This window comes from Pseudomonas sp. NPDC087814 (genome assembly GCF_044742865.1).
GTDB lineage: Bacteria > Pseudomonadota > Gammaproteobacteria > Pseudomonadales > Pseudomonadaceae > Aquipseudomonas.
This window is the reverse complement of the sequence record NZ_JBIUVK010000001.1, coordinates 225,988-280,900: the sequence shown is the minus strand read 5'-3', so window position 1 is coordinate 280,900 and position 54,913 is coordinate 225,988. Positions and strand designations below refer to the sequence as shown.

Here is a 54,913-nt window from a genome sequence, read left to right as displayed (position 1 = left end):
GCGTCCGCCAACACCGCTCCGGCCATGCCCCAGAACGCCGCCCGCAAACCGTGGCGCGAACCGTTTTGCAGGGCCAGCAAAACCGTCGGGCCAGGTATCGCGATAATCGCGGCGCTCATCATGACGAACAGAAATAAGGTTGCCAGGGACATGACAGGTTCCTACGGGCTGATCAGCTGCGAATCATCCCACCATATCCTCTGTGTGGCGAGGGAGCTTGCTCCCGTTGGGTTGCGTAGCGGCCCCAAAATCCTGGGAGCGCTTCGCACTCCAGCGGGAGCAAGCTCCCTCGCCACCGGTCATGTATTGCTCAATTGGGTGCCAATAAAAAGCCCCGGATTGACCGAGGCTGTTGATGGCTCATGCATCATTGGCGACCGGCCTCGACCGTGCCTTGTACCCCGGTAGCGCCGCGGCATACGCCAGCGCCTGCTCACGGGAACCGAAGGATGCCAGGCGATCAGCCTTGGTACAGACGCGCCACGGGCCGCTGTTGACCTGCACGATGTCATAACCGTTGAGATGCAGCTTGTTCAGCATGGGAGTGCTCATAGTCACCTCTCTCTCCAGAGATAATCCAGGTGTTTGCCCGGTCTACCATACACCCGCTGACGACGAGGCAGCCTACCGGACGTCGAGTCAGCCGTAGGCTGGCAACCCCCATCGCGCGAGGTCAAACGCCTCCAGGCTCAGCAGTCTTCCATCCGCATGCAGGAACTTCTCCTGCGGCATCGCCGGGTCCGGGATGGCCACGGCGTACATCCCGGCCGCCTTGGCCGCAGTGATGCCAAATGGCGAATCCTCGAACACCAGGCATTCAGCGGGCGTCACTCCCAGTCGCTGGGCGGCCACCAGGAAGATATCCGGCGCCGGCTTGGCAGCGCCTACCTGAGGGTCATCGGCGGTGACGATGGCATCGAACAAGCAGAACCAGTCGCGGTGCAAGGTGGTTTTCAGTTCGAAATAGTGCCGCGACGAACTGGTACCCACCGCAATCGGCACACCGTGGGCCGACAAATGCCGCACCAGCGCCTGGGCCCCGGCCATGGCCGCCGCCTGGGGGAACCGCGCATTCATCAATGGTGTGCGTTCCTGCAAGAACGTCTCGGGGCTCATCGGCAAGCCCACGGCCTGCACGATATAGCTGGCCAGTTCATAAGCCCCCAGGCCGATGGTGTTCTGCTTCATGCTCCAGTCAAAGGTGCGGCCGTAGCGGTCGGCAATCAGTTGGGTGACTTCGGTGTAGATGCCTTCGGTGTCGAGCAGCAGGCCGTCCATGTCGAAGATCACGGCCTTGATCGGCGCGGGTAGCGGTGCATTCATCACGGTGTCCTCAGGTGCGCCCGGCGTAATGGTCGATCAAGCGGTTGAGCAAAATCGCCAGCACGATGATCACCCCGGTGATCGCCATCTGGTAGAACGAGCCCAGCCCCAGCAGGTTGAAGATATTGCGCAACACCTGCAGCAGCATCACCGCCACCGCCGTCCCTACCACGCTGCCGCGCCCGCCGAACAGGCTGGTGCCACCCAGCACCACGGCGGCAATTGCATCCAGTTCCAGCCCCTGGGCTGCGGTCGGTTGGCCGACGTGCAGGCGTGAGGTCATCAACAAGCCGGCGAATGCTGCCAGGCCGCCGCAGATGGCGAACACCGCAATCGTCACCGCCCGCACCGGCACGCCGGACAGCCGCGCAGCCTCCAGGTTGCCGCCGGTGGCCAGCACATACTCGCCAAACACCGTGTAGCGCAGCACCAGCCAGGCGATGACGGTGATCAGGATAAAGATCAGCCCCAGCACCGGAAACGCAATGCCAGCGCTGGGCCAGATGTCGATCATGGCCGAGCCGAACGAGGTGAAGCTGGCCGGCAATCCGCCAATCGGCGCACCGTCGGATGCCAGGAAGGTGGCCCCGCGCAGCGACACCAGCCCGGCCAGGGTGATGATAAAACTCGGCACCTTGCCAAACACCGTGAGGCTGCCCATCAAGGTGCCGATGGCCAGTCCCACCAGCAACGTGGCCGGCACCGCCAGCCAGCCGCTGACCTGCTGCTGCAGGAGCACCGCCACCAGGATCCCGCCGAAGGCACACAGGCTGCCCACCGACAGGTCGATATTGGCCGTAAGGATAACGAAGGTCATGCCGATGGCGATAATCCCGACAATCGCCCCCTGCTGGAACAGGTTGGCGATGTTGCCGAAGGTCAGGAAGTCGTCCGACAGGAACGTCGCCACCACCACCGCAAACAGGAAAATGAACACAAAGTTGTAGCGCATCACCCACTCCAGCACCGCACTGCGACGGCGGCTGGTGAGGGTGACGGGCTTATCGAAAACCGGGCTTGGGTTGCTTGCAATAGTCATGGTTCTACACTCGTTCTACCGATAAGGATGGCCTGGTCGATCTGGTCGCGACTGGCAGTCAAGGGGTCGAAACACAGCGCGTTGCGCCCCTCATGCATCACCCAGATGCGGTCGCAATTGACGTACAACTCGTCCAGCTCGCTGCTGGCGACCAGCACCGCCGCCCCTTCCTGCGCCAGGCTGCGGGCCAGGGCATAGAGGTCGGCCTTGGCGCCGACATCCAGGCCACGACTGGGCTCGTCCAGCAGCAACAGGCGCGCGCCGTCGATCACCCACTTGGCCATGACCACCTTCTGTTGATTGCCGCCGGAGAGCTGGCGTACCGGTTGCTCAAGGTTGTCGAGCTTGGTCTGCAAGCGCTGCAGCACCGGGCCGGCGCGGTCCTTGGCCTGGCGATGGGAAAACCAGTTCAAGTGCCGGGTGTGCACCAGGCAGGCATTGCGGTAGATGGGCGCATCCAGCAGCAGGCCTTCGGTCTTGCGGTTTTCCGGCACCAACCCGACGCCCTGGCGGATCGCCTGGCGCGAGGTTTGCGGCTGATAAGGCTGGCCAAACAGTTCAACATCGCTGTCGTTGCGCCCCACGCCAAACAAGGCTTTGAGCAACGTGCTGCGCCCTGCCCCGTTAAGCCCGGCAAGCCCGACAATTTCGCCCTGACGCACTTCCAGCCCCTGCACGTCCAGGCCCTGCTCGCCTTGCAGCCGGCGAATATTCAGCGCCAGGTTGTCCCGCGGCGCCTGACGCGGGCTGCGTTCCAGCAGGTCGCGGTGCTCGCCGACCACGGCGGCGATCAGCGCCTGGTCGTCGATCTGCGCCAGCTCGTGGGTTTGCAGGGTTCGCCCGGCACGCAGCACCGTGACCCGGTCGCCGATCTCGCGAATTTCATTCAAGCGGTGGCTGACATACAGCACCGCCACACCCGCCGCAGTGATCTCGCGAATCACCTGGAACACCCGCTTGAGTTCGGTCTCGTTCAGCGCCGCCGAAGGCTCATCCATCACCACCAGCCGGGCCTCACAGGTCAGTGCCCGGGCGATGGCCGCCAATTGCTGGTTGGCAATCGACAGGCTGCCCACCCGGTCGGAACTCGAGAAGTTGGCCCCGACCCGCAACAGTGCGGCCTTGGCCAACGCACTGCGCTTGCCCCGGGAAATAATCCCGAAGCGCTGGGGCGCATAGCCGAGCATCAGGTTCTCTTCGACGGTCATCTGCGGGATCAGGTCGAGCTCCTGATAGATCATCGCGATCCCGGCCTGGCGCGCCTGTTGCGGATTCTTCAGTTCCACCCGCCGGCCCGCCACCGACATCTCGCCGCCATCCGGGCGATGGGCGCCGGCGACGATTTTCAACAGGGTACTTTTGCCCGCGCCATTGGCACCCAGCAGGCAATGCACCTCACCGGGCCGAACGTCGAGGGAGGCATCGGTCAGCGCCACCACATTGGGCGGAAAACGCTTGCTGACATGACGGATATCCAGGGCCAACTCACTCATGATCCTGCTCCAGCAAATAGCGGGCGGTGGCCGCGTCGGTGGCCAGCACATTGACGTAGCCGGCCTTGACGCTGGCGTGGACGATGCGGTGCTTCTGCGCGCCGACGCACACGGCAATGGACCAGGCCTTGTCGCGCAAGGCGGCCAACGGCAGGCCCAGGGTGCGGGCGTCGAGTTCGGGCATCACCGGTTCACCGTCCATGCCGATAAAGCGGCCCATGATGTCGCCGACCGCGCCCAGGCGTTCCAGCTCTTCGAGCAATGGCCGGTCGATGTAACCCGACTCCATCAACACCGAATGATCAGACAACTCCCCCAGGCTGAAACACGCCACCGGCGCCTGTTGCCCGAGGCGCAATACCTGGGCGATCACCGGGTCCTGCTCCAGCGCCTCGCGGGTATGCGCATGCCCGAGAATCGCCGGCACCGGCAGCAACGTGGCCTGGCCACGGGCAGCCTGGGCGAAGCGCTCGGCGACGTTATGGCTGGACTCGCCCATCGAACGGGTATTGATCGCGCCGTTCAGCAGCACCACGTTGACCCCCTCGTTCCAGCGCGGCACCAGCCACTGGGCCATTTTGGTCAGGGTGCGGCCCCACGACACGCCGATCAGCGCCGGCATCGGCTGCAAGTTGCACAGGTAACGGGCGGCGGCCTGGGTCACCACGTTCAGCGCGGTGTCGGCATCTTCCACATCCAGCACCAATGCTTCACGCAGGCCGAAACGCCGTTGCAAGGCTACTTCCAGCTGCGGCAAGCGCGCCGAGCGGGCGACGATATCGATGCGCACCACCCCGCAATCCCGCGCCTCGCGCAGCAAGCGGCTGACTTGCCAGCGGGTCAGGCCGGTCTCCCGGGAGATATCGCTTTGGGTCTTTTCCAGGTCGTAATACAGCTTGGCCACCTGGACCATCAAGTCATCACGCTGGGAATCGGCCGACAACCGCGTGGCAAACGTTTCTTCAGGATGGGCGCTCATGCTGCCGGCCTTACGCCGAGCGTGCGGTTCGCCGGTGGCTTGCAACTGATGGGCGCGACGCTGTCGGTGGCGGCGCGATAGCGGCCCAACAGCTCGATGTATTGCTCGTGGGCGTAAGGGTCGGGCTCGATCAGCCGGCCGATGGTGGTGAAGTCGGTGGCCGCTTCCTGCAAGGTGCCGAACTCACCAAGGGCGCAGGCGGCAGCGGCGGCGGTGCCGATCAGGGTGAGGTTGTCGTGGGGCACCATTTCGAACGGCACACCGGTGGCATCCACCGTGGCCTGCAACCACAACGGGTTCTTCTGGAAACCACCGGCGGCGACCACCCGGGTGATCTCGATGCCCTCGGAGCGCCAGGTGTGAAAGATGTTCGCCGAGCCCAGGGCAATCGCTTCCACCGAGGCGCGGTACAGGTCATGCCGGTCATGGTTCAGCGACAGGCCCATGATCGCGCCGCGCATGTCCGGTGAGCGGTACGGTGTACGGTTGCCCATCCAGTAATCGAGCACCAGCAAGCCGGTGGAGCCGGGCTGCAGTTCTGCGGCCTGGCGGATCAGGCGCTGGTGCCCGGCATCGTCGAGGCCGAACATCTTTTGCGCCAGCCAGTTGAGGATCGAACCGGCGGAGACTTGCCCGCCTTCCATCAACCATTGGCCGTCGAGCAAGGCGCCGGGGTACGGGCCCCAGATGCCCGGTACGTCGATGCGTTGCGGGGTGTGCATCAGTTGCACCACCGAGGTACCACCGATAAACAACAGCTCGCCGGCGCCAGTGGTGCCGGCACTGAGCATTGCCATGTGGGCGTCGATTCCGCCCTGGGCCACCAGCGTGTCGCGGCTCAGGCCCAGATGATTGGCAGCATCGGCGCTCAATGGGCCGATCCGGCCACCAACCTTGATCACTTCCTGAGGGAGTTTTTGCGCCAGTTCAGGCACGCCCAGTTCGGCGTACAATTCCACCGGAAAACGCTGCTGCAAGGTGTCGTAATTCCACTTGCAACTGGCATTCAATTGGGAGGCGACCCAGCGCCCGGTCAACTGAAAGTTGATCCAGTCCACGGCCTCGCAAATACGCTCGGCGCGCTGGTAAACCTGAGGCTCGTGCTCGGCCAGCCACATGGCCTTGGGCACCAGCCATTCCACTGCGTCACCGCCCTGGTTCATCATCGGGTGGCTGATGTGGGCCGTGCGCGCCGACTCGGCAGCGGCGCGGCAATCCATCCATAACAACGCCGGGGCCAGGGGTTGGCCGTCCGCCTGGGCAACCACCACGGTGGAGGCTGTGGTGGCGACGCACACCGCCGCCACCTGCGGGTGCCCGGCCTGGGCCATCAACTGCCGGCAGGCCTTGCCCAGCGCCGACCACCAGTCCGCCGGCGCCTGCTCGGCCCAACCCAACTGCGGGTATTGCGTGGCATACGGCGCCTCGGCGACGTGTACCAGTTTGTGGCTGTGCAGGTCATACAAACCAGCCCGCACCCCACCTGTTCCGAAATCCAGTCCCAACAACAAGGTCATCGGTAGTTCTCCTGCGTCTTGTAACAACGCTTTTTGTTTTAAGCCCGGCAACGCACAGCGTCGTCGGGCTTGGCGACACACAGTTGACGCGGCTCAGGGACGGAAAATTACCTTGGCCGCGACTTCGCTGCGATCGGCATAGCGCTTGAACATCGCCGGCAATTCATCCAGCGGCAAGTCGTGGGTAATCATGAACTGCCACTGCAATTCACCGGAAGCCAGCTTGTCGATGGAGGCCGTCCACTCATCGCCCGGGAACGGTGCCGAGAACGAGTTCCAGGCGCCGTGCAGGGAGATTTCCTGGCGCAGGAAGTGCGAGAACGTCGCAGTGCTGAGGGCCACGTCACTGGTGGGAATGCCGATAAACACCACATGCCCGCCAGCCTTGGTCAGTTGCACGGCCTGGTTGATCGAGCTGGGATGGCCTGCCGCTTCAATCACCAGTTGGCAACGGGGCAACTCGGCATCCGCCGCGCCGCTGAGCAGGGTGTGGGTGGCGCCGGCTTCGCGGGCCATGGCGAGTTTCTCTTCGGCGATGTCGATGGCGACGATGTCCTTGGCCCCCATGATCCGCAGCCACTGGATCGCAAACAGGCCGATTGGCCCGCAACCTACGACTGCCCCGCTCTGCCCGGCCTTGAAGTCGGCTTTCCAGATCGCATGCAGGGCAATCGCCGCCGGGTCCACCAGGGACGCGGCAATCGGGTCCATGCCTTGGGGCACCTTGATCAGGTTGCTCAGGGGCACATTGACGTACTCGGCATACGCGCCGTCGCGGCGGCTGCCAAAGTAATCGTAGCGCTCCGAGCGGGACGGAAAGCCTCGGGCATATTGGTCGCTGCTGACGTCCGGGATCATCGGCGGCACTGTCACCAGTTCGCCGATGGCATAGCCTTCGACACCGCTGCCGATCTCTTCGATAAAGCCTGCGAATTCATGGCCGCAAATCAGCGGCATCACATGGGCGCCCTTGCTCAGCATGCGCGGGATATCCGAGCCGCACACGCCGCAGGCGGCGACCCGAACCAGCGCGTGGCCGGCCTTGACCGCAGGTTTTGGAACATCTTCGACCCGGATATCGCCCGGTTGGTACATGACGGCAGCTTTCACAGTGAATTCCTCTGTTGAGTGACGAGTGCGTTCGAACAGGCACCTCCCGCAAGAGGTGCCCGCAAAAATCCATAGCGTGGCGACGCAGATCCGTCAGAGCGCGCCGGGGCGGTATTCGCCGAAGGTAGAGTCATGCTTGACCTCGGCCACGTTGGCCTTGGTCACCACCTGGGTGCCGGCGTCGACAAAGTTCGGCACCGACTTGCCGGCCGCCAGGGCCCGCGCCGCCTCGATGGCGACCTCGCCCAGGTAGCGTGGGTCGTTGAGGGCGGTGGCCACGTATTGATCGCCGCTCTGGATGGCATTCAAGGCCTCGGACAAGCCGTCGATCCCGGCCACGAGGACGTCTTTCTTGCCGCTTTCGGTGAGCACTTGCAGCGCGCCCATGGCCATGTCGTCGTTATGCGCGATCACCGCCTTGAGGTCCGGGTGCGCTTGCAGCAAATCCTGCATTGCCGTGACTGCGTTGGCGCGCATGTACTCGCTGTAGGGGCCGTCGATGATCTTGAAGTCGGTGCCGGCCAAAGCGGTGTGGAAGCCCTTGCGGCGTTCTTTCATCACCGTACCGCCGGCGTCGCCCTGGATCTCGATGATCTTGCCCTTGGTCACGCCGCGCTGCTTGAGCGCGGCGAGCAGCGCCTTGCCGGACAGCTCGCCCATCTCGGCATTGTTACGGCCAATGGTGGTGGCGACCGGGGCATTGATTGCGCGGTCGACGGCAATCACCGGCACCTTGGCGCGTTTGGCGGCGTCGAGGGCCGCGCCCACGGCGTCGGGGTTCACGGCATTGATGATGAGGATGTCGACCTTACGGGTCAGCAGGTCCTGGATATCGTTGTTCTGCTTGCTGATATCGCCGTTGGCGTCGAGGAAGATCAGCTCGTCGCCGCCCTTGGCCGCTGCAGCCTTGGCGCCGTCGCGCAGTTGCACGTAGAAGGGAGATTGCAGGGTGACCTGGCTGAAACCGATCTTCAGATCCTTGGCCTGGGCGTTCAGCGCCAGCGCCGAGGCCGCGACAGCCAGTGCAAGGGCCAGCACATGAACAGGTTTACGGGCTATCTGGAGCATGGTGATTCCTATTTTTATTGTTGTCAGGATTCGGGCACGGCCTTCAGGGAGGCCGTGCTCACAAATGTGAACCGCGATCACATTTGAAAAACTATGCCTTGCTCCCGAGAGTGTCAAGGCCAATTTGTTAAATTCCGAACAAATGAAATAAAAATCACAATACTGTTTGAGTCAGATCAGCAGGATCGCCCCGCTGTCCCTGATCACCTGCTGCTGTGCCGCCTCGAGCCCGGGGTCGCTGATCACCCGCTGGAAGTCCGACAGCTCGGCAAAGTGTGCCGCACGTACTTCGTCGAACTTGCTGTGGTCGGCCACCAGCACGCAGGTCTGCGCCCGCGCCATGACCCGGCGCTTGACCTCCACTTCGTTGAGGTTGTAGCAGGTCACACCGTGGGCGGCGCTGACGCCGGCCGCGGAAATGAACGCCCACGCCACACGGATGCCATCCAGGATGCCCGCCTCGGCATGGCTCTCGAAGACCATGTTGCGCCGATGAAAGGTGCCACCGCAGAGGATGATGGTGCAGTGGGGCTTTTGCTGGAGCTTGAGCAATACGTTGAGGGAATTGCACAGCGCGGTGAACTCCAGGTCATCCGGCAACGCCTCGATTATGAACGGCGTGGTGGTGCCGCAATCGATAAACACCGTGTCGCCGGGGCGCACCAGGCTGGCGGCCAGCACGCCGATCTGACGCTTCTCGGCGACGTGGCGCTGGTCCTGTTCGGCGACCTGGTAATCGGGCTCCGGCGGCCCGCTGCGGGTTACGTGCCCGCCCAACAGGCGCAGGCCCTGTGGGCTGTCTGCCAGGTCGCGGCGCAGGGTCATTTCCGATACACCCAGCAATGCGGCCATGTCACGCAAGTGAATCGCCGACTCGCCCTGCAAGGCCTTGTGCATGGCCCGAAATCTTTCGCTTTTCTTTGAATCCACTGCGTTCCAACCCTCGTTGAATGCGAGCCCTTGATCAGGGCAGTCACAAATTCCATTTACAATGTTATTTATTTCACATTTAATGCATCCAACTTAACACAAACCGCCTTTTCCCAGCACCTCATCCTTGCAGGACACTTGCCATGCCGACTGATCCGTTGCCGCTCGCGGCCTATATCGACCACACCCTGCTGGCCGCCGATGCTTCCCAGGCGAGCATTCGCCAACTGTGCGCCGAGGCCCGCGAGCATGGCTTCAAGTCCGTGTGCGTCAACAGCGCCAACGTGCCGCTGGCCGCCGAATGCCTGCGCGACTCCGCCCCGTTGGTCTGTGCCGTCGTCGGCTTCCCCCTGGGTGCGGGCTTGAGTGCGGCCAAGGCTTATGAGGCAAAGCTTGCGATCGAGGCCGGTGCAGGCGAGATCGACATGGTGCTGAACATCGGCTGGCTGAAGGATGGCCTGCTGGACCAGGTACGCGACGATATTGCCCAGGTGCTGGCGGCCTGCGGCGCGGTACCGCTGAAAGTCATCCTCGAGACCGGCCTGCTCGATGACCAGCAGAAAACCCATGCCTGCAGCCTGTGCCGCGAGCTGAACGTGGCGTTCGTCAAGACCTCCACCGGTTTCGGCCATGGCGGCGCGACATTGGCGGATGTGCGCCTGATGCGTGGCGTGGTGGGGGCGCAGATAGGCGTGAAGGCGTCGGGCGGCGTGCGCGACCTGGCGACGGCCCAAGCGATGATCGAAGCCGGTGCTACGCGCCTGGGCAGCAGCTCCGGGATCGCCATCGTCAGCGGCGCAAAGGCGGCCGCGGGCGCCTACTGAGTTGAGTGCAGCGCTGGCGCCCTTTCACAACCCTTTCACAGTCGGGCGCCTATGGTCATCTCAGCTCCTGGTGAAAACCTTTAAGCCCGCGCTCCCCATCGCGGGCTTTTCTTTGCCCGGAATTTATCCGCAGGTCAGCTACAGCCGGCGTGGCGGTGAGCCGGCGCAGGCCACGCCCTCCAGGCAGAATACAAACGGGGCTACCACTTGAATTTCGCCTTTGAGCAGCATTGAGGGTGGAGGCGCAGGCACTGGCGACGCCGCCGGAACGAATCGCTCCACGGCGCTGACGAACAGATCCGAACCTGTATGGCTGATGACTTTGTGCCGTATCAGGTTGCCTTTGGCGTCGACCACGAATTCAACCCTGACCAGGCCGGTCAATCCTTGCAGGCGAGCTTCTTCGGGGTACGACTTGAAGTGATTGAGGTGAGTGAGCAACTGGTATTCCCATAAGCGTTGTTCTGCCAGTTGTTCCCGGGTGGGGCCGCTCGTGCAGGCACAAAGCAGTAAGACAAGTGCGATCCAGCTGTATTTCATAAACGCAGTTCCGTTGACGTTTGGTGTGCAAGGTGAGGCTAATCAAGGCTCGGTGCGTCAGCGTGTTATCCAGGTCGAACAGAATGGCCCGTGGGTACACGAATGCTTCTTGTGGAAAACCAAATCTGCCTCTCAGGCGGTGGTACTGACGATGGAACCGGTACCGCTTCCACCGTCGGAAGTCAGTGCCTGCAACAACGCCGAAGACGCAGACTGCAATGCAGCTGCCGTTGCGGCAATCTGCGCCTGGGCGGCAGCCACGGCGGCCGCTTTGGCGTCTGCGCTTTGATTGCTGGCCTGGGCCTTTTGCATGTTTTGCTGCTGCTCTTGAAGCTGCTTTTGCAACTCCGCAATCTGCTTTTTCAGCGCCTTGACGGTGTCGGACTCCTGCGACGTGGATGCCGCCTGGCCGCCACCTGCAGCGGGCGCACTTTTGGCACCCGTGTCCGGGTTGAGACTCAAGGTTCCAGAGTCTTCGGTCTTGGAGCTATCGCTGACGCTGGCCGGACTTGGGTTGGCGGGTACTGAAGCGAGACTGCTGACGTTCGTGATCATGTCAAATATCCAATTCCGGTATCGATGTTAATTGATCGGCGCTTAAGCTGATTACTTTAACCCGTTATCGACCCTACCGAACCTGGCGACAACAGCGGACCAATTCAGCGGCAAGGTCTCGAAAAGACGTTGACCAGGCTTCCATCCGGATCACGCAGCAATACCGAAGTGTTGCCCCATGGCATGACCGTCACCGGCATCACCACATCAGCCCGACCGATACGCAGCAGGACGGCCTCCACATCGTCCACTTGAAACTCCAGGATCGCCGAACGGTTGCTTGCGGCGACTGCCAGTCCATCGTTGTGAAGGCGGACCAGGCGCTCATCGGCTATGGCCAGGACGACGCCGTCGAGGTGAATTTCAGCGAACCCGTCAGCCAGGTGCCTTGGCTCGACAGTCGAGAGGTTGTGATAGAACTGAACGAGCCGTTCAAAGTGGTTGGTAACGAGACGAACAGACGAGAATTTCATCATTTGACCTGACAGGAGTGAGAGAACTCACCTTAATTCAAGCCCGCGTCAGTTCCTGACAGTAGCGTTGTTATCGGCGTTCCAAACGACAGCCTGTGCCACCACCACGTACTCGCCATTGAAGGTTGCCGCTGGCGAGCCGTAAAGCTGGTAACCCAGCGCAAGCGCTTCAGAGACCCGGTGACAGAAGGAGGCATCGTCCTTGCCTGTCAGGATCCGATAGGTAGGTAGGCCTTCAGGAGGGGAATTCTGCATGGGAGCACCTGCTGGAACAGTTAAGGAAAGCCACTTGGCGATCGGGTGACGCCGGCTTGTTCCCGATGATATCAGTCGATGATCACATCGCGCCCCTCGGCCTTCAAGCGCGCGAGGTTGTCCTTCATCTGCTGCAACCGTTCAGGCGGATGCCCGTGCCATTTCGTGACCTCCGCCACGACGCGCAAAGGGTCAGTGGAGCGATAGGAAAGCGTGGGATTGCCGGGAAACTTCTTATCCGTCACGTTGGGGTCATCCATGATTGCCCCCGTTGGCTCCACAACATAAATCCGTTCCCGCCCACTGCCGAGCGCCAGCTCAGCCCCCCAGATGGCGGCATCCAGCGTGCCCGCAAAGTAAACCCAGGACAGTGCTTTACCTTCTGTAAAGTTGGACGGGTAGCCGACGCGGATCAGATCGCCCGGCTCCAGGTCGGCCCGGGTACCGTGAAAGAACTGACGGATGAACATGCCAGCGGTATTTGACATGGGCTCGTTGCTCCGTGGATGAATGTTATGTTTGGATGCGAATGCCCCCATCGGCTGGGTTCCTCTATACCACCGCACCTCAGGAAACCGTTGTGACGAATCTGACCATACGACGCGCCAGTATCGACGACTTGCCTTTCATTGTTTTGCTGCTGGCAAATGACTCCCTGGGGGCTGTTCGAGAAGATAGCAGTCTTCCGCTTCAGAGTTCCTACACACGAGCGTTTGAGGCCATCGACGCAGACCCGAACCAGTTTCTTGCCGTCGCTGTGGCTGATGAAGAGGTGGTCGGTACTCTCCAACTTTCTTTCATTCCGAATATTTCTCATCGGGGCGCATGGCGAGCTCAAATCGAAGCCGTCCGCGTGCACGAGCGAATGCGTGGGAGCGGATTGGGCCGGCAATTCTTCGAATGGTCGTTTGAGCAAGCACGTCAGCGCCACTGCCAACTGATCCAGCTTACCTGTGATCGTACGCGGCCAGATGCTCATAGGTTTTATGAGTCCCTGGGGTTCTTGCCAACCCACACAGGCTTCAAGATGAAGCTGTGACCATTTGAGGCGAGCTGGCCCGGCGTTTGATTGCCGGGCCAGAGGGCGGAGTCAAAGCAATACAGTAGCAAGCATGCCCAAGGCGCCGAGGACAAACCCGATCAGTGCGCCACGCCCTGGTGCTTCATGGAACAGCGCCCAGACCACCACGGGCTCAAGCAGCAACAGGGAGGTGACTGAGACCACGGTGACGACCCAGATATCACCGACCGCCACGTACCCCAGCCAATACGCACCCAACAGGCAAAGCCCGGCAAAACACATCAGCACAACGGGAAGGACGAACGCCTCCCATGAACCATGCCCTGTCTGGGCAAGCCTGGCGGTTACCACCTCGCTGTAGATTGCACAAAACTCCCCCACCACCATCAACCCTAGAGCAGAAACTCCGAGTAGTTCTTTGGACATATCAAAAACTCCTTCGTATTCAACGCAATATTTTTCAGCTCCCAGCGAGCAATGCCGCTGCCCAGGAGCGTGATGCAGTGATACGAAGCAGCCTTGAACAGGCCTGAATTACCGAAGTGCTTTTCCATGCTCATGTCCTTCAAAGGGTGAGTCTCAGCGCCCGGAAAAGGGCGCTCGCTGCGATCATACGTTCCGACAGCCCGCCTGAACAACCTGCCCCCTCTCGGTCTGCCGCGAAGTGCTTCTGCAGGATCAGTGAGCGTTGAACCAGTCGGGGGCACAACCGGAAAATGACACCAATGGTCGTTTCAAAAACAGGTTCCGGTCGTAATGTCAGTGAGCAAAAGCAGGCTTGCTGTAGTCGAAAAGAGGCTTTGCGACTAAACCGGTATAGGGGACATCGCCAAATGAGCAAGGGTAGGCCCCCTACCCCCACGGTGGCCGAACACCCGGCGCACCCGGCACATTGAAGGACCGACGCCATGCAGAACCTCAAGATCGCGACATTCAATGTCAACGGCATAAAGACGCGACTGCCCAACCTTCTGCAGTGGCTGGAAAAGGAGCGCCCGGACATCGTCTGCCTGCAGGAACTGAAGGCGCAAGACAACGCGTTCCCCGCTGGAGAACTTGAGGCGGCGGGCTATGGCTCATTGCACCATGGCCAGGCTTCCTGGAACGGAGTGGCAATTCTCGCGCGGGATTCCGAACCCCTTTTGATCCATAAGGGCTTGCCGGGAGCCAAGGACGACTCGCAGTCTCGATACCTGGAAGCGGCTGTCCATGGCGTGATTGTCGGATGCCTGTACCTGCCCAACGGCAACCCTCAACCCGGGCCAAAATTTGATTACAAGCTCGCGTGGTTCGAGCACCTGATCTCCCACGCTGCAACACTGCAGGCCAGCGAACATCCGGTGGTCCTCGCGGGTGACTACAACGTGGTGCCCACCGACCTGGACATCTACAACACCCGCTCATGGCTCAAGGATGCCCTCCTCCAGCCAGAAAGCCGTGAGTGCTTTCAAAGGTTGCTTTCCCAGGGCTGGATCGACTCGCTGAGGCACCTGTACCCGGAAGAGCGGGTGTACACGTTTTGGGATTATTTCCGTCAGCATTGGCAGAAGAATTCCGGGCTGCGCATCGACCATCTGCTGCTCAACCCGGTACTCGCCCCGTACCTGAAAAACGTCGGCGTAGATGCATGGGTACGGGGTGAAGAGCATGCCAGTGATCATGCGCCGACGTGGATCGAGATCTCATCACGGCAAACCCGGTCAAGAAAGAAGCCAAAACGCAGTTGATCACAAGCCACGACGCAGACTATCGGCACGCGTGCCGGTCCCCGACTCACCCATCCCAAGGTGTGATCCGGGCTTACTGATGGGGCACGAATTTCGCGAGCATCAGCCAGCGACTTATGGCCGCAACGAGTTCAGTCTTGCACTCCACCGGCAGCCAATGCCCGCCAGGCAGGCTCGTCACTGTGAGGTCTGCGCAGGCCGCGCGCATTGGATCGCCCAACTGATTGCCGTTGATGGTATTCATCGGGTCGTAATCACCGTTCACAAACAGGACGGGCATGGACAGGCGGCCGCCATTGGGTGCGCGATGGGCGTATTCGATGTTGGCATCGTCGTTCAGATACCACGCGCAGGGCGTGCGGAAACCATGCTCCTCGAACGTGCGCACCAGTGCCGCGAAGTCCTTCTCGGGCCAGAGCGCCGAGTCTGGTGGGGTCGGGGGAGCTCGGTGCGCTTCGCCAAACCGCCCGCCTTTGCGGGTCACTTCGGCATTGGAGGCGACCCTGGCGATGCTTGCAGGGTCGCCTCTTCGATAAATCGACGCCAGCGATGCTGCTTTGTCCGCGTCAAGATCAGCCACGGCGGACGCAAAATGCGTGTTGTAGTAGCGGTAATAGTCCCATTGGCCGTCTGGATACTGGTCGACCGGGTAAATCCCTCGGTCAACCAGCGGTATGAGCGTCGCCAGCGCGTTCGTGGAAGGAAAGTACGGAACCGAAACCAGCACAACGCCGCGGCTGCGCCAAGGTTCATGGGCGACCAGTTCACCGGCCACGACGCTGCCCCAATCGTGGCCCACCCAGATGGCGGGCGTTCCACCGAGATGGTCATGCAGCTCCGTCATGTCTGCCACGATGTTTTCAATCGTGTACGCATTGATCGCGGCCGGCGCCGAAGAGCCGCCATAGCCGCGCATATCGGGTGCGACGCAGTGCCAGCCTTGGGCAGCGAACGCTTCCATCTGTGCACGCCAGATCAAACCGAGTTCGGGCCAACCATGCAGGAACATCATCAATGCCCCATCGGCAGGTCCCGACTCCAGATAATGCGTTGTGTGACGGGGCGTACTGAAGATGCGCGAAGTCAGCTTGAAAGTGGACATAGGATCTCCTCATGTCATACCGGCGCGATGTTTCACTGTAGGTCACCTCGAGTGCGTGAGCACCACTGCCCGCGTATTTTCAGGTAGCACTTATCCTGGGATCGGGACCAAAAGAACTGAAGCAACCACACGTCAATCAACGTTGTAGAAAATTTGAATTAGCCAGTTGCCCCGCCGGTCAAGAATTATGAACGCAGTAAATCTGACGAGGTAACAGCAATGACTATCCAGGCAGAGACACTCGTACAACTGACCGAAGCCCTGCAAGAGCGAGGCATGCATCTGGTTTCAGATGTTCACTTCACCCGCGCGCCCTATCGGCAGAATCACCTCTGGGTCTGCACTGTGGCGTAACGATCCCTTATGATGCTTGCCTGCCAGAAGTTCGCCAACCGCGACAGATGGATCAATGCGAACACTCTTATGGATAAGCCCGATGCGGATCAACGTTCTGACAATTTCCCTGGCCACCTTGATGATGACCGGGTGTGCCAACCATGGCGCCAAGCCTTCGACGCACGCGCTGGCGACTCAAGATAACGTAGTTGGCATCTGGGCCATGGTTCCTCTGCGCAACGGAATTGCCAACGTGGTCGAATACAGCGCTGATGCCAAAGCCACATTGCATCCATTCAACTGCGCTGAACCCGGGAAGCACCAGGAAAAGGAAGTGAGCGACTTCAAGGTGTCCGACGATGGAAAGGTCATCCATCTCAAATCACCTTCAGACAACTTCGACCTGAAGGTCCTGGCATTCGACCCGCAGACCATGACGCTGAGCATGGATGTTTCGGATACGAGCCTGACCTTCAACTACGTAAAAGTCAGTAACGTCGCACCGCTGTGTGCCCTTTATCCAAACGCCGCCGCTGAAGCTGCGCGCAAAACCCCTTTCAAGGCCAGTGATTTTGTAGCGGATCCCGGGATACCAGCCCACTCCGGTATGGAGCGATATATTGGCAAGTGGGCAAATGACAAAGGTGAGCTGGAGGTAGAAGTCATCATGGGTCCCAACGGCAGTGCCTACCTCTACATGGCTTCCAGCAAAAACTGGCACTTCCTGTACAACGAGGTGCATTGGGTAGGCGACGAACTGCATTTTGAAAGCTATGCCTATTCAGACCTTCCCTCTCTTTACAGCCACCCTTTCCATAAATCCAAGACCCACAGCATTCTTCAGCCGAGCGGCGACGGAGGATTACGTTATTCGATCTTTATCGAGAAGCGTCGGTACGAATTTCTATTGAGCCGGGCGAAGAACTGAGGTTGAGGCAGCGCAGTACTGTTGCGATGACCGGGCGGTGCATCTGCAACAGAGAAAATCAGCGGCGATTCAGTGCGCATGAGGTCAACGCAGGATTACTAACACGAAGCAAGACCGAATAGGCGCGTCGTTAGAGGATATCGAAAGCCCTTGAATTCGTCTCTTTAGGTCAAATATGTTTTGTGTTTACCTCCCTGTTTAGAGAGCACTGGGCAGGCCCATGATGCGCGATCACCAATCTCTGGAAGATCCTGCCTCATGTCGACTTCAGCAACCAAACCTCCATTCGCCGGCAAAACGTTTGAAGTGCGTTACAACGGTTTAACCGCGCTCAACATTTATGCTGAGGATGGCCAAAGTCTCAGCTATGAAATCATCGGCGGCGATCTCAAGGGCGCTAAAGGAAAGGTCAACTACGAATGGAAGGCTATCTCACCAACTGCTTTCGTGATTACCTGGCAAGAAGCTGATGGTTCGACCGTAGTTCACATCGACGACTTTGCGGCCGAGACTTCGCTCTCTTTCTACACAACCCCCACCCTCGAGCTGTACCGCCTTGAAGGCTCGCTGACTAAGGTGTAGAAACCGATAATCGAATTCCGTTACACATTAGTCGCCCGCCAAAGTGCGGGCCCATCCGCTTACCTAGATATCGCCCGCCGTCGGGCTAGATCGCCTCAACCTTTCTACATTGAGAAATCTCGGGCAATGCCTGATCTGCAGACACTTTATTGAGCTGCCACTGCAGGTCAACAGCGACGGCATTGAATCGTTTTGCCTGCACTCTCGTGCTATTGGATGTGAGGCTAACGTAGGAGGCATCTGAGCGTTTAACATCGACGACAGTGGTCGTGGTACCGCCCTCAAGATCGGAATTGCCCAAGATTCCGGCCTTCCATTTCTGGGTGATCGTGTGCTCACCTGGCGCAACAGGCACGGCTACATAACCGCCGTTCTCTAGAGATGCTATCTGCTTTCCGTCCAAAGAAATCAAGGCGGTCATTAGGCCCATATCGTAATTACTGGGCCGGTAGACATAGAGAACACCATATTGAGAATCCACGTTTTCAAGTGGCGTGAATTTTGGCCCTGTCATCGTGCAGGAGCTGAGGAGCCCCAACCAGAGAAATGCTGAAATCTTCCATGCTCGTGTCATAACCGCTCCATTCTGATTAAGCCCTTGATGATCAACACTGCCGTTCCCTCAATCACTCATGCTATTCGGCCTTTATCCATTCGATTATAAAGAAACGATCCAGGCAAACCTGGCACAGAACCAGCCAGATCAAGAGGCAAATAAGTAACGTTACTTGAGCGAACCGATACAAGCCTATGCCGGCTTCCTCGGGCGCAGATTCGGGTATGCCGTCTGCGTGGTGGTCAATGCGAAAGTATCTACGGGGGCTATGACAGACAAGTGCTATGAATGTTCCTGCCTCGCGGCGACAACTAGCGACAAACTACCAATCCTGCGCGAAACAACACCATGGCTAGAATGAAGTGTGAGAGGCTGGGCCTAAGGGTATAGCGCTCTCCTCTCAGGTGCCTTATCTAAGACCAAGAAGCCCGACTATGTGCGGGCTTTTTTTGAGATCGTATTTACTGTGGAGCGCTAGGCATTGGTAGCAGCGAGGCTTGAGGTAATGCAACAGCAGAAAGGTTTCCTGTCGCGTCTTCTGGCAATGTGTACATGGCGCCTGTCAGCGGATCTACGATCAGCATACCGATCAAACCGCCAATCAGCAGGTTCCCCCAATACCAGCCGCTCACTGTAGATTTCAGGGGAACTGTCGTCTCGGTGTAACCGTCCTTTTGGAAGGTGACTGTATAGCTTTGGCTTTGAAAGTAGCCTCGGCTCGTCTCCAAAAGTGCCGTGCCGGGCGTAACCCCCTTCAGTAGCACGCTGCCCTTGCTGTCTTTGATTACATAGTTGGCATTTGTAGGCAGGCTGTACAGCCCAACCTTTGGCTTGCTATCGCTCACGATACTCGCGCAGCCGCCCAGGAACGTCATTGCTGCAAGTAGTGTGGCTCCCGCCACCTTCCCCATCTTCATACCATCACTCCGTTGCGCCTTCATTGGCATAGCTGATGCTCAGCCGGGCGCGATTGTATCGGAATGATGGCAATTAGATATCAATTCGGTGCCCGCCCTCGGCTGAACTGGCAGCCCAGATCGCCCAGTTCCTGGCCAGCGGCGGCCAGATCGAAGAAGCGGCGCCGATCGGTTACAAGCCCAGGCCAATCGCCTACAGCTACCAAGCGCTTGGGCGTCGCTATCCACATCGTCGAGCCGTTCGACGGCGACACCGGGCCATACACCTACATGCCTCCCGGTGAGCGGCGGGCGAGGTATGCACGCATGAAAAACTCGGTGGCTAAAGATGTTCTCGATGAAATGACGAAGGATGAGCTGGTTGCCTGGATCAGGAACCAGCACTTTTTCCGCCCCATACCACCGTCGTGATGACCGAGCAGTACATCCGCAACCGCAAAGGCAAGAAAGTCTCACCAACGAAGTGATTTGCGGGCCAGTTGTTTTATTACCGACCGGAAACAAACAAGGGCTTGCATCAGCTTTCGCCCGCAAACCCTTGGTTTTAGATGGTGCCCGAAGCCGGAATCGAACCGGCACGCCCTTACGAGCGGGGGATTTTAAGTCCCATGCGTCTACCAGTTTCGCCATTCGGGCGGTAGCGCTATGCAGCAGGCCAAGCAGCGTTAAAAGCCCTTGAGCGTTGCAGCAGGCTAGGGAATATATAGATCCAGCCCCCTCGATGCAAGGTCGGGTGCGGGCTTTTTCAAACAATCAAGCGGCGCCCTGGCAAACAAAAAAGCTCGCCAGATCAGTCATCTACAGATTTTGCAGGCGGGAGTGGGCAATGGCGATACCGACCGCTTCACCAGGTGCCGCACCCGTGCCCCACGTGCATCAGGAAAAATAAGTCATTACCGCAATAACCACTGAAACCCAAACCAGGGTCATCAAAAACGACAGCGCAGCCAATGTCTTGCCCATTTGCCTACTCGCCCCGATGAAATCACTTCAAGGAACCCTCCCAGCGCCGCTTGAGAATAGCCACGCACGACGCAGTTCGCCTTCAACCTCCCACGAAAATCGTGGATACGATACTCCACGCAAAAGGTTAGTTCCTTCAGCAGTCCCGCCCACACGTTACTGAGCCGCTGTTTATTCCCTGATACCTCAAAATGATCATCCCCGGCTTTCCTGCTCCTGCAGCGCCCCGGCCCATCTGATACGCTTTTTTCTTCTGCATCTGCCCCTGTATCGAAAACCGCCCTGCCCTGACAATACTCCCACTCCCGACACGCCCGTGGAGCCCGGCAGGAACCGTCCTGCCGGCCCGTTCATTTCGGAGGCCTTATGGCTAAGATGGCATTTTTCCTGTTCGGTTTTCTTGCGCTGACCATCGCAATTGGTCTGCTGGCCACCATCTCACCGGTCTAGGATCCATGGCCTGCTGACGCAACCCGCTGGAGGTCAGAGGGCGTGTCAGCCGGCAAAAAACATCGGATACAACGACAGCACCAACAGCGCCGCCATCGACCAGTTGAACACCCGCAACCAGCGTGGCTCGCGCAGTACATTGCGCAAGCCGCTGCCACAGCCGGCCCATACGCAAACGCTGGGCAGGTTTACCAAGGCAAACACCGCAGCAATCAACAGCACGTTGGTGACATAACCCTCGGCAGGCGTGTAGGTGGTGATCGCGCCCAGCGCCATGACCCAGGCCTTGGGGTTGACCCACTGGAAGGCCGCCGCGCCAAGAAACGTCATGGGTTTGCGCTTGTTATCGGTGTCATCGGACATCGCGCTGGACGTTGCGATTTTCCAGGCGAGGTACAGCAAATACGCCGCCCCCACATAACGCAATACGGTGTAGGCCCACGGCAACGCCTTGAACACTTCTCCCAGGCCCAGGCCCACGGCGATCACCAACAACATGAAGCCAATGCTGATCCCCAGTGCATGGGGAATCGAGCGAATAAAACCGAAGTTCACCCCGGACGCCAGCAACATGGTGTTATTGGGACCAGGGGTGATTGAGGACACAAAGGCGAACAACGCGAAAGCTGAAAGCAGGCTTGAAGACATGAGCATGGCGCGACATCCGAACGAGTACTGTGGCCGTGACAGTAGAACGTTGCGCCAGCCTGCGCCCCGTACAGCTAGCGGTAGATACGGTCATACACTTCGCCAGGCTCGCCAATAAGCGCCCTCCAACCAAACTGCCATTGGTTTGCCTTCATTGATCGGTATACTTGCGCCCTTCTCTGCACACTGTGCTGAACACATCCTGAAAGGACACTCGATGAGCAACTACCTCGACCGCGCGCTGACGGGCCTGCGGACCCTGGGCATCAATCTTCTGCAGCCGGTTCCAGATGCACCGGTACTGGTATTGCTGGACCGCGTGGCCCAGTACGACACCGCCAAAGTCACCGCTATCGCTGCCGTGCTGCAACAGTCGACCACCTTCAACAGCGTGGTTCGCGAGCAGATTGCCGGCATGGATATCTCCACACGCTTCATGGACATCACCCAGAGCTTCACCTCAATCCGCGAAGACGCGGCCGCCATGGCCGGCTGGATGGATGACGGGCGCCTGGATACGCTGGAGAAGCTCAAGCTGAGCTGGATGAACCTGCGTCGTGGCTCGATCCCCAGCCGCTTCAGCGAGATCCGTGAAAACTACCTGCAGGTGTGCAAGTCGGCCAATGACCAGATCTCCCGGGAAACGGTGATTCTGGAAGCCTACCTGGATTTTCGCATGGCCATGAAAGCGGCCGAGGTCGATGCCCAACAAGTGCTCGCCCTGGCCGGCCAGGTCCTGGAGCAGCGTACCCAGGCGTTAAACGAGGCCAACGCCCAAGTCACGGCTGCCGAAACCCTGGCGCCGGCCGAGCGCGCGGCCTTGGAATTGCGCCGTGACGAAGCCGTACGCGCGCTGCAGGACGAAGACAAGCGCTACCAGATCGTCAAGGACATCGCCGATGACCTGAAGGTCGGCTACAACACGGCCGAAATGGTCTTCGCCCGGATCAACCAGGTGCATGTGATCAAGGAGCGCCAGTACCAGCGCATGGTCTCGTTCTTCTCTACCAACGAAGTGGTGTTGACCGGCCTCGCGGTGTCGTTCACCAGCAACAGTGGACTGGCCGAAGCCACCAACACGCTGAATGCCACCACCGACGGCATCAGCAAGGGCCTTGAAGCCCTGAGCAGCACCGGCAACACCCAATTGGAAGCAGCGGTCAAGGCCAGCTATGGCTCCACCATCAAGGTCGACTCGGTGCGCGCCCTGGCCGACGCCACCCTGAGTTTCCAGACGGACATGCACGGCCTGACGGAAACCTACCGCGCTGAATCCAGCAACGCATCCCGTGACATCGCCGAAGCCGTCGAAGAGGCCAAACGCAAGTTCGCCGCATTGCTGACCAAGGCCGCTTGATGAGCGACATTCTTCTCTCCGAGCAACTCGGCGCGATGGCGCTGGTGGATCAACTGCGCCACCAGCAGATGGCGGTGGAAAAGGACTTGAGCCTGCCCCAACGCCGCGCAGAAGTGGCGGCGCGCATCCGCGAGTATTACCAGAACAACGGCATTCAATTTACCGAAGCGCAGATCGATCAGGGCGTGCGCGAATTCTTTTCCAAACGCCTGGTGTTCGAGGCCCCGGAACTGAGTGCGCTTGACCGCTTCTGGAGCAAAGTATTGCTCAGGCGGCATCGCGGCATACTCGTCATCCAGCTCATTGCGGTCACCTTGCTGGTGGTGCAATGCAGCCGGGTGATGGTCGCCAGACACGAGATCCAAGAGGCTCAAAGAGCGGCCATCGCCGTCGAGACGAACGCGGCACAAAAACAATCAGACATCGCCCACCTGAAGGCTCGCTTGAGCGCCGTGCAACAGGACCCGGCCTATATTGAGGGCGGCGACCTGTTCAGTGCCTTGCCCCGACTGAATACCAAGGCCGAACATGCCCTGGCCATGGTCGATACCTCCGGGGTCGATTACGCCAGTGAGCAGATCGGCGTGCTGGAGGCGTTTTTAGCCAAGGTCAAGGCAGTCCAGCCGATGACCGACCAGCTCAACGAGTTGACCCGCAAAGTCGCCGACATTCACCTGCCCGCCGCCGACAGTAAAGCGACGCGGGGCATGCAGGCCGAATTGGTCATGATCAAAGACCTCATCGGGAAATTCGAAATCGAAAAAGCCGGCGGCCAACTCAGGGCCCTGCGTGCCAACACCGAACTGATCCCCAAGGAGGTGACCATTCGGGTTGTCGACCGGCCCGGCACGCCGTCCGGTGTCGAGCGCTGCTACGACAAGGCGCTGTGTAATTCCAATCCTGGTTCGACCCAGGGCAAGAGCTGGTATTTGGTTGTCGAAGCCGTCGACCTGTCGGACAGGCCGGTTCTACTGCCCACCGTCAGCAGTGAGACCGGCACCGGCGCGTGGGCCAGCCAGTTCGCTGTGCGGGTACCGCAGGCCGAATACCTGAAGGTCAAGGCCGACAAACTCGACGACGGCCACCTGACCAACCGTGTGATCGGCCGCAAGCCAGCCGGCAGGATGGAAGTCACCTACTTGAGCCAACGGACCACCGACCCGCTCGAAACGATATTGGAGTGGTGAAGACATGACGCCTGACACCCTGATCGGCATCACCGAACGTAACTCCCGCAACGCCGAGCTGAGGATTCGCACGGCCGAGCAACACCTGTCTGAACTGCTCGGCGAGCAACTGGCGCTGGAGCAGGACATTACCCAGCGCCTGGGTAAAATCGCGGCCCTGCACCTGAACCAGGGCAACACGCAGAACGAGCAAGTCGCCGCCGCCCTGAACCTGCGCCAACAGTCCCAGGACCAGCTCCACCAGCAACTGCGCGACGCTGAGCAGACCGTGGCCCAGGCGCTGGCGGGCAAGGAAAAACTGCAAGCGCGAGCCGACACCCTCGACCAGCAAGCCCGGCAATCCCTGGAACAAAACCCCGACTACGCCCGCCAGGTCGAGCAACTGGACCTGGCCCAGGCCGCCCACCGAGAACACGTCAGCGGTTATGAAGACTTGCGCCAGGAATGCACACTGAAGCGTCCGACCTTTGATACCAACCTGGTCTACGTCTACTTGCGCGGACACGCCTTCGGCACCGACCAATACCAGCGCAACCGCCTGAACCGCTGGATGGACAACTGGCTGGCGACTAAGGTGAACTACCTCGCCAACCGCAAGAACGAGCTGAGCCTGATCGCCCTTGGTGAGCGAAACGAGGCCTTGCAGGCCGAGCGCATCGCCCTGATCAGCACCTTGAGTGCCAGCGTCGATGCGCAACTGGCTCAGGCACGTGACCAGTTGGGACAGGCCGCAATTCAACCCGAGCTCGACACCCTGCAACGCGTAGTCGACAACGCCAAGCGCCAGGCCAATGCCATCCAGGAAAAACTCGGCAGCTACTCACGCAACGAAGACCCGCAGTACCAGCGCGCACGCCAGTTGCTCACTGACCAGTTGAAAACCCGCAGCATCGGCGAATTGATCGACCTGGCCAGCCACACCCCGGACGACGCCGACGACCTGATCGTCGAGCAACTGCAAACCCTGAACCTGCGCTTGAAAGCGGTGGTACAGCAACTGGCGGATACCCAGGAAGAGGCCGTGGTACACCAGAACAGCTACCAGCGTGCCAAAGACCTGGAGCGCAAAGTTCGCAACGATGCGTTTACCGGCCGCGATGTTTATTTTGACCTGTCGACTGACTTCGAGCGTCTGGTAGAGAGCTACATGACCCAGGGTGCAACCCTTGGCCAGGTTGTGGATGTGCTTAGCCGGGGCCTTAAAATCGTGCGCCGTAGTCAGGTAGCGGCAGGGGCGACGCGAGGCTATGTCAGCGCATCGATCAGCCCTGTCGTCCTTGGCGTCGCCACCGTCGAAAGCAGCAATAACAACACGGCCAGCTTTTCGACGTCAGGCAGTACAGGCGGCGGCAGCTTCAGGACGACCGACAGCTTCTAGCCTGGCGCGAAGCAAATCCGGGACTTCCTCGTTGCTAGCTGTCAGACAACGAGGAAGTGATCTGCGCAATCGCATCCTGATCCAGCCCGTCCAGCGTGCGGTAGTGGTTGATGATCAACGTCTCCTTGTCACTCAGGGTGGCCTGGTTGATAACCGCCCTTTCCCCCGTCAACACGTAAAGCACGTCCACGCCTTTATGCCGGATGGCAATCAGGTAATCGGACTTGGGCGCCCGCGCGCCACTTTCGTAGTGCACCTGAGCATTCGCACCCACACCGCCAATCGCACCAAACTCCTGTTGGGAGAGCCCCAGGATCTTGCGTTCCTCTTTCAGGCGGGTGCCGAGTTTATCGTCCATGGCGGGTACCTCAATAAACGTGTTTAACACCCACCATACGCTTATGCGCAGGAGCGGGGTCTATTCATTCGGGTGGCTACCTATTGCGTGCGCACGAAGGCGAACATATGCGGCACGTAATCGGCCTTGCCGAGCGGCACACCGTTATGGCGAAGGATGTTATAGGCGGTCATCAGGTGAAAATAGAACTGTGGAATGGCCCAATTGACCGCGTATTCGTAGGCAGTCATGTCGAAAATAGTACCGTCGGGAAGTTCTATCGAGATAGCGCGCTCGCTGCTGTCGATGAGTTCGCGATCTGCCGAGGCAAGGGCTTGCAGGGTTTGCTCGATCAACCCACGTGCCTCGCTCAGGGTTGCGGGTGTGCTCAGAACCGGCAGCGGTTGATGGGTGAGACGCTGGACCGATTCCTGGGCCTGGGTGCACACAAACCGGATTTGCGTTGCGAGGGTGTGCATGTCGGGCGCCAGCCGCGCGCTCAGCAGGTTTCGCGGGTCATAGCCCAACTCGCCGGCATGCGCCTCGCCTTTGGACAAAAGCCCCTTGAGCGAGCGCAACATCTGCGCAAAGCAAGGGACGGTGATTACATAGGTCGACATCGTTCTTCCTTGACTGGATGCTGAGCGTGGGAGCATGCCATGGGCACGGTCTACGCGGCTAGCCGGCAAGCTTCATGCAGCTTCACGTGACGTCAGCGGCGAGCCGACTTACCTTGGCCACCCGCCCCTCTTACTGGTGTAGAGCGTGCTAAAGATCGCCACCCTTGCCGCCGGCTTTATCTGCTTGTCGATGCTGCCTGCTGCCCAGGCGAGTGATGGGTTCTACGTCAACCCGCAGTCCACCGCCGCACAGTGGGTCCAGCAGCACCCCGATACGCCTGCCACTGCAAGCATCCGCTCAACCATTGCCGAGGTGCCCAGTGCCCTGTGGCTGACCGGCACCAGCCAGGCCATAGGAACGCTGGCCGAGCGCGTCAATCGCTATGTAACCGCTGCCGCCAGTGCTGATAAAACACCGATTTTGGTGGCCTATAACCTGCCCCACCGCGACTGCAGCGGTGGCGCCTCGAAGGGTGGCGCACCGGCAGCGGCGGAGTACCGGGGCTGGATAGACCAACTGATCAAAGGCATTGGAGACCAGCCGGCGCTGGTTATCTTGGAGCCGGACGCACTGGCAGACCTGCAGTGCCTGGACAAGGACAAGCGCGCCGAGCGGCTGGGGCTAATCAATTACGCCGTATCGGGGTTCAACCAGCGCGCACGCCATGTCGATGTTTATCTGGACGCTGGCAATCCAGGCTGGAAATCCCCAGGCGCCATGGCCGATGCGTTGAATGCAGCCGGGGTGAAACAGATTCGGGGGTTTGCCCTGAATATCGCCAACTTCTACACCCTCGCCCAGGTGCGCAGTTATGGTGATGCCATCAATGCCAGGTTGTTAAGCGAATACGCCTATACAAAAGCCGTGGCGGTGGATACCAGCCGCAACGGCAATGGTGCGAATCCTGGAGACTGGTGCAACCCGGTCGGGCGCAGACTGGGCATGCCACCGCAAGTGCTTTCGCCACGGTTGGTTGCCCTATGGATCAAACTCCCGGGCAATTCAGACGGTGCGTCTTCGACGAAAACCGATTGTCATGAAGGCCCGGCGGCAGGCACCTTCAGTGCCGAACTGGCACTTCGCCTGATTGATGGACACTAACGGCGAATGAGCCTTGCATCACCTGGACTCATTGCTCAGGATAGCGCTCTTGAGCTGAACATCGGCAGGGAAGCAGCAGGTTACCGAGGCCGACAACACATGACGCTCCATGAAGATAGCCCGCTGCACATAGAGGTGTGCCAGCGCCAGAAACACCTCTGGTTCTGGCTCCCAATTGGTCTTTTGATGGTTTTCTTGACGATTACCTCGACGATTTCCCTGGGTACAAATCCGCCGGAATGGATGTTTGTCGCACTCAACTTTGGCTGGGCAATCGTCGCGCTGACACTGCTGGTGAAGCTATCGGGTATTTGTTGCGCCAAGTGAAGCACCCAGGCGTTTCAGCTTGCATCGCGAATCACTCGGGCTCGTGCCCTCACCTTGATACGTCGTCAATGCCAGACAAACAACGTGAAACAACTCACATTTATGGAGTTTCACGGTTGAAGGTCAAAATTTGACCAAATATATTTCGCCCCACCCGAGCGCTCACCTCTATACGGATATTGTTCTGCGCCTGCTCGGGCCCCCGGAGATGCGCAGGCAATAAAACATTGAGGTTTGCCATGCGTCTTTCCAAACTCGCCCCAGCCGCCGCCCTGTTCAGCCTGTTCACTTTGACCGCCCACGCCGCCGACCTGTCTGCCCTCACCGGTGCCCTGTCATCTGCCTTGGGGGGTGCCGGCAACAGCAACAACACCGTCAACGCCAACAGTGCCTCCTGCCAGCAACAGATCCGCGACCTGCAGACCAATATCAATGCGGCCAATGCCAAGGGCGATACGTTGCGCGCGACCGCGTTCCAGGCAGCACTGACACAAACCAACAAGAGCTGCAGCAACAGTACCTACAACACTCAGGCACAAGTGGACACTAACCCTCAGCGCCAGCAAAACGTGAACAAGGCTGCGGATGCGATCAACGCAATTGGCGGCTTGTTCAAGTAAGTCGGGCTGCCCTGCGAGAAGGCCCGCGATTGCGGTTTTTTCGCCCATCGTACTTACCGGCAGACAATAAAAAACCCCGTAGACGTTAATCTACGGGGTTTTCTGGTGTGGAGGATTGTCGTCCCCCTTCACCTTAGCCAATGGCCGCCGACAGCTGCCATGTTCGCTTATTTCTTGGCCCAGTTGAGGATGTACTTACCGTAAGCACCTTCAAACCCATCGACGGCAATCGAATAGGTTTCACCCTTCTTGGCTGAAAAAGTCACAGCACTGGTTACATCATTTTCCGACTGGTTATTGTTCGTGCCGGCCACCGGCATCGAATTCAGGCTCGTGCTTTTATAAACGGCAAGCACGGTGTCGAATTTTGAGCCTGTGGTATCAAATGTGAAGCTTGCATCTTCTGGGGAAGTCCATTTGCACCAGACCGAATGGTAAGGCTTGGCAAAAGGAATATGTCCAGACTCACCAGCCTGGCTGGTGGCTAGTGTAGTGTCGCCGGCAACTGTACCTTTAACACCCTCGATAACCGTGGCTTGCGAGAAATCATCTGCGCAGCTCAGCGAGCTGCTTGTGCCGTTGAGGCCCTGATAGATCAGCGTGCCGGCTCCGAGCACGACAACAGCAATGGCTATTGGGAAAATAATGCGTGGTACGGCCATGACTCTTCCTTTTGAGGCGTATAGTTTCTGAACTACTGCCATAGCAAGCGCAGCTTTAAATGGAAAAATGGATATCGGCTGATTAACGCCCATGAAATCATGCCATGGACGTTAAAAATGGCACATCAAGCTATAAATCTCAGGAAACAAGGGGATTTTCTCTCGACCAGCCTGCCCGCCAGAGGCCCCTCGGTCACGAGGGGTGGCGATATTAACATGATGCATGCACCTGATCATCCAACTCCTGTCATCCCGTAGATGTCTTTAGGGGTGTGAATGCGATACAGGTAGAGATCAATTTAAAAATCAATAAATCTATGCCGTCTCCCGCTCAAAAATGGAAGACGGAGTTCAAAATGGAACAGCAAATAAATTATTTCCCTTGGCATCCGAAGATTGCCGCAAGCGATATACCTCATATTCAAAACGTCAGCGTGACCGCAATCGTGTCGGTATAAGTGCCGGCCGGCAAACCCACCTTGCCTGGGGATTTACCGTAAATATTCACGGTTTGCGCAACCCCGGTGCTGGCCGCCAGATTGATAGTGCCGTTGTTGGCAAGAATTTGCGTGTGGGCGGCGTCGGTGTAGATGTCATAGGGCGCAAAGTGGCCGGCACCGTCTGCCAGGGCACGCGTTCCACCGGTGGATTTGCCATCATTGGCGCCGGACGTGATGGTCAATACCGGCGAAGTACCCGCCGAGCATTGAATAGACAAAGGCGCCCCGCCGCCGCCCAGCACTTGCCCATCAGCCTCGGTATACAGGGTGTTGGCCGTACCAAAGTTCAACGCACCGAAATTCAAGCCTGTGGTGCCTCCCACGCCGTTGACCAGGCAACTGTTGATCAATATCAGCGACGCACTGATTTGACCGGTGACGGTGGTCGCGGCCTGGGAGCCGGACACCCAGGCCAGTGTCGTCAACGCCAGTAAGACTCTTGAGATAAGTCCATTCATGAAGCTCTCCTTATGACTTGCCAACCCAGCGCGCCGATTCAGGTCCCTGAGGTGGACCCTTGACACTTGTACAAGGATGGCCGATGCGTAGAAGGTTAGTCAGTCAGGAGGAAACTGCCAGCCCGAGGCCAAATCGCTTTCACTTGCAGGCGGTTGCCTGGAGAGCTTTTCGGCCTTGTACCCGCAGGAGTCACTGGCCAGTTTTCGCTCCGTCGCTGCACGTCAGCGAACGGGTATCGGAACCGGAAATTACAGGTACCTCCCTATCGATGATAAGACTTCCGGTAGGTTGTGGGGCTCACGCCCACGATCGACAAAAAGTGCTGACGCAAAGACAGGCTTGTACCAAACCCGCAGGCATCAGCGATCGTCTCGACGCTGTGGTCGGTTGTTTCAAGTTGCAATTGGACGGCCTTGATTCGCTCATTCGTGAGCCACTTGCCAAACGTCGAGCCGGTCAGTTGCTTGAAGTGCCGGGTGAAACTGCGTCGACTCATCGCCAGCCTCGTCGCCACCTGATCGATTGACAACGGTTGTCCCAGGTTTGCCCGAAGCCAGTCCAGCAACTGGCCGAGACGCTGGTCGCTTGCGCCTTGAGGAACAGGCTGGCTGATGAACTGGGCCTGGCCTCCGTCGCGATGGGGGGAAACCAGCAGTTGACGCGCCAACGCGTTGGCAACCCCCCGCCCATAGATCCGCCTGACGATATGAATACAGCAATCGAGCCCTGCGGCCACGCCTGCAGAGGTCAGGATTTGCTGCGCCTCGACATAGAGCACTTTGGGGTCCACTTCAATGCGTGGGAAATCTCGCGCCAGATGCGCCGCCCACGCCCAGTGCGTGGTTGCCCGCTTGTCGCACAGCAGGCCCGCATGGGCAAGCACGAACGCCCCCAGGCACAGGCCGACCACCAGCGCGCCCCGTTCATGGGCTGCCTGAAGCGTTTCGAGGAGTGCGCACGGCGGCCTTTCGGTGACGTCCCGCCAGCTGGGAATGATGACGATGTCAGCTCCTGCAACCTGGTCCAAACCATGGTCACAGTGGATCAAGAAACCGGCGTTGGTAACCAGCGCCCCCTCTTCGCCCGCGCAGACCACCAATTCAAACCAGGGCGAATCCCCCACTCGGCGATCTTTACCAAATACGAGGCACGGCACAGAAAGGTGAAAGGGGCTGATGCCGTTAAAAGCGATGACTGCAACTTTCACACTTTTTTTCATAGGGCGGGCCTGATCGAGATTGGCCCGATTCTAATGAAAAATGGTCATTGGGCCAATGGTGTGAGTTCCCGGATGCGTTCACTCTGATCGCAGCTGCATTTCACCGGGAAATGCGCAAATCAGAGCTCAGGGCCTCAATGAACATCACCACCTTTTGCACGCTGGGAGCACTTATGACCACTCTTTCGATGACCGCACCGGCACACGCCAGCGAACCGGTGCCGTCCGTCCCCTATACCACCGAGTCCACTGGCTATCATTGGTCCAGTGTGGACGGCGTGAGGGTTTTCTATCGCGAGGCCGGCCCCAGGGACGCGCCGACCCTGGTGCTGCTCCATGGCTACCCTTCGTCCTCGCGCATGTGGGATTCGCTGATCCCGCTGCTTGCTGACCGGTATCACGTGATCGCACCCGACTACCCCGGGTTCGGCAGAAGCGACGCGCCCTCGCCCGCGACCTACACCTACACGTTTGACCATCTGGCCGACACCATGAGCAAGCTGCTCACGCAATTGCAAATCCATGAATACACCCTGTTTATGCAGGACTACGGCGGCCCGGTAGGCTTTCGGATGATCCTCAACGCGCCGCAAAAACTGCACGGCATCATCATCCAGAACGCCAATGCGTATGACGAAGGCCTGGGTGCCAAGTGGGCGAACATCGCCAAGTACTGGAAGGCTCCCGCCGAACATCCCGAACAAGTCGATGGGTTCACGGGGTACGAGGGCACGAAGCAGCGCCATCTGGGCACCAGCCCTCATCCCGAGCGTTACAACCCTGATGCCTGGGAGGACGAGTTTGCCGCCTTATCCCGTCCGGGCCAGCGGGCGATACAGTCGGCGTTGTTGCTGGACTACCAGAACAACGTAGCCTCTTACCCAAAATGGCAGCAATGGTTGAAAGACAACCAACCGCCGATGTTGGTCATGTGGGGAAAATACGACCCGTCGTTCATTTTGCCGGGGGCGATGCGCTACAAGGATGATGTGCCGGGGGCCGAGGTTCATATTCTGGACGCGGGGCATTTCGCGCTCGATGAAAAAACCGAGCAGATCGCCAGCCTGACGCGTCAGTTCATGGCGCGTATCACCGCCGGTAAATAGTAAAGAGTGGGAGGCCCGCGCCCGACTGATCGTCGGGTAACCCTGCAGTTCGTCGCCTCAAGCATTCCACTTCACTCAATCTCGAATACTGTATACACATACAGCACTCGAAATACCTCCTATGAATATCGACGAAGACACCTGCGGGTGGCTTGGCATCCCCACGCCTCTCGAAATGCACAAACAACACGCCCGGCTGCTCGAGAACGAGATCCAGGAACTGAACCTGCAACTGCGCAAGGCCCGGGCGGATATCTTCGGCCTGGTCGCGATGCTGACAGAAGCACAGGCAAAGAACGAAGAGTTTGCCGGATACCTCAGGCTGCGCGGTGCCGAAGCTGCAGCGATGAGGAAGCAGATCGCCAACCTCACCACTTCAGATCGACTCAGCACGCGCGAGGCCGAGAGGCTGCGCAGTGTGCTGAACGAACTGATGTCTCACCCGAAAACCATCGTCTAAGCTCAGGTTTCAGGTTGAGGGCTTGGCTATGTGCGGAAGACTTTCCCAGTACAGCGGCATTCACGACTTCGTCGCGGCGCTGAGCATGCAATGCCCTGGCGAACTCCGTGGGTGAGTTGCCGCGGGGAGAAAATCGACCTGCAACCGAGTGGAAGCTGACGCTGTTGATGACGGCGCTGAGGATCGCGCCAATCATCGTTTGGCTGAACGCAAACGCAGCCAAACCACCCCGACCAGCCCCAACGGCACCCCCAGGCTGAGCCATGAAAGCAGGTCATAGGCGCCGTCACCGATCAGCGCCGAGAGCAATCCGAACAGGCTTAGAACAAAGAGCAACAGCGGCCAGCGAAAGATCATCCACAGTCCGCGCCTCATGATCGGCCCCCCATTTCCGGCCCGCTGGCATGCAATTCATCCAAGCGTTTTTGCAACGGTACCTTGCGACGGCTCAGCCACAGGTAGAGCCCACTGCCGAGGATGACGATGCTGATGAGATCGAGCAGCGTCCAGATGATCTTCAGCGGCACACCACCGTAATCACCAAAATGCAGCGGCTGCGAAACCAGCAAGGTTTTCACGTACAACGGCATCTCACGCATGTCGGTCAGCTCGCCGGTACTCGCATCCACCAGGGCCGGCTTGAGCAATCGCGCAGTGAGCGGCGTGGTGCCGCGCATGAACACTGCGTAATGGTGCTGGCTGCTGAACTGAGTACCGGGAAAGGCGATGAAGCTGGGCTCCATGCCTGGCGCCGCCTTACGCGCGGTATCCAGCGCTTTTTGCAACGACCCGAGGCGCTCCAGCGGCGGCGCATCCTTGTAGGGCGCGGTCATCTGCGCCAACTGGTCACTCTGCCAAAAGTCGAAAATGGGCAATGCCAGCGTATTGATGACGCCTGTCAGCCCCACCACCAACACCCAGGCGAGGGTGACGATGCCGAGCACGTTATGCAGGTCCAGCCACTTCAAGCGTGAACTGCGCCCGTTGCGCACGGTGGCGAAGTCCAGCTTGCGCATGAACGGTGTGTACACCACCACGCCGGACACCAGCGCCGCGACCAACAGCAGCCCCATGAAACCGAGAAACAGATAACCGGGCAACCCCATGAATAAATCGGTATGCAGGCGCAACATCAGGTTCATGAACCCTTCGTCTGGCGGCACCGCAGGAAATAACTCGCCAGTGCGTGTATCGAACGACTGCGAATGCCCCTCGATCGGTGGCGGCATAATGCTCGTTGCCGTGTACACCGTACCGAGCGGACTTTCCGGATCGAAACCGACAAAACGCACGACCTCCCCCGGCTGCGCCACCAATGCACTGGCAATGACGGTGTCGTAGTCGATTGGTGGTGTATCGGCGGTCAGCGGGCGCAGGGGCGGCGGCGGCTCGAAGTAGTGCTCAATCTCTTCATGAAAGATCAGTGGCAGCCCCGTCAGGCACAGCAACAACAGGAAAACGGTAGTGATCAGGCTGGTCCATTTGTGGACCAGAAACCAGATACGCAAGGTGCGTGCAGTCATGCTCGGTGGTTTTCCTTAAAGCGCCAGGGGCGCCGTAGCTGGCGGTCACGCAGCAAAGCCTGATTGCGCTGAGCATCGGATAATTCCTTGGTGTGTTGTTGGTTGGAGGCGGCCAGTTGCTGCTCGATGGCCAGGCGCTTGTCCTGCTCGGCGCGGGCCTCGGCGCTAGCGGCATTGCCGATCGCGTCAAGGTCCGTCTGGAATTGCCCCGCCTGCTTTGCCAGCTTCCCGTCAAACCGCCAGTCCTGCACCTTCCAGGCAGCGCCGACGCTAACGGCCATGGCCAGCAGGATCAGCGACGCCAAGCCTGCCAGCTTCTGCATGGTCGTCATGCCAGCACCTCCAGCGCTTTGTCATACAGCGCCTGGCGATCTTCCAGTCCATTGATTCCGCCATTGATGCGGCGAGTGATCTTCACGAAGTCGCCCTGACCCGCCAGGGTATTAAGCCCCGCGTCGACCAGAACCACGCCGCCGACATCGTGGCGTATTGCGGCTGCTCGAGCAGTTCGGGCTGATTGATCAGGTCCAAGCCCAGGGCATCGTCACACGACTTGTAGTTGGCCCGCCCGGTGATCTGGATCAGGCCTCGGCCACGGTACTTAAAGCCATCACCATTCACCGTATTACCCAAATCGGTGCGCCGTTCGTAGCCTGCCTGCTGCGCTGTGGGGCCCCACAACTCTTTCAGCCAGCGGAACGGCCCCGACTCATGCCCGACCTGGGCGATGAACGCAGCAATGCGCAGTCGAGTGACGATTCCGTACTTGGCCATGGCCGAATTCAGCACAGGAACAAAAACGCCGGCTTGGCGGCCGGAGCTCGAGAGGATCTGCAGCAATTGCTGCGCCGTAATCGGCATGCTTTTCTCAAGGCGAAAAAAAGCCCGCTCATTGGCGGGCTTGTATTTGGTGGCAATCAATTATTGAATATCCAGCTGAGTGAGATCAAATCCATGTTATGTATATCAATCCAAGGCAAGAACAACTGTTAAATTCGGAGAGAATGTCACGTCTACTCTTTGAAGATATAAAAAACCAAAGAATCTATCAAAGATCCATCTTATGGGTCTCGCGAATAAATTGTAAATCGCGTATTTAGCAGGAGATCCAAATATTGGCATTGATGGAGCACCGCAGTATCTAACACTAAGACCAACAGAATCTGCAAAATATCTAATTTTCCCGCTACCGATAGTTGTCTTATGCGTAACATCTCCGTGCTGATGAATTCGGCCAAGAGGACTATCGCCATTTGGGAACCTAGCCAATATTGCACCGCCAGGATTTAGCTTGTTTTTTACCTCGGCTAAAAAACCAGGAATTTCAACCTGATCGATATGCTCTAATACATCGAAGATTGCGACAACATCAAATCTTTTACCGCTTGGAATATCGGACAAACTAGAATATGACTCATACCCCATAGATGAAGCCATGCCCACAAGCTCATCATTTAACTCGACCCCTACAGTTTCAAGTCCGGAATCAACAGCGAATGACATGAACTCTCCATTTCCAAACCCAATCTCTAGAACGCTTTCAATATTTGAAACGCCCGTCCTCTTAAGTTCAGAATTAAAAAAGGATCTGTGCCACTTGCTATGCGAACCAAAGGAATCACAATCCCAGCCCTTCCAGGAGAGATAATTTTCTTTATTTTCACCTACCATAATTCCCTCTCGCTTTTTATTCTGTAGAAGAAGTCAAATCATCTTGATGCGCTTCTTGCTGGGTATGAAATCTATCTACCTCTCTTGACTTCCTTCCGAAAAGTATAACTATTACTGAGAAATACAATAACGAATACAGATAAAAGCCACCGGCAGAATTTATTGTAGAGGCAACAAGTACTGACAAATAGAAAACAACAAACTCCCTATTAACCATTCTTGCCCTAAGCATTCCAAGAACGACAAGCGAGAGAAATACTAAAACTCCGATTATTCCATAGAACAAAAACATCGAAATCCACAAGGAGTTCTCTCTAACCTCCCCAACCAAAGCCGGCATAAAAATAGATGATGAATTAAGCCCAAATCCAAGAAGTATACCGCCATACTGCCTTGCAAGGTCCATCGACATAAATGTAGATGTAAGTCTTTGATTTGTAAATAAGTCTTGTAACTGATCACGAAGACCGCTATCGAAAATAACTTGAACTCCGCACGAAACCCTGCCAGTAGTTCTTTCGAACCCATTAAGGCTTACAACAAGATTCGCGCAATCCATCATGAATAGCGTCGACATAGAAACAACAGCAACAACAAATATAAATATCTTAGCTGACGTACTTTTTATCCCGTACAAACAGGAGTACAAAAAAATCGCCAATAAAGTTGTCAGGATAGAAATAGGAGAGAATGTAATGCTTAGAGCGATCAGAGAAAGTGCAATATCAATCTTTGATTTTCTTAACCACCCAACAATCATTAATACCGCAGCAATCGGAGCAAATGAGGACGGCTCGGACAAGAATGCTTGCGGTCTAATCAAGTGCTCTGCAAAATATGTATTTAGAAGAAGTGAGACACCTGCTGTATAAAAAACAAACAGAGAGGCGACCGCAATTACCACAGAAAACCTTGAGAGAAAAATAAATACATCACAAAACTTATAAAGATCATCCCTGGCAATAGTCAGCGCATAAATACAAACAAAAAACAAATAAACCCAAAGCCTTATAGCGGCATAAAGATATTCAGCCCCATCCCCTGGCAATCCGGACCAGGGTATTACAAAATTAGCGTAGTAGGCAATTTGCAAGAAAAGAAGAAAAAAAGATGAAAACAATACAAAAATTAGCGCCCTTCTCCTAACCGGATATCTAACTATGGCATAAATAGAAACTGCGATTTGCAAAACACCCAGATTAAACGATATGTATTCATTTTCACTTCCATATTGAAACCTATAGAAAAAATATCCAGATAAAAACAACACAAACTCAAATGTTCTAGATCTTAGCGTGATGATCAAAAAACTCTCCTTGTGAATTCGTGCATCCTTAGCTGTCAGATTATCTCCGGCGCCATTAATATATTGGTACGAGTTACACCCTCCCAAAAATCAAAAAACAGGAACATAAAATACGAAAGCTATGCACTTTAGCTATAAGAACCTGCAGCAACAGGTTTATTCTAGACCAGATCGCCGCACCCGGTATTTCTTGATGCGAAGGAAGCATACGCCAAAACAAGCGCTCCGGTACTTATCGGCACCGGCTGGCTTGCTGGACGGCGGGATAAACCAGTCTGGGGCGTTAGGACGCTTTATGTTGTCCGGGAACGGTGCGCTCTCTGGCCAATCACGCAGCGCCTGGGCCTGGAGCGCCTTGCCGTCAGATATGTGGTAGAGCCCGCTTCCACCTGGTCGGGGTGCCGGTCCACCGCACCATCACTCAATGGAAGCCCGCCATCTCGCCAGTTACGCTCAATGGCGGCCGCCTGACATTCTGAAAAGATCAACTTGGTGCAACAGGCCACTTAATCGTGGCCGGGAAGCCTGCCTGCTGATAAACGCCGGCTTGGCGCCCGGCGTTCGGGAGGATCAGCAGTAGCTGCTGCTCTGTAATTTGCATAACGAAAAGCCTCTTACTCGCTGAGTTGCTCAATCAACCAGGTGGGCGCGACGGGGCGACCGGTACTGTCAGGAAAAATTGGCGTCTCTGGCCAACTGCGCAACCCCTGCCGGCAACCCTGAAGCGCCCTGTATTGCTCCATCGTTAACGTGGTTTCTTCGCCGCTCTCCACCTCATCTCGGTGCCGATTGATAATTCCGTCAGTAACCAATAACTGCGCATCGCGCCAAGCACGCTCGATAGACGCGAGCTGCTCTACCGTAGGCGGCGGAGCGTCCACGAGAAAAGGAAGTCCATTTTCATCATGAGCACGAACTTCCCCTGGTGCGGGATTCCCAATTACTAACAAAACCAACTCATCGGATATTTCTATTGCATCATTGGAATATCTTTATTCACACCCGCTAGATAAAGATTCCCGGTGGACTTGCTATATAGTCTTGACATGCACCCCTCCTAAATTACCAGCCAATTACAAACCAAGACACGTTATACCCGCCCGACGAATACGTTGTAATCTGATTCAAACTTACAGTTTTGATAATGCCTTGCGGTCCGACAGACGCATTAGCAAAGGTCCCCCCTATAGCTTTCATTACACCATTAGGGAAGGCCATAGGTAGACTCGTAATTTTGGTGTCAGAGCCAGTGTGAGCAGTCTCACCCCATTGAAAAATGAGCCCCCCCATCCAAACCGGGAGTACGATATAACCATTGGCCGCTCCCAACAAAGAGAACCCTAGCCTTAACTTCGCCACGGTAACTGCGTCTGAATTGTTAGTTAACCCAACCATCACATCATTGGTCGCAACTTTAATAATACCTGCGACCCCCTCTGTTGCGCCTACAATCAGTGTTGCCAACCGAACACCCAGAGTTTGCGGCGTAACGGCTGTAGAGTTGTCGATGCCCGCGTTCACTTGAGCCTGAGTAGACAGTTTCAGTACCCCAGCCACAGCAGTCGTTGCCGAAACCCAAAGGGCATCTAGTCTATTCTTGAGCGTCAGAGGGGTCACAGCAGAGTTATTGTCAAGACCACCCATGACCTCCGCGCCCGTCGATATTCTGATGAATCCAGCGACAGCCGTGGTTGTTCTGACCGGCGCCCGGCGCCCGATCGTGGGCCGAGTGTTATGCCGGCGATACCGTGTGAAACGCCGTGTATACCGAGGCAGCCCAAGAACTAAAGGACGCCATGGACCTGGCCTACCTGAGTGGCCAACGCCCCGCCGACGTGCTCAAGGTGGCCACCACAGATTTGAACAGCGGATTCCTAGGGGTGACACAAGGCAAAACCGATAAGAAGCTTCGACTGCGATTGGAAGACGACGGAGTGCAATCTGGGCTGAGCGCTTTTATCAGCGACCTCCTAGAACGCAGGGCCCTGAACGGTATTAAAACATCGACGTTGATCACCAACGCATCCGGCCTGCGAATGAGCCAGCAGATGCTGCGCAACCGCTGGGATGAAGCCCGCGAAAAAGCAGCCGTCAAAGCCGGCGCCGACGGTGACCCTGCATTGGCCGTGCTGATCCGCCAGTTCCAGTTCAAGGACATCCGCCCAAAGGCCGCTAGCGAGATCGAGCTTACACATGCCAGCCGCCTGCTCGGCCACAGCACCGAAGAGATGACCAAGCGGGTCTATCGGCGCGTGGGTGAGATCGTAAAGCCCACGAAATAACGCGTCACAAACTCTCCCCACCAGTTGCGACTCCCCCCCTCAACGCCTCTCAAAGTGCAGGGGGTTGCGAAAACGATTGTAAAAGTTGCGGAAACGTTCTCAAATCGCAGGCAATAAAAAACCCCGTAGATCATTGATCTACGGGGCTTTAAGAGTGGAGGCCGAGGTCGGAATCGAACCGGCGTAGGCGGATTTGCAATCCGCTGCATAACCATTTTGCTACTCGGCCTCAAACGATCAATGCCCTACAACCGACATTCACCGCATACAAACTTGAGTGGGCTATGTGAAGCTTGCCTCTACTCTATCTCATTGAAAACATTGAAGTTTTTAATGCTTCAGTGCGTTCGATGGGCGCAATTATGTACTCATTTGCCAGGGCTTGCAACCCCTTGATTTCAAAAAATATTCTCTTAAGGGGCAGGCATTCCTGGTGGGCTACCCTACCGCCCGGCTTCTTCCTTGTCACGGATAACCTGCAATTGATACTGCGGGTCCGCCTTGATCTGCTGTTCGGTAAACGGCAGCGGGCTGAGTTTTTTCTCGGAAAACGCCTGGGTCTGGTCCTTGAAGTATTTCGACGCGGGGTCGCTGGACAAGGAGAATGCCAGCACACCTTCGGCATTGGGCCCCTTCTCGTCGAACGTCACGATCTGCAAGTAGCTGCTGCCGCTGACTACCTCGCGCTTGCCATCGGCCCGAGGCACGCTTTGCATGGCGTTATAAACGCCCAGCTCTTGCGGGCCGCCGTGGATCGGTGTCTGGCCCGAGACCTGAATATCACCCCAGCGGCTGTCCGCCGTCAGCCCGCGCTTGGCCACGTCGGCGGCTGACGCGAGCATCGCTTCATGCAGTGCCTTGGCCACGTTTGCCCGATCGACCGCCAGCCCACGTGGTGTGGTCAGGGGTTGTGCCGGATCGAAACCCACCTTCCACGCGTCCGGCGCTTGCGCCAGTTGCTCCGCCAGGTTGATGAAGTGCACCAGGCCCAGGCCGCTGTCGAGGTTGGCGCGCTGGTCCCAGTTTTTCAGGCTGTCGCACACCGATTTCACGCTGGCATCGGCACCCGCGCAGAACTTCAGCAAGTCCGGCATCACCTGGCTGGCAAGATACACCTGGTTGTCCATGACCATGTTCTGCAGGTCGGCGACCTTGATCGGTTGCTTGTCGAGCTCCTGCAAGCGTTGCAAGGCAAAGCGCGCACGCGGGCCCAAGCCGATCTTGTCCTGGCTGATAACGGGCGAGAACCCGGTCAAGGGTGCCTTGGGGTTGACCAGCCAGGCCGAGTCATTGGAGTGCTGCACGTAGTCGGTGCGCTCCAGTTGCGGCAGTTGCTCGGCGGGGAAGATCCCGGCCTGGGCGGCACGCAGGTCCACGTCCCAGGCGCAGGCGCTGCGAGAGCCGTCGAGCATGATGAATTGCAGCCCGACCCGTGGGTCACTGCACTGTGCGAGCTTTTTCGCGCTGACGTTCGGCACCACCGACAGGTTCATGTACAGGCTTTGACCCTGGTCATCCGCTGCCACCGTGTTGACCCACGGGATACCTTGCAGGGTGTGTACCGAGGTTTGCAGTTCCTTGAGGTTCGCCGCGCGGTTCATCGCGTACCACTGTTGCAGCACACGGTCGTTGCCCAGGTTGGCATCCCGCAGGCTGAAGGCATATTTGGCGTCCCAGTCGAGTTTGCCCGGCCATTGCACGATGGGGCCGAACTGCGAGCTGTAGACCGTGCGGGACTGTTCCCGGGTACCGCCGTCGGCAGTTTTTACCGCTACCTTGATCGTGGTTTTATCCATGGGCACGGACTTGCCGTCCAGCAAATAGCGAGTCGGGTCCTTGGGGTCCAGAGTCAGGCGATACAGGGTGAAGTGCTTGGACGTATCAACGGTGTGCGTCCACGCAACGTGCTGGTTGAAGCCGATATTGATCACCGGCAGGCCCGGCAACGCAGCGCCCATCACATCCAGCTGGCCGGGGATGGTCAGGTGCATCTCGTAGAAACGCATGCCGCCCACCCACGGAAAATGCGGGTTGGCCAGCAGCATGCCGCGGCCGTTGAACGAACGGTCACGCCCCACCGCCACCGCGTTGCTGCCACGGTCCAGGGCGAAACGTTGCTGGTTGGCCGCCGCGACCTCAAACGCCTTGCTGTCCACCTGGGCGACGGTGTTGGGCGGCGTGGCCCCCACCAGGGCCTCGGCAAATTGTCCGACGCCACCTTCCACCAGCAGCCGGCGGGTCAGCTTGACCAGGTCTTCGGCCATGATCGGCCGTACCCAGGCCGCCTGGCACTGCGCCGGCAAACCCTGGGCAGTGCGCTCCTTGAGGTAGTGGTTGTAACCGGCAACATACCCTTCAATGCGCTGCTGAATCGCCGGGGGCTGGGCCTTCCAGAATGCCGCAACGGCCTGGGGGGTGTTCAGCCAGGTGAAGAACACGTCGTTGGCAAGGTTGTTACGCCCTTCCAGGGTCGCCTGCTCGGGACCAAAGTACCTGGCACGCTCGCCATTGACCGTTACCACCTCATTGGCCAGCAGGCACAGGTTGTCCTGGGCATAGGCATAACCGATGCCGAACCCCAGCCCACGCTCATCGTTGGCCCGGATATGCGGGACACCAAAGCTGGTGCGACGGATCTCGGCGGTGGCCTGTTGCTCCTGCACCCGCGCCGCGGCCGAAAGACTCAGCCCCAGCAACGCCCCTGCCACACACATCCTGAACAACCCGTTGGAAATAATCACGCAGACTCCACAGCCAAATTAAACACCGCGACGAGGGACAGCTTCGCCAACACCTCAGTTAAGACGTAAATACCGGGAATAATTTTAGCAGCCGCAGGCGTTTATTCGGACAGGTCGGTATGTCTCCAGGATGTTACCGACAAAATTTCTACATCCCCCGCTTCATGATTTGTGCAGCTCGTACGTCTTATTAACTAAGAGCGCCATCATTTTCCTGATCAGGCTCTGATAAGGAGTTTCTGCATGTACAACTCGCAACTGCCCACGGAAGGACACTCACCCATGCATGACGGAGGTTTTGCCACCGGCAACCAGGCGTTCGGCAAGGCGCCGGAACATGGCAACCAGCGTATTCGTCATTTGCTCAAATGCTTTGGCCTGCGCACCAGCCTGATCCGGCTGAAGGTCATCGACGCCCTGCTGACCGCCGCCGACAACCAGCGCACCCTCGGCGTGCGCGGCGTGCACAGCCATTTGCTGGAGCTGGGCATCCCGTTGTCGTTTCTCAGCGTGCGCGAGGTGCTCAAGCGCCTGTGCACCGAAGGCGTGATCACCCTGAACGCCGACAAGAGCTACAGCCTGCACGAGCAGGCTGCCAAAGTCCTGGAAGGCCGGGCCTGACTCAAAGGTTGGGCTTGACCTTGCGTCGCATCACACCGTTGATCACCACCACGGTTACCGCTACCGCAATCGCGATGTACTGGAACGTCTTTTCGCTGATGACCCCGTTGTTCTGCAAGTAGGACAGGCCAAACATCGTCCCCAGCACCAGCAGGGAGATCAGAATCGAGTATTTCAAACGTTGCTTTTGGGTCATGACGGGTTCCTGAAGCTAAAAAATTGTGTCCACTTTGTATCGACTACCACACCAAGCACATACCTGTTAGCGGGGATGGATTGGGGTCGGCGGGGTCTCATGTTACAGGCGATGAAAAACTTTGGCTTGCCCAACGCCTGATTGAACCTGAGAGCACCCTAGAGGATTTTGAAATGCTTCGTCGAATCACACTGCTGATTCCCTTGCTGATCATGTTGAGCATGAGCGGCTGCATTATTTTCCCCCACGGCGGCGGCGGTTGGCATGACCATCGCTACAGCGAAGACGGACCGGGGTATTACCATCGCTGATCGGTCATCCGTACATTTTCTGACATCTTGAACACTTTACAGGCGGAGCCATTCCCCCTGCTTCCGACACTCAGCAAGAGCGTCCAGGAAGCAGGGAGGTTTTCCTGAAAGGCGCATTCCTGAATGAGCGTGCCTAAAGGTGTTCACGATGATAGTCAGCAACTCGGTTCCTTCCTCCACTGCATACCCACCACCGTCCCCTCCTCCGATACCACTCCCCGATATACCGTCATACCCCGATGAAATATTGCAAAGCGCAACGGACATTCCGGACCCCGCGGCTGACACACCGCCCCCCAATGGCCCGAAAGCCTTGGAGACCGCGCTGGCTGACCGAAAAAACTGGCAGGCACTGGCGCAGCAGCTCACTCATGTCGCCACGTTGGCAGGACCGAACGCGCCGTTTCTGGTGGTGCGATCTGCGCTGGGAAGCACGCTGATGGACCTCGCGCCCAACTCTTCTTACCCCCCAAATAGTGCTAACGCCGTGAGTCTTGCAAACTTTCTCAAGGCTATGGGCCTGCCCGAGCCAACCACCCATGATGAGCTGATGACCCTGGCGCGCACATCGCTGACACGTTCCCACCCCCATCCATGGGGAAATCTGGGCGGCGCCTTGTCCTGGCCCCTGCCCTTGAGCACACCTCAGCAGAACGAACTGCTCACCGCCGCCAGAGAACATGCCGCTGGCGCTCCGGATGTTCAGCAAGCAAGCCAGCAGCGGGGGCTCCTGGAGTTTCTGAACGGTGACCTGCCGCTCTCCAGCGACGCCTCGAGCGATCCGGCCAAAACGCTGGAAGCCCTCATCCGTTCCCCCCGAGGCCAGGCGCTGGGAGAGGCCTTGCAGACCAACCTGGAGAGCATTCCGACTGATAGCAGTGTGAATGATCACGTACTGGCGGCCATCAACCTCGATCTGGATCAGGAATCCATCACCCAACCGCATCGCAACAAAGTGGCCGGATTCGACCTGTCACATAAACAATATTGGGGCAAACCCACCTCGGCGATCGTCGCCGGCCTGCGCGAGCACTTGAGTGATACCGGCAAAACCTCACCTGCCAACGCCTCGCTGGGTACGCATCTGCTGTTGATGCGGGCGGCGCCGCAGTTGCTGATCAAGGATATTCCCGACAGCGTGGTCTACGGCAGCCTGGCCTGGGCCAACCTGTGCATCGCGGCGGCCGCCATCGAAGCCAGGTCCCCTGGCAGCGTAGCGAACATGAGTTTTGCCGAAGTGATGATCGCCGCCGACTCAAGTGGGCCCGCGCCCGAAGCTGCCCAAACTGCGGCATTGTTGGACTGGGCCGTGGTCAATGGGGTGCTTGAGGCGAAAGACGACACGCTTTACGAAAAACCAGACATTGATACCGCCATGGACGCGTTCAACTATCAATTGGGCAAGCTGAAACACGCCTCCGGCTTGCTTGACACCCCGATGCCCAGCCGCAAGCAGATGGCGCTGGACCTGCTCAAGGAAAAATTTGGCGAAGGCGTCCCCTTTGAAGAGAAGGTGTTGCTCAAGCCCAACAAAACCGCCAACAAGACGATCTCCACTCGCGGCCCTTATTCCATGCTGGACCTGACCATGCAAGGCGAGAAAATAACGGCATCAGACTGGGAGCTCAAACCTGGAACGCATGGCGTCGATCTTGATGCCTTCGCCGCCTTTACCCATGGCCCCGGCTTTAAAGTCCCCGACACCTTTGACAAAGCCATTAGCCAGACCATAAGCGACTATAAAACCGTCAAGAAATATTCCATCTTGAATGCCCTCGCCAACCTTCCACCGGAGGACAAAGAAAACTTGCGGTTAGGAAAGCTGAACTTCTACAAAGAAAAATCCTACAGAGTCAGCTGGACACCATTCGCGGGAGAAACCCTCTTCCATACAAGCAAAAAAATACTGGTCACCACAAAACACCAGAACAAGCCGTCCACCTATGAGTTCGATACCGAAAAAGGCAGCATCAGGAAAGTCAGCAACGCAATTATCACTCGCCAGGACCAGAAGATCGCCAACGAAGTAACCCGAATAGAAGAGTTCTCCACCTTCGATGCCAAGCGCGACTATATAAAGCAAGAGAACCCGCTCGAGGGATCCAATCCCAACCTGTTCAGGAATTTCCGGGCGGAGTACCTTGCGGATTCAATCGTCGAGGGGCTCGATCTGGAAACCTTCAGGCAACAAGCGGCCGGAAGTACGCCGGATGAGCATAGAAGGACGGTCGCCAGCACCATCGGCAACTTTTTTCTCGACCTTGTTCCGCTCAGGTCGGCCATCGTCAACTTCAGTAATGGCAACTATAAAGATGGGTTCTCTGACCTGGCATTTGATGTGTTCGGCTTTCTCACGGCAGGTGCAGGCGTCGCCGCGAAGGTCGGAAAAACCCTGAGCACTGCCAGCAGCGCGGCCAGCAAAGCCCTCAAGCTGAGCAAGATTTTCGGGGTTACCGCACTCTCGGAACTCAATCCGCTGAGCGGACTTGGCGACCTGGTAGTCGGCGCGGGAAAACTCGCCATCGACGGCGCAAGCGCAGCCACCCAGGGTTTAAAAACACTCAAGGGCACTGCAAACAGTCGGGAGCTCGCCGCCGCCGGTAATCGATATGACGCAGCCGCTACCGGCTCATTCCAGATGGGCGAGCAGACGGTCGAGGGCAGCGCGGTGCAGATCAAGGGCAAGTGGTACGCTTTCGACGCACAAAAGCACCAGCCATACGGCAGCCCCCTGCAAGCGCTCAGTAGCGCTGATACGCTGGAGCCCTCCCCCAACGCCTATGCCTCTTCGAGCAAGAGCACTCACCGGTTTAACCCGATAAACACCGTCAACCGCCCACCTCCAATCAGGAAGCCGTTACCCGAGGGCCAATACGTGGAAAGTTTGAAAGGCAGGCTCGAATCATCCCATTTCAAATCCGACACACGCCAGGCAACGCTGGATAAGTTTCGGGTGGAAATGGAGGATTATTACGATGCGATAAAAGACGGAGGCCTTCCGCCGCGCCCTACAATCCCCGATGTTCCCGTACCGATCCCCGCAGCCGATCTGATCACAAAGGCATTGAAAGCATCAAACGGCGTGGTGTTTGGAGAGTCTCACTCGCAGATGGCCAGCTTTAAAATGCTGTTCGACAACGTCGATACGCTAAAAAACCAGGGTGTAAAAAAAGTCTACTTCGAAGGGTATATCGACTACATCGGTGGCCCCGTTGATGATGGAATCGGAATGCTCGGAAACAGCAACACTCGCCGCACGAATCCAACACTGGAGCAACTCAAGAAAAAATTTGAAGACAATGGAATAGAGCTTTTACCCCTCGATCACTATTACCTGACGCGACATAGACACGACAAATCCCGTGATCGCACCCGCACTGGCGTCAACTCTGAAAAGCGGCTCAAGGAGTTCAACTACTACGCTGCGGAAACCATCCAGGCAAACTCCGGCACCGAAAAGTGGGTCGCGTTAGTGGGAAGCGCGCACATGAACACCTCCGAAGGTGTTCCGGGCTTGGCGGAACTGACGGAAAGCATCGGCATCGGGGTTTTTGACAACCGGAACATGACCCACAGCAGCATCGGGCTTAAAGCAAAAAACCCTGCGCCAGACCCGAACCGGCCATTACAGCCCAACGATATTCCAGGCGACCTGCGCATCTACGTGAAACCCTGAGCACATCGCAAAGGCCCGGAAAGCCTCCGAGCCTTTGCATGAGGTGTTCACCCTCCATGCACCCAGCGCTGATGCAACCAGCGCGCAAACGCATCCAGGGCAAACCCCAACAAGCCGATCAGCAGCACCATCGCCATCAGCTCCGAGTAGGCCAGCCGGTCGCGAGTGTCGAGGATGTAATAACCCAGCCCGGCACTGACCCCGAGCATCTCGCACGGCACCAGCACGATCCACAGGATCCCGATGGCCAGGCGCACGCCGGTCAGCACGTGCCCCATCACCCCGGGAATAATCACCCGGCGCAAGGTTTCCCAGCGCGTGGCGCTCAGGCTCTTGCTCAGTTGCAACCAGCGCGGATCGAGCTGACGCACACCCGCCGCCGTATTCAGCAGAATCGGCCACACCGCTGCGAACGCCAGCAGGAAGTAGATCGGCTGGTCGCCCACGCCCATCAACATCACCACGATGGGCATCCACGACAGCGGCGAGATCATCCGCAGAAACTGGAACGCCGGCGTGGTCGCCGCCTCCAGCTTGCGCGAACTACCCACCAGCAAGCCCAGCGGTACACCAATCAGCAATGCCAGGAACAGCCCGACGAAGATCCGCTTGAGGCTCACGGCTATGTTCAGGTACAGCTCGCTGCGGCCCAGCAACTCCCACAGGCTGGCGAGGGTCGCCGACAGCGAAAACCGCGCAGACAAACCGTCCGCGCTGCCAAAGACCTTCACCCCCAGCCACCAGAGCAACAACAACCCCGCCAACCCGCTCAAGCCAAGCAACCAGCCCGGCAACCCCAAGGTTTTGCCGTTGTTCAAACGCCAATCTCCTCGTTTCGCTCAAAGCCCTCAGGCAAGCCGAAGGTCTTCATACCGCCCACCGCCGCGATTGCATTGCGCACGAAGCGGTCGTCCACCAGGTCCTTGGCGACAAACGCGGGGTCCAGGTCGGCGAGGAATTTCTTGTCGCCCTCGATCAGCGTGTCTTTCAGGCGGCGTACCAGCTCCTCGGTGTAGCTGGGGAATGGATACGGCTGGAAGTCGATGCGATGCTCATCCCAGTTGGCGTGCTGGATCGCGCCGTCAGCCAGGTAAGCCGCACGGTCGCTGGCAGCCGGCGCCAGGACTTTGCGCAGCACCGGTTCGGCATGCGGGGTGTAGCGGTTCTCGCCGTCCTTGGACAGCAGCTTCACCGCCTCTTCACGGTTGTCACGGGTCCAGACCTGGGCCTTGACGATCGCATTCACCACCTTCTGCGACCATTCCGGGCGGTTGGTCAGGTCGTGCTCGTGCATGAACACCACGCAGCACGCATGGTTGCGCCACACATCGCCGGTAAAGCGCTGTACACGGCCCACGTTGAGGTTTTCCGCCAGGGCGTTGAATGGCTCGGCGACGATGTAGCCGTCGATGCGCTTGCTGGCCAGGGCCGGCGGCATGTCCGAGGGCGGCAACACGATCAGGTTGACCTCGTTGGCGGCAATCGCACTGCCGGCGGCACGGGCCACCGGGGTCAGGCCGTTGTCGCGGAACAACTGCTGCACCACCACGTTGTGAATCGAGTACCAGAACGGAATCGCCACCGACTTGCCGCCCAGTTGCTTCACGTCGGTAATGCCCGGCGACACGGTCAAGCCCGAGCCACCCACATGGTTCCAGGCCACGACCTTGGCCGGGACCTTGCTGCCATACCGCGCCCATACGGTCATCGGCGACAGCAGGTGAATCACGTTGACCTGCCCGGAAATGAACGCCTCGATCACCTGCGCCCAACTGCGCAGCAGCACCGGGCGCTCGGCCTTGATGCCTTCGGCCTCGAACAGGCCATTGTTGTGGGCCACCAGCAACGGCGTGGCGTCGGTAATCGGCAAATAGCCGATGCGTACCGGTGCGTCCGGCTCACTGGCCGCCCGGGCCTGCAAGCTGCTCAGCAGTGGCAAGGCTCCGGCGGCACTGAGCACGGCCGAGAGTTTGAGAAAGTCACGGCGCGAGTGAGTGAGGTCATCCAGACACATGGCAAGGCTCCAGCAGTTCAGGGGGTTGGGGGTCAGTGCGGCTCGCCCGCCGTAGGGTTTTGAGAATTTCGATGCGCAGGGTGCCGATGGCTTCCACCTGTTCTTCCCGCGGTTGCGGCAAGTCGATGCGCCATTCGCCGAGGGTCCGCGCCGGGCGGTTACCCAGTAGCAGAATCCGGTCGGACAACAGCAGCGCTTCGTCGATATCGTGGGTGATCAGCACCGCCGCCGAACCTTGCTCGCGATTGACCTTGAGCAGCAGGTGCTGCATGTCGGCACGGGTCACTTCATCCAGGGCACCGAAGGGCTCGTCCAGCAGCAATACCTGCGGCTGGCGTGCCAGGCAACGCGCCAGCGCCGTGCGCTGGGCCATGCCGCCGGACAGCGCCGCCGGGAATTGCTGGCGGGCGTGTTCCAGGCCTACGGCGTGGATCGCATGGTCGACCCGGCTGCGACGTTCTTCAGGGCTGAGGTGCGGCTGGCGGGCAAAGTCCAGGCCGAAGGCGACGTTCTTTTCCAGGCTCAGCCACGGCAGCAGGCTGGGGTCCTGGAACGCCACCGCCACCCGCGGGTGCGGGCCATTCAACGGCTCGCCCAACAGGCGGATGCTGCCGCCCTGGGGCGCTTGCAAACCGGCGAGCACCCGCAGCAGGCTGGACTTGCCAACGCCGCTGGGGCCGAGGATCGACACCACTTCGCCGGGCTGCAATTGCAGGTCGAAACCTTCCAGCACCGAATTGCCCGCATAGCCCAGGCAAATTCCCTGGGCGTGCAATACCGCCTGGCTCATAGATTGGCCTGACGGTTCAACTCGGTGCGCAACTGCACCAGGCTCGGGGTCACGATCGGCACAAACGCCGACTCGCGCCAGCGCCGGGCAAAACCGCTGCCGTGGGCCGTCAGGTAGGCCTTGCCGCCGCTGGCTTGCAGCTCCAGTTGCACAGCGCTGGCAGCGATTTCCGCAAGGGCGATGCGCAGGCGGAACAACGGTACCGGCTCAGTGCCGAAGCGGCCGGCCAGCAGGCCTTTCTTCAGGTCGTTGACCGCCTGTTCCAAGGAGGTACGCAACACTTCCAGCTCTTCACGCAATACGGTGCGGCTGGAGCCCAGGTGATTGGCCACCTCCGCCAGCGAGCGCCGCGCCAGGCCGATGGACATGCCGCATTGCAAGCCCAGAAATGCCGGGCGCACGGCCGGCAGGAACTTGCGTGCATCCTCATGCAACAACCAGTCGCGGCTCAGCTCCACGGTTTCAAAGCCGAGGGCCGCGGTATTGCTCGATTGCAGGCCCAGCAGTTCCAGGTCGCGGGAACGTTGCAGGCCGGACACCGAGTCCGGGATCGCCAGGATAAACGGCGCGCCGCCCTGGGCATGCTCGATGGCGGCAGCCACCACAAACCCGTTCTTGCGCAGGTTGGTCACCCAGTGCAGGCGGCCATTGAGATTCCAGCCGTCGTCGGTCGGCTCGGCGCTGATTTGCAGCGACTCGATGCCAGACAAAAACTTCATCGCGTTGGACAGCCCGGTCGCCCCGGCCAGCTTGCCGCTCAGCAGGTCCGGCAGCAGTTGCTCGCGCAGGCGCTGGTTCGGGCTTTGCAGCAGGTATTCGATAAACGAGCGTTGGCCCCAGCACACAAACGCCGACGCCAGGGAATGGCTAGCTACGTCGGCGATAGCTTCCACCGCGCCGGTGACATCGCCGCCCAGGCCACCGAGGTCCTTGGGCACACCGATACGTAATACATTGGCCTCTGCCAGCCGTGGCAGCACTTCCTGCGGATCGCAACTGCCCACATCCAGGGCCTGCGCTTGAACATCGAGCCAGCGGCTCAAGATTGGGTCAAGCATTCATGTTTCTCCTTGTTGCAGCATGTTTACCATCGCGAACGCTTGCGCGCCTTCAGCTAGCCGGTTTTTCCCAACGGTATTGCGCCAGTTCCGGATTCAACGGGGTACGGGCAAACACGTTGGCGAAGTTGCACAGGGTGGCCAGGCTCACACCCAGAATAACCTCAAGGGCATGACCGTCGGTGTAGCCTGCCTCACGGAACGCGGTGTAGCCGGCGTCGCTGACATCACCGCGGGTGGCGATCACTTCACGGGTGAACGCTGCCAGTGTCTCATAACGCTCGTTGGGCAGTTCACCGCGCTGGCGCAGGGCGTCGATCACGTCTTCCGGCAGCTTGGCCTTGTTGCGCGCTACGGCAGTGTGCCCGGCGACGCAGAAATCGCAACCGTGATTGGTGGCGGCAATCAGTTGCACCACTTCGCGGTCGGCCAGGCTCAGGTCAGACTTGGCGTTCAGGCCCGACACGGTGATGTAGGTTTCCAGGGCTGCCGGGGCGTTGGCCAGCACCGCCAACAGATTGGGGATGAACCCGGAACCCTTCAGGGCATTTTCCAGAAAGGGCTTGGCCGCCTCAGGAGCGGTTTCCAGGGTTAGCATCGGTACGCGGGACATGGAGTGGTCTCCTCATGGATTCGTGTACCAAGTCTGTTGGTTATAAAAAATCCGCTCAATAGTCTAAAGTAGCGATTACTTGCTCTAGAGTCTTTCCGTTAGATGAATTCGTCCAGTTCACTCGTCGATTGGTTATTAGATAGCCTTGAACTCAACACCAGCCTGTTTCACGTCGGGCGTTACTGCGGCGACTGGCACGCCAGCACCCATGGCCTGGCAAGCGCGAGTTTTCATCTGGTGGTGCAAGGGCAGTGCTGGATGCACATCGACGGCGACTCGACCCCTTACCCATTGAACAACGGCGATGCAGTCTTCCTGCTGCGGGACCTGGCGTACCGCTTGTCCAGCGATGGCACCGCCACCGGCGCCCAGGAATGCCCGCGCAAGCCAATGGTGCCGCTGGACAGCCAGGCCAGTGACGGCGTGGGACTGGTATGCGGGTTCTTTCACTTCCAGTCCGGGCTGTCGGCGATGATTGTCGACACCCTGCCCGCCTGGATCATCCTGCGGGCCGGTGATCCATCGCTGACCGCCGCGCGCAACCTGTTCGAATTGATCCTGCAGGAATGCGAGCGCACGCCGGCGCCCTCGCCCGCCCTGCTGGAGCGCCTGTGCCACCTGCTGTTCCTGTATGTGCTGCGCCAGCAAGTGCTGGACAACACCGACCTCGGCGGCCTGGCGGCGCTGGCTCGGCAACCGGCATTTGCCAACCTGCTGGAGCAGTTGATCGCACGCCCGGCCGAGCCCTGGACCCTGGAAAGCATGGCGGCCTGCACCGGCCTGTCGCGCTCGGCGTTCTTCAAGCGCTTCAATGAACTGTGCGGGCAGTCGCCGGGGCAAGTGCTGCTGATGATGCGTGTGCGCCACGCCTGCCAGCTGTTCAAGCAGGACCAGACCGTAGCGGACGTGTCCCTCGCCGTGGGTTATCAATCGGTGGCAGCATTTACCCGGGCCTTCCATAAGGTCACCGGCTTCCAGCCCGGCGCCTACCGCAAGGCTCAAGGTTGACGCTGCAACCCATTGCCCGGCCGGGCGCAAAGCTCCACCAGCCAATCGACAAACACCCGCACCCGTTGCGACAGCTGGCGATGCGGCGGGTACAGCGCCGTCAGCGGTAACCTGGGCGGCGGCTGATACGCCAGCACCTCCACCAGCGTGCCCGCTTCCAACTGGCGAACGGCGTGGTAGTACGGCGTTTGTACCAGGCCGTAACCCGCCTCACAGGCCGCCAGGTAACCATCGGCACTGTTGACCGCCACTTGCTTGGGCAGGTCGACCAAGCGGATGTCGCTGCCGATCTGAAACTCCAGGCCATAGCGTTTGCCGCTGGTGCTGGAGAAATACTCCACCACTTGATGGCCGGCCAACTCATCCAGCGTCGATGGCACGCCGAACCGCTGCAAGTAGCCGGGGCTGGCGCAGGTCACCTGATCCATCATCGCCAGCGGCCGGGCCACCAGCGACTCGTCCAGCGCCAGGCCGCCGCGCAACACGCAATCCACGCCTTCGCGGATCAGGTCCACCGGGCGGTCATTGAGGCCGATTTCCAGATCGATCTGCGGGTAACGCGTGGTGAACTCGGGCATTGCCGGAATTACCAGGAAGCGCCCGATCCCCGACGGCATATCAATGCGCAACGTGCCGCGCGGGTTGCGCCGGCTGGTGGAGAACACCGCCTCGGTTTCCTCAAGGTCCGCCAACAGGCTCACGCAACGCTGGTAGTAAGCGGCGCCGTCCAGGGTCGGGCTGACCTGGCGCGTGGTGCGCTGCAACAGTTGCACCCCAAGGTGCGCCTCCAGTTGCTTGATCAGGATGGTCACCGAGGCACGCGGCAGTTGCAGGCTGTCGGCCGCCCTGGCAAAGCCGCCCAACTCGACAATCCGCACAAACACGCGCATGGCGTTAAAACGGTCCACTGGCTGGTTTCCTTCAGGGATTATTTAGAATTTCATAATAGTGATAGTGGTTTTAGCCGGTTTATCCCGCTTTTGTCGAGGGCAACAATGGAGCCCTTCCCACACAGGAGCTGGACCCATGCACACACGTCAACTCGGCAAAAACGGCCCTCAGGTTTCCGCCATCGGCCTCGGCTGCATGGGCATGACCGATTTCTACACCACCGGCACCGACACCACTGAAGCCATATACACCCTGCACCGCGCCCTGGAACTGGGGATCAACCTGCTCGACACCGCCGACATGTATGGCCCCCACACCAACGAAGCGCTGATCGGCAAGGCCATCGCCGGCAAGCGCGACCAGGTGTTCCTCGCCAGCAAGTTCGGCATCGTGCGCGACCCGGCGAACCCGGCACTGCGTGGCGTCAACGGCCGCCCGGAATACATTCGCGAGGCCATCGACGGCACCTTGAAGCGCCTGGGCGTGGAAACCCTGGACCTGTATTACCAGCACCGCATCGACCCCGAAGTGGCGATTGAAGAAACCGTTGGCGCCATGGCCGAACTGGTCAAGCAAGGCAAGGTGCGTTATCTGGGCTTGAGTGAAGCGTCGGCGGCTACCCTGGAGCGCGCTCACAAGGTGCATCCCATCAGCGCCCTGCAAAGCGAATATTCGTTATGGAGCCGCGACCAGGAAGACAACGGTTGCCTCGCGGCCTGCCAACGCCTGGGAATCGCATTTGTGCCCTACAGCCCACTGGGCCGCGGCTTCCTGACCGGCGCGCTGAAAAGCCCGGATGACTTTGCGGCGGATGACTATCGCCGGTTCAGCCCGCGTTTCCAGGGTGAAAACTTTGCGAAGAACCTGCTGCTGGTGAAACAGGTACAAGCCCTGGCTGCCGACAAGGGCGTGACCGCCGGGCAACTGGCGTTGGCCTGGGTGCTGGCGCAAGGGGATTACCTGATCCCGATCCCGGGGACCAAGCAACGCAAATACCTGGAAGAGAACGTCGCGGCATTGGAGGTCAAGCTGAGCCCGACCGAGTTGGCGGCGCTGGAGGCCATCTTCCCGGCCAACGCCACAGCCGGGCTGCGCTACCCGGAAGCGGTCATGCAGATGCTGGACAAATAATCCTGCCACGCCGGATCGGGGCTGGCTCGCCAGCTCCGCTCCTTGAATCCCTGCCCTGGGTTTTCTTGCACGATAGTGCCTCAAGCTCGCCCGTCCCAAGCCGATAGCCCTTCGAAGCTCTAACAAAGCCGCGTCGCACAATAAACGCTTCGTAAGGACGACCCCATGCCCTCATTGCGCTCTATCCAAGCCCGCTACACCCTGTTCCTGGTGCTGTTCGTCCTGTTGTTATTCGTCTTGACGGTGGTGGGCATCGGGCAGTTGGTGGCCCCCAAGCTGCGCCACACCGAAGAACAGGTGGCCCTCAATCGCATTGCCGAAGTGGCCGAGCAGATCCAGGGCGAACTGAACAAGGTTCAGGCCCAGCAACGCAGCATCACCCAAACCATCCCGCTGCTGGACAGCGACGCC

Annotated in this window: 61 protein-coding genes, 2 tRNA genes and 3 pseudogenes (2 of these 66 running past the window's edge); 22 read left to right on the top strand and 44 right to left on the bottom strand. The window is 58.7% G+C overall.

Annotation, left to right across the window (positions count from 1 at the left end; translation table 11 throughout):
- The 10 genes from ACIOMR_RS01375 to deoR all read right to left on the bottom strand — a co-directional run.
- On the bottom strand, positions 1-152 hold the 5' end (the start) of the coding sequence (locus ACIOMR_RS01375; RefSeq protein ID WP_087693918.1) for a LysE family translocator. 484 nt of this gene lie to the left of the window's left edge; the window shows 152 of its 636 coding nt (coding positions 1-152); its start codon is at positions 150-152; the stop codon falls past the left edge of the window.
- A gap of 208 nt (positions 153-360) precedes the next feature.
- Positions 361-552 (bottom strand): hypothetical protein, encoded by a 192-nt coding sequence (locus ACIOMR_RS01370; protein ID WP_023658809.1) that lies wholly within the window; start codon positions 550-552, stop codon positions 361-363.
- A gap of 87 nt (positions 553-639) precedes the next feature.
- On the bottom strand, positions 640-1,323 hold the full coding sequence (locus tag ACIOMR_RS01365) for an HAD-IA family hydrolase (protein ID WP_401191766.1): 684 nt from the start codon (positions 1,321-1,323) through the stop codon (positions 640-642).
- Between the two features lie 10 nt (positions 1,324-1,333).
- A complete protein-coding gene (locus ACIOMR_RS01360; RefSeq protein WP_003207754.1) occupies positions 1,334-2,362 on the bottom strand; it encodes an ABC transporter permease in 1,029 nt (342 codons plus the stop codon).
- Positions 2,359-3,855, bottom strand: a complete 1,497-nt coding sequence (locus tag ACIOMR_RS01355) for a sugar ABC transporter ATP-binding protein (RefSeq protein WP_003207752.1) — start codon at positions 3,853-3,855, stop codon at positions 2,359-2,361. Before ACIOMR_RS01355 ends, ACIOMR_RS01360 begins: the two co-directional genes overlap by 4 nt.
- Positions 3,848-4,834, bottom strand: coding sequence for a sugar-binding transcriptional regulator (locus ACIOMR_RS01350; RefSeq protein WP_003207750.1), 987 nt, complete (start codon positions 4,832-4,834; stop codon positions 3,848-3,850). The genes ACIOMR_RS01355 and ACIOMR_RS01350 overlap by 8 nt, the downstream gene beginning before the upstream one ends.
- Positions 4,831-6,351, bottom strand: coding sequence for a ribulokinase (locus tag ACIOMR_RS01345; RefSeq protein WP_177023101.1), 1,521 nt, complete (start codon positions 6,349-6,351; stop codon positions 4,831-4,833). The genes ACIOMR_RS01350 and ACIOMR_RS01345 overlap by 4 nt, the downstream gene beginning before the upstream one ends.
- A gap of 93 nt (positions 6,352-6,444) precedes the next feature.
- Positions 6,445-7,461 (bottom strand): galactitol-1-phosphate 5-dehydrogenase, encoded by a 1,017-nt coding sequence (locus tag ACIOMR_RS01340; RefSeq protein WP_023658808.1) that lies wholly within the window; start codon positions 7,459-7,461, stop codon positions 6,445-6,447.
- 93 nt (positions 7,462-7,554) lie between these two features.
- Positions 7,555-8,529, bottom strand: coding sequence for a substrate-binding domain-containing protein (locus ACIOMR_RS01335; protein ID WP_003207745.1), 975 nt, complete (start codon positions 8,527-8,529; stop codon positions 7,555-7,557).
- Between the two features lie 171 nt (positions 8,530-8,700).
- Positions 8,701-9,459, bottom strand: a complete 759-nt coding sequence (deoR, locus tag ACIOMR_RS01330) for a DNA-binding transcriptional repressor DeoR (protein ID WP_008435058.1) — start codon at positions 9,457-9,459, stop codon at positions 8,701-8,703.
- Positions 9,460-9,602: 143 nt separating this feature from the next.
- Between deoR and deoC the strand changes: the two genes are divergently transcribed.
- The gene (gene deoC, locus ACIOMR_RS01325) at positions 9,603-10,283 is read left to right on the top strand and encodes a deoxyribose-phosphate aldolase (RefSeq protein WP_177117017.1); all 681 of its coding nucleotides are present in this window, start codon (positions 9,603-9,605) and stop codon (positions 10,281-10,283) included.
- Between the two features lie 138 nt (positions 10,284-10,421).
- On the opposite strand, the gene ACIOMR_RS01320 is transcribed toward deoC, so the two are convergent.
- The 5 genes from ACIOMR_RS01320 to arr all read right to left on the bottom strand — a co-directional run bounded on the left by ACIOMR_RS01320 (position 10,422) and on the right by arr (position 12,594).
- Positions 10,422-10,823, bottom strand: coding sequence for a TonB family protein (locus tag ACIOMR_RS01320; protein ID WP_003207740.1), 402 nt, complete (start codon positions 10,821-10,823; stop codon positions 10,422-10,424).
- A gap of 132 nt (positions 10,824-10,955) precedes the next feature.
- Positions 10,956-11,378 (bottom strand): hypothetical protein, encoded by a 423-nt coding sequence (locus ACIOMR_RS01315; protein ID WP_003207738.1) that lies wholly within the window; start codon positions 11,376-11,378, stop codon positions 10,956-10,958.
- Between the two features lie 104 nt (positions 11,379-11,482).
- On the bottom strand, positions 11,483-11,851 hold the full coding sequence (locus ACIOMR_RS01310) for a VOC family protein (protein WP_008435061.1): 369 nt from the start codon (positions 11,849-11,851) through the stop codon (positions 11,483-11,485).
- Positions 11,852-11,899: 48 nt separating this feature from the next.
- Positions 11,900-12,106 (bottom strand): DUF1737 domain-containing protein, encoded by a 207-nt coding sequence (locus ACIOMR_RS01305; protein ID WP_003207731.1) that lies wholly within the window; start codon positions 12,104-12,106, stop codon positions 11,900-11,902.
- A gap of 71 nt (positions 12,107-12,177) precedes the next feature.
- Positions 12,178-12,594: an NAD(+)--rifampin ADP-ribosyltransferase gene (gene arr, locus ACIOMR_RS01300; RefSeq protein ID WP_023658807.1), complete on the bottom strand. Its 417-nt coding sequence runs from the start codon at positions 12,592-12,594 to the stop codon at positions 12,178-12,180.
- Positions 12,595-12,686: 92 nt separating this feature from the next.
- On the opposite strand from arr, the gene ACIOMR_RS01295 reads away from it, so the two are divergent.
- A complete protein-coding gene (locus ACIOMR_RS01295; protein ID WP_003207728.1) occupies positions 12,687-13,145 on the top strand; it encodes a GNAT family N-acetyltransferase in 459 nt (152 codons plus the stop codon).
- Positions 13,146-13,196: 51 nt separating this feature from the next.
- On the opposite strand, the gene ACIOMR_RS01290 is transcribed toward ACIOMR_RS01295, so the two are convergent.
- Positions 13,197-13,514 carry a hypothetical protein gene (locus ACIOMR_RS01290; RefSeq protein ID WP_032899360.1) on the bottom strand — a complete coding sequence of 106 codons (318 nt, stop codon included), beginning with the start codon at positions 13,512-13,514 and terminating at the stop codon, positions 13,197-13,199.
- Positions 13,515-13,519: 5 nt separating this feature from the next.
- Positions 13,520-13,681 carry a hypothetical protein gene (locus tag ACIOMR_RS01285; protein WP_023658806.1) on the bottom strand — a complete coding sequence of 54 codons (162 nt, stop codon included), beginning with the start codon at positions 13,679-13,681 and terminating at the stop codon, positions 13,520-13,522.
- A gap of 354 nt (positions 13,682-14,035) precedes the next feature.
- Between ACIOMR_RS01285 and xth the strand changes: the two genes are divergently transcribed.
- Entirely contained in the window at positions 14,036-14,854 is an 819-nt protein-coding gene (gene xth / locus ACIOMR_RS01280; RefSeq protein ID WP_102368989.1) for an exodeoxyribonuclease III, read from the top strand.
- Between the two features lie 73 nt (positions 14,855-14,927).
- Here the strand turns inward: xth and ACIOMR_RS01275 are convergent, their stop codons facing one another.
- Positions 14,928-15,956 carry an alpha/beta fold hydrolase gene (locus ACIOMR_RS01275; protein ID WP_177028276.1) on the bottom strand — a complete coding sequence of 343 codons (1,029 nt, stop codon included), beginning with the start codon at positions 15,954-15,956 and terminating at the stop codon, positions 14,928-14,930.
- A gap of 436 nt (positions 15,957-16,392) precedes the next feature.
- On the opposite strand from ACIOMR_RS01275, the gene ACIOMR_RS01270 reads away from it, so the two are divergent.
- Both ACIOMR_RS01270 and ACIOMR_RS01265 read left to right on the top strand, forming a co-directional pair.
- Positions 16,393-17,220 (top strand): hypothetical protein, encoded by an 828-nt coding sequence (locus ACIOMR_RS01270; protein ID WP_214498848.1) that lies wholly within the window; start codon positions 16,393-16,395, stop codon positions 17,218-17,220.
- Between the two features lie 258 nt (positions 17,221-17,478).
- Positions 17,479-17,802 (top strand): MoaF-related domain-containing protein, encoded by a 324-nt coding sequence (locus ACIOMR_RS01265; RefSeq protein ID WP_177028274.1) that lies wholly within the window; start codon positions 17,479-17,481, stop codon positions 17,800-17,802.
- Between the two features lie 85 nt (positions 17,803-17,887).
- Here the strand turns inward: ACIOMR_RS01265 and ACIOMR_RS01260 are convergent, their stop codons facing one another.
- Positions 17,888-18,376, bottom strand: a complete 489-nt coding sequence (locus ACIOMR_RS01260) for a DUF2846 domain-containing protein (protein WP_214498849.1) — start codon at positions 18,374-18,376, stop codon at positions 17,888-17,890.
- Positions 18,377-18,819: 443 nt separating this feature from the next.
- The gene (locus tag ACIOMR_RS01255; RefSeq protein WP_003207714.1) at positions 18,820-19,275 is read right to left on the bottom strand and encodes a hypothetical protein; all 456 of its coding nucleotides are present in this window, start codon (positions 19,273-19,275) and stop codon (positions 18,820-18,822) included.
- Positions 19,276-19,352: 77 nt separating this feature from the next.
- Between ACIOMR_RS01255 and ACIOMR_RS01250 the strand changes: the two genes are divergently transcribed.
- Positions 19,353-19,559, top strand: a complete 207-nt coding sequence (locus tag ACIOMR_RS01250) for a hypothetical protein (RefSeq protein WP_401191906.1) — start codon at positions 19,353-19,355, stop codon at positions 19,557-19,559.
- A 265-nt stretch (positions 19,560-19,824) separates the two neighbouring features.
- On the opposite strand, the gene ACIOMR_RS01245 is transcribed toward ACIOMR_RS01250, so the two are convergent.
- Positions 19,825-19,911 (bottom strand) — tRNA-Leu (locus tag ACIOMR_RS01245).
- A gap of 822 nt (positions 19,912-20,733) precedes the next feature.
- The gene (locus ACIOMR_RS01240) at positions 20,734-21,342 is read right to left on the bottom strand and encodes a LysE family translocator (protein WP_177081501.1); all 609 of its coding nucleotides are present in this window, start codon (positions 21,340-21,342) and stop codon (positions 20,734-20,736) included.
- Positions 21,343-21,553: 211 nt separating this feature from the next.
- Between ACIOMR_RS01240 and ACIOMR_RS01235 the strand changes: the two genes are divergently transcribed.
- The 3 genes from ACIOMR_RS01235 to ACIOMR_RS01225 are packed head-to-tail and all read left to right on the top strand — an operon-like array spanning position 21,554 to position 25,258.
- A complete protein-coding gene (locus ACIOMR_RS01235) occupies positions 21,554-22,693 on the top strand; it encodes a merozoite surface protein 3b (RefSeq protein ID WP_401191753.1) in 1,140 nt (379 codons plus the stop codon).
- Positions 22,693-23,880 carry a DUF6384 family protein gene (locus ACIOMR_RS01230; protein WP_177035499.1) on the top strand — a complete coding sequence of 396 codons (1,188 nt, stop codon included), beginning with the start codon at positions 22,693-22,695 and terminating at the stop codon, positions 23,878-23,880. Before ACIOMR_RS01235 ends, ACIOMR_RS01230 begins: the two co-directional genes overlap by 1 nt.
- A gap of 4 nt (positions 23,881-23,884) precedes the next feature.
- Positions 23,885-25,258 carry a hypothetical protein gene (locus ACIOMR_RS01225; protein ID WP_401191751.1) on the top strand — a complete coding sequence of 458 codons (1,374 nt, stop codon included), beginning with the start codon at positions 23,885-23,887 and terminating at the stop codon, positions 25,256-25,258.
- Positions 25,259-25,292: 34 nt separating this feature from the next.
- Here ACIOMR_RS01225 and ACIOMR_RS01220 read toward each other — a convergent pair whose 3' ends face one another.
- Positions 25,293-25,616 (bottom strand): helix-turn-helix domain-containing protein, encoded by a 324-nt coding sequence (locus ACIOMR_RS01220; RefSeq protein ID WP_087693937.1) that lies wholly within the window; start codon positions 25,614-25,616, stop codon positions 25,293-25,295.
- A gap of 80 nt (positions 25,617-25,696) precedes the next feature.
- Positions 25,697-26,215: a DUF1993 family protein gene (locus ACIOMR_RS01215; RefSeq protein ID WP_177044629.1), complete on the bottom strand. Its 519-nt coding sequence runs from the start codon at positions 26,213-26,215 to the stop codon at positions 25,697-25,699.
- A gap of 145 nt (positions 26,216-26,360) precedes the next feature.
- Between ACIOMR_RS01215 and ACIOMR_RS01210 the strand changes: the two genes are divergently transcribed.
- The 3 genes from ACIOMR_RS01210 (at position 26,361) to ACIOMR_RS01200 (ending at position 28,264) form a co-directional block, all read left to right on the top strand.
- Positions 26,361-27,317 (top strand): glycoside hydrolase family 6 protein, encoded by a 957-nt coding sequence (locus ACIOMR_RS01210; RefSeq protein ID WP_177021942.1) that lies wholly within the window; start codon positions 26,361-26,363, stop codon positions 27,315-27,317.
- Positions 27,318-27,323: 6 nt separating this feature from the next.
- Positions 27,324-27,644, top strand: a complete 321-nt coding sequence (locus ACIOMR_RS01205) for a hypothetical protein (RefSeq protein ID WP_301050351.1) — start codon at positions 27,324-27,326, stop codon at positions 27,642-27,644.
- Between the two features lie 239 nt (positions 27,645-27,883).
- The gene (locus tag ACIOMR_RS01200) at positions 27,884-28,264 is read left to right on the top strand and encodes a DUF1090 family protein (protein WP_177021944.1); all 381 of its coding nucleotides are present in this window, start codon (positions 27,884-27,886) and stop codon (positions 28,262-28,264) included.
- A gap of 167 nt (positions 28,265-28,431) precedes the next feature.
- Here the strand turns inward: ACIOMR_RS01200 and ACIOMR_RS01195 are convergent, their stop codons facing one another.
- From ACIOMR_RS01195 to ACIOMR_RS01185, 3 genes are all read right to left on the bottom strand, one after another.
- Positions 28,432-28,926 (bottom strand): hypothetical protein, encoded by a 495-nt coding sequence (locus ACIOMR_RS01195; protein ID WP_087693941.1) that lies wholly within the window; start codon positions 28,924-28,926, stop codon positions 28,432-28,434.
- Between the two features lie 421 nt (positions 28,927-29,347).
- Complete coding sequence (locus ACIOMR_RS01190; protein WP_032899364.1) at positions 29,348-29,884, bottom strand: spore coat protein U domain-containing protein; 537 nt, start codon at positions 29,882-29,884, stop codon at positions 29,348-29,350.
- A 263-nt stretch (positions 29,885-30,147) separates the two neighbouring features.
- On the bottom strand, positions 30,148-31,104 hold the full coding sequence (locus tag ACIOMR_RS01185; RefSeq protein WP_401191744.1) for a GlxA family transcriptional regulator: 957 nt from the start codon (positions 31,102-31,104) through the stop codon (positions 30,148-30,150).
- A gap of 137 nt (positions 31,105-31,241) precedes the next feature.
- Here ACIOMR_RS01185 and ACIOMR_RS01180 point away from each other — a divergent pair, with 137 nt between their 5' ends.
- The 3 genes and pseudogenes from ACIOMR_RS01180 to ACIOMR_RS01170 form a co-directional block, all read left to right on the top strand.
- Positions 31,242-32,210, top strand: coding sequence for an alpha/beta fold hydrolase (locus ACIOMR_RS01180; RefSeq protein WP_401191741.1), 969 nt, complete (start codon positions 31,242-31,244; stop codon positions 32,208-32,210).
- A 121-nt stretch (positions 32,211-32,331) separates the two neighbouring features.
- Positions 32,332-32,670 carry a hypothetical protein gene (locus tag ACIOMR_RS01175; protein WP_008435088.1) on the top strand — a complete coding sequence of 113 codons (339 nt, stop codon included), beginning with the start codon at positions 32,332-32,334 and terminating at the stop codon, positions 32,668-32,670.
- A 28-nt stretch (positions 32,671-32,698) separates the two neighbouring features.
- Positions 32,699-32,793 (top strand): annotated as a pseudogene (locus ACIOMR_RS01170) (DUF159 family protein); the annotation flags it as partial.
- A gap of 69 nt (positions 32,794-32,862) precedes the next feature.
- Here the strand turns inward: ACIOMR_RS01170 and ACIOMR_RS01165 are convergent.
- The 8 genes and pseudogenes from ACIOMR_RS01165 to ACIOMR_RS01130 all read right to left on the bottom strand — a co-directional run bounded on the left by ACIOMR_RS01165 (position 32,863) and on the right by ACIOMR_RS01130 (position 38,814).
- Positions 32,863-33,045 (bottom strand): hypothetical protein, encoded by a 183-nt coding sequence (locus ACIOMR_RS01165; RefSeq protein WP_401191738.1) that lies wholly within the window; start codon positions 33,043-33,045, stop codon positions 32,863-32,865.
- Complete coding sequence (locus ACIOMR_RS01160) at positions 33,042-34,193, bottom strand: PepSY domain-containing protein (RefSeq protein ID WP_087693944.1); 1,152 nt, start codon at positions 34,191-34,193, stop codon at positions 33,042-33,044. Before ACIOMR_RS01160 ends, ACIOMR_RS01165 begins: the two co-directional genes overlap by 4 nt.
- A gap of 41 nt (positions 34,194-34,234) precedes the next feature.
- A pseudogene (locus tag ACIOMR_RS01155) lies at positions 34,235-34,525 on the bottom strand (lysis protein); the annotation flags it as partial.
- Positions 34,522-35,054: pseudogene (locus tag ACIOMR_RS01150) on the bottom strand (glycoside hydrolase family 19 protein). The pseudogenes ACIOMR_RS01150 and ACIOMR_RS01155, both read right to left, overlap by 4 nt.
- Before the next feature lie 105 nt (positions 35,055-35,159).
- Positions 35,160-35,864, bottom strand: coding sequence for a bifunctional 2-polyprenyl-6-hydroxyphenol methylase/3-demethylubiquinol 3-O-methyltransferase UbiG (locus ACIOMR_RS01145; RefSeq protein WP_087693945.1), 705 nt, complete (start codon positions 35,862-35,864; stop codon positions 35,160-35,162).
- A 16-nt stretch (positions 35,865-35,880) separates the two neighbouring features.
- Complete coding sequence (locus ACIOMR_RS01140) at positions 35,881-37,170, bottom strand: hypothetical protein (RefSeq protein WP_401191734.1); 1,290 nt, start codon at positions 37,168-37,170, stop codon at positions 35,881-35,883.
- Positions 37,171-37,784: 614 nt separating this feature from the next.
- Positions 37,785-38,051 (bottom strand): phage tail assembly chaperone, encoded by a 267-nt coding sequence (locus ACIOMR_RS01135; RefSeq protein WP_008435093.1) that lies wholly within the window; start codon positions 38,049-38,051, stop codon positions 37,785-37,787.
- A gap of 181 nt (positions 38,052-38,232) precedes the next feature.
- The gene (locus ACIOMR_RS01130; RefSeq protein ID WP_008435096.1) at positions 38,233-38,814 is read right to left on the bottom strand and encodes a hypothetical protein; all 582 of its coding nucleotides are present in this window, start codon (positions 38,812-38,814) and stop codon (positions 38,233-38,235) included.
- 116 nt (positions 38,815-38,930) lie between these two features.
- Between ACIOMR_RS01130 and ACIOMR_RS01125 the strand changes: the two genes are divergently transcribed.
- Positions 38,931-39,452, top strand: coding sequence for a tyrosine-type recombinase/integrase (locus ACIOMR_RS01125; protein WP_371318391.1), 522 nt, complete (start codon positions 38,931-38,933; stop codon positions 39,450-39,452).
- Positions 39,453-39,607: 155 nt separating this feature from the next.
- Here ACIOMR_RS01125 and ACIOMR_RS01120 read toward each other — a convergent pair.
- Together ACIOMR_RS01120 and ACIOMR_RS01115 are read right to left on the bottom strand one after the other, a co-directional pair.
- Positions 39,608-39,681: transfer RNA gene (locus ACIOMR_RS01120), tRNA-Cys, on the bottom strand.
- A 214-nt stretch (positions 39,682-39,895) separates the two neighbouring features.
- A complete protein-coding gene (locus tag ACIOMR_RS01115; protein ID WP_401191730.1) occupies positions 39,896-42,193 on the bottom strand; it encodes an acylase in 2,298 nt (765 codons plus the stop codon).
- 243 nt (positions 42,194-42,436) lie between these two features.
- On the opposite strand from ACIOMR_RS01115, the gene ACIOMR_RS01110 reads away from it, so the two are divergent.
- The gene (locus tag ACIOMR_RS01110; protein WP_032899365.1) at positions 42,437-42,814 is read left to right on the top strand and encodes a hypothetical protein; all 378 of its coding nucleotides are present in this window, start codon (positions 42,437-42,439) and stop codon (positions 42,812-42,814) included.
- A gap of 1 nt (position 42,815) precedes the next feature.
- Here the strand turns inward: ACIOMR_RS01110 and ACIOMR_RS01105 are convergent, their stop codons facing one another.
- A complete protein-coding gene (locus ACIOMR_RS01105; protein ID WP_003207574.1) occupies positions 42,816-43,010 on the bottom strand; it encodes a hypothetical protein in 195 nt (64 codons plus the stop codon).
- Positions 43,011-43,183: 173 nt separating this feature from the next.
- Here ACIOMR_RS01105 and ACIOMR_RS01100 point away from each other — a divergent pair, with 173 nt between their 5' ends.
- Complete coding sequence (locus ACIOMR_RS01100) at positions 43,184-43,321, top strand: hypothetical protein (protein WP_401191726.1); 138 nt, start codon at positions 43,184-43,186, stop codon at positions 43,319-43,321.
- A 313-nt stretch (positions 43,322-43,634) separates the two neighbouring features.
- Entirely contained in the window at positions 43,635-46,997 is a 3,363-nt protein-coding gene (locus ACIOMR_RS01095) for a membrane-targeted effector domain-containing toxin (RefSeq protein ID WP_401191723.1), read from the top strand.
- 47 nt (positions 46,998-47,044) lie between these two features.
- Here ACIOMR_RS01095 and ACIOMR_RS01090 read toward each other — a convergent pair whose 3' ends face one another.
- The 5 genes from ACIOMR_RS01090 to ACIOMR_RS01070 are packed head-to-tail and all read right to left on the bottom strand — an operon-like array spanning position 47,045 to position 51,472.
- Positions 47,045-47,797 (bottom strand): ABC transporter permease, encoded by a 753-nt coding sequence (locus ACIOMR_RS01090; protein WP_172834573.1) that lies wholly within the window; start codon positions 47,795-47,797, stop codon positions 47,045-47,047.
- A gap of 14 nt (positions 47,798-47,811) precedes the next feature.
- Positions 47,812-49,011, bottom strand: coding sequence for an ABC transporter substrate-binding protein (locus ACIOMR_RS01085; RefSeq protein ID WP_010171568.1), 1,200 nt, complete (start codon positions 49,009-49,011; stop codon positions 47,812-47,814).
- Entirely contained in the window at positions 48,998-49,801 is an 804-nt protein-coding gene (locus ACIOMR_RS01080; RefSeq protein WP_003207565.1) for an ABC transporter ATP-binding protein, read from the bottom strand. The genes ACIOMR_RS01085 and ACIOMR_RS01080 overlap by 14 nt, the downstream gene beginning before the upstream one ends.
- Entirely contained in the window at positions 49,798-50,859 is a 1,062-nt protein-coding gene (locus ACIOMR_RS01075; protein ID WP_178966727.1) for an acyl-CoA dehydrogenase family protein, read from the bottom strand. The genes ACIOMR_RS01080 and ACIOMR_RS01075 overlap by 4 nt, the downstream gene beginning before the upstream one ends.
- Positions 50,860-50,911: 52 nt before the next feature.
- The gene (locus tag ACIOMR_RS01070; RefSeq protein WP_003207562.1) at positions 50,912-51,472 is read right to left on the bottom strand and encodes a carboxymuconolactone decarboxylase family protein; all 561 of its coding nucleotides are present in this window, start codon (positions 51,470-51,472) and stop codon (positions 50,912-50,914) included.
- A gap of 102 nt (positions 51,473-51,574) precedes the next feature.
- On the opposite strand from ACIOMR_RS01070, the gene ACIOMR_RS01065 reads away from it, so the two are divergent.
- Positions 51,575-52,480 carry an AraC family transcriptional regulator gene (locus tag ACIOMR_RS01065; protein ID WP_102368899.1) on the top strand — a complete coding sequence of 302 codons (906 nt, stop codon included), beginning with the start codon at positions 51,575-51,577 and terminating at the stop codon, positions 52,478-52,480.
- Here the strand turns inward: ACIOMR_RS01065 and ACIOMR_RS01060 are convergent.
- Entirely contained in the window at positions 52,471-53,388 is a 918-nt protein-coding gene (locus tag ACIOMR_RS01060) for a LysR family transcriptional regulator (RefSeq protein ID WP_401191717.1), read from the bottom strand. The two genes, ACIOMR_RS01065 and ACIOMR_RS01060, sit on opposite strands and share 10 nt — an antisense overlap.
- A gap of 118 nt (positions 53,389-53,506) precedes the next feature.
- On the opposite strand from ACIOMR_RS01060, the gene ACIOMR_RS01055 reads away from it, so the two are divergent.
- A complete protein-coding gene (locus tag ACIOMR_RS01055; RefSeq protein WP_177044730.1) occupies positions 53,507-54,502 on the top strand; it encodes an aldo/keto reductase in 996 nt (331 codons plus the stop codon).
- A gap of 165 nt (positions 54,503-54,667) precedes the next feature.
- A protein-coding gene (locus ACIOMR_RS01050) for a methyl-accepting chemotaxis protein (RefSeq protein ID WP_401191714.1) crosses the window boundary here: on the top strand, positions 54,668-54,913 show its 5' end (the start). It continues 1,749 nt past the right edge of the window; 246 of the gene's 1,995 nt are visible here — the first part of the coding sequence; the start codon lies at positions 54,668-54,670; the stop codon falls past the right edge of the window.

Coding starts and splice junctions, on each gene's coding strand:
- ACIOMR_RS01370 (WP_023658809.1), bottom strand. CDS start 552: ATGAGCACTCCCATGCTGAACAAGCTGCATCTCAACGGTTATGACATC.
- ACIOMR_RS01365 (WP_401191766.1), bottom strand. CDS start 1,323: ATGAATGCACCGCTACCCGCGCCGATCAAGGCCGTGATCTTCGACATG.
- ACIOMR_RS01360 (WP_003207754.1), bottom strand. CDS start 2,362: ATGACTATTGCAAGCAACCCAAGCCCGGTTTTCGATAAGCCCGTCACC.
- ACIOMR_RS01355 (WP_003207752.1), bottom strand. CDS start 3,855: ATGAGTGAGTTGGCCCTGGATATCCGTCATGTCAGCAAGCGTTTTCCG.
- ACIOMR_RS01350 (WP_003207750.1), bottom strand. CDS start 4,834: ATGAGCGCCCATCCTGAAGAAACGTTTGCCACGCGGTTGTCGGCCGAT.
- ACIOMR_RS01345 (WP_177023101.1), bottom strand. CDS start 6,351: ATGACCTTGTTGTTGGGACTGGATTTCGGAACAGGTGGGGTGCGGGCT.
- ACIOMR_RS01335 (WP_003207745.1), bottom strand. CDS start 8,529: ATGCTCCAGATAGCCCGTAAACCTGTTCATGTGCTGGCCCTTGCACTG.
- deoC (WP_177117017.1), top strand. CDS start 9,603: ATGCCGACTGATCCGTTGCCGCTCGCGGCCTATATCGACCACACCCTG.
- ACIOMR_RS01320 (WP_003207740.1), bottom strand. CDS start 10,823: ATGAAATACAGCTGGATCGCACTTGTCTTACTGCTTTGTGCCTGCACG.
- ACIOMR_RS01315 (WP_003207738.1), bottom strand. CDS start 11,378: ATGATCACGAACGTCAGCAGTCTCGCTTCAGTACCCGCCAACCCAAGT.
- ACIOMR_RS01310 (WP_008435061.1), bottom strand. CDS start 11,851: ATGAAATTCTCGTCTGTTCGTCTCGTTACCAACCACTTTGAACGGCTC.
- ACIOMR_RS01305 (WP_003207731.1), bottom strand. CDS start 12,106: ATGCAGAATTCCCCTCCTGAAGGCCTACCTACCTATCGGATCCTGACA.
- arr (WP_023658807.1), bottom strand. CDS start 12,594: ATGTCAAATACCGCTGGCATGTTCATCCGTCAGTTCTTTCACGGTACC.
- ACIOMR_RS01290 (WP_032899360.1), bottom strand. CDS start 13,514: ATGGTGGTGGGGGAGTTTTGTGCAATCTACAGCGAGGTGGTAACCGCC.
- ACIOMR_RS01285 (WP_023658806.1), bottom strand. CDS start 13,681: ATGGAAAAGCACTTCGGTAATTCAGGCCTGTTCAAGGCTGCTTCGTAT.
- xth (WP_102368989.1), top strand. CDS start 14,036: ATGCAGAACCTCAAGATCGCGACATTCAATGTCAACGGCATAAAGACG.
- ACIOMR_RS01275 (WP_177028276.1), bottom strand. CDS start 15,956: ATGTCCACTTTCAAGCTGACTTCGCGCATCTTCAGTACGCCCCGTCAC.
- ACIOMR_RS01270 (WP_214498848.1), top strand. CDS start 16,393: ATGCGGATCAACGTTCTGACAATTTCCCTGGCCACCTTGATGATGACC.
- ACIOMR_RS01265 (WP_177028274.1), top strand. CDS start 17,479: ATGTCGACTTCAGCAACCAAACCTCCATTCGCCGGCAAAACGTTTGAA.
- ACIOMR_RS01260 (WP_214498849.1), bottom strand. CDS start 18,376: ATGACACGAGCATGGAAGATTTCAGCATTTCTCTGGTTGGGGCTCCTC.
- ACIOMR_RS01255 (WP_003207714.1), bottom strand. CDS start 19,275: ATGAAGATGGGGAAGGTGGCGGGAGCCACACTACTTGCAGCAATGACG.
- ACIOMR_RS01240 (WP_177081501.1), bottom strand. CDS start 21,342: ATGCTCATGTCTTCAAGCCTGCTTTCAGCTTTCGCGTTGTTCGCCTTT.
- ACIOMR_RS01235 (WP_401191753.1), top strand. CDS start 21,554: ATGAGCAACTACCTCGACCGCGCGCTGACGGGCCTGCGGACCCTGGGC.
- ACIOMR_RS01230 (WP_177035499.1), top strand. CDS start 22,693: ATGAGCGACATTCTTCTCTCCGAGCAACTCGGCGCGATGGCGCTGGTG.
- ACIOMR_RS01225 (WP_401191751.1), top strand. CDS start 23,885: ATGACGCCTGACACCCTGATCGGCATCACCGAACGTAACTCCCGCAAC.
- ACIOMR_RS01220 (WP_087693937.1), bottom strand. CDS start 25,616: ATGGACGATAAACTCGGCACCCGCCTGAAAGAGGAACGCAAGATCCTG.
- ACIOMR_RS01215 (WP_177044629.1), bottom strand. CDS start 26,215: ATGTCGACCTATGTAATCACCGTCCCTTGCTTTGCGCAGATGTTGCGC.
- ACIOMR_RS01205 (WP_301050351.1), top strand. CDS start 27,324: ATGAGCCTTGCATCACCTGGACTCATTGCTCAGGATAGCGCTCTTGAG.
- ACIOMR_RS01200 (WP_177021944.1), top strand. CDS start 27,884: ATGCGTCTTTCCAAACTCGCCCCAGCCGCCGCCCTGTTCAGCCTGTTC.
- ACIOMR_RS01195 (WP_087693941.1), bottom strand. CDS start 28,926: ATGGCCGTACCACGCATTATTTTCCCAATAGCCATTGCTGTTGTCGTG.
- ACIOMR_RS01190 (WP_032899364.1), bottom strand. CDS start 29,884: ATGAATGGACTTATCTCAAGAGTCTTACTGGCGTTGACGACACTGGCC.
- ACIOMR_RS01185 (WP_401191744.1), bottom strand. CDS start 31,104: ATGAAAAAAAGTGTGAAAGTTGCAGTCATCGCTTTTAACGGCATCAGC.
- ACIOMR_RS01180 (WP_401191741.1), top strand. CDS start 31,242: ATGAACATCACCACCTTTTGCACGCTGGGAGCACTTATGACCACTCTT.
- ACIOMR_RS01175 (WP_008435088.1), top strand. CDS start 32,332: ATGAATATCGACGAAGACACCTGCGGGTGGCTTGGCATCCCCACGCCT.
- ACIOMR_RS01165 (WP_401191738.1), bottom strand. CDS start 33,045: ATGAGGCGCGGACTGTGGATGATCTTTCGCTGGCCGCTGTTGCTCTTT.
- ACIOMR_RS01160 (WP_087693944.1), bottom strand. CDS start 34,193: ATGACTGCACGCACCTTGCGTATCTGGTTTCTGGTCCACAAATGGACC.
- ACIOMR_RS01145 (WP_087693945.1), bottom strand. CDS start 35,864: ATGGTAGGTGAAAATAAAGAAAATTATCTCTCCTGGAAGGGCTGGGAT.
- ACIOMR_RS01130 (WP_008435096.1), bottom strand. CDS start 38,814: ATGGGTGGTCTTGACAATAACTCTGCTGTGACCCCTCTGACGCTCAAG.
- ACIOMR_RS01110 (WP_032899365.1), top strand. CDS start 42,437: ATGTACAACTCGCAACTGCCCACGGAAGGACACTCACCCATGCATGAC.
- ACIOMR_RS01105 (WP_003207574.1), bottom strand. CDS start 43,010: ATGACCCAAAAGCAACGTTTGAAATACTCGATTCTGATCTCCCTGCTG.
- ACIOMR_RS01100 (WP_401191726.1), top strand. CDS start 43,184: ATGCTTCGTCGAATCACACTGCTGATTCCCTTGCTGATCATGTTGAGC.
- ACIOMR_RS01085 (WP_010171568.1), bottom strand. CDS start 49,011: ATGTGTCTGGATGACCTCACTCACTCGCGCCGTGACTTTCTCAAACTC.
- ACIOMR_RS01080 (WP_003207565.1), bottom strand. CDS start 49,801: ATGAGCCAGGCGGTATTGCACGCCCAGGGAATTTGCCTGGGCTATGCG.
- ACIOMR_RS01075 (WP_178966727.1), bottom strand. CDS start 50,859: ATGCTTGACCCAATCTTGAGCCGCTGGCTCGATGTTCAAGCGCAGGCC.
- ACIOMR_RS01070 (WP_003207562.1), bottom strand. CDS start 51,472: ATGTCCCGCGTACCGATGCTAACCCTGGAAACCGCTCCTGAGGCGGCC.
- ACIOMR_RS01065 (WP_102368899.1), top strand. CDS start 51,575: ATGAATTCGTCCAGTTCACTCGTCGATTGGTTATTAGATAGCCTTGAA.
- ACIOMR_RS01055 (WP_177044730.1), top strand. CDS start 53,507: ATGCACACACGTCAACTCGGCAAAAACGGCCCTCAGGTTTCCGCCATC.